General features: G+C 65.5%; 50 protein-coding genes and 1 tRNA gene (2 of these 51 cut by a window edge). 12 read left to right on the top strand and 39 right to left on the bottom strand.

Going from position 1 to position 55,801, the window contains the following annotated elements:
• Window positions 1–407, top strand: partial view of a 3,4-dihydroxy-2-butanone-4-phosphate synthase gene (gene ribB, locus ACK6C6_RS00510; RefSeq protein WP_409265357.1) — the 3' portion only. Its footprint begins 238 nt before the window's first position; the window shows 407 of its 645 coding nt (coding positions 239–645); its start codon lies off the left edge, out of view; its stop codon occupies window positions 405–407.
• 43 nt (window positions 408–450) lie between these two features.
• Here the strand turns inward: ribB and glf are convergent, their stop codons facing one another.
• From glf to ACK6C6_RS00480, 6 genes are all read right to left on the bottom strand, one after another.
• Window positions 451–1,605, bottom strand: coding sequence for a UDP-galactopyranose mutase (glf, locus tag ACK6C6_RS00505; RefSeq protein WP_409265355.1), 1,155 nt, complete (start codon window positions 1,603–1,605; stop codon window positions 451–453).
• Between the two features lie 253 nt (window positions 1,606–1,858).
• Window positions 1,859–3,235, bottom strand: a complete 1,377-nt coding sequence (locus ACK6C6_RS00500; protein ID WP_209587149.1) for a TolC family outer membrane protein — start codon at window positions 3,233–3,235, stop codon at window positions 1,859–1,861.
• A 39-nt stretch (window positions 3,236–3,274) separates the two neighbouring features.
• The gene (locus tag ACK6C6_RS00495) at window positions 3,275–3,598 is read right to left on the bottom strand and encodes a rhodanese-like domain-containing protein (RefSeq protein WP_409265354.1); all 324 of its coding nucleotides are present in this window, start codon (window positions 3,596–3,598) and stop codon (window positions 3,275–3,277) included.
• Between the two features lie 7 nt (window positions 3,599–3,605).
• A complete protein-coding gene (locus ACK6C6_RS00490) occupies window positions 3,606–4,259 on the bottom strand; it encodes a protein-L-isoaspartate O-methyltransferase (RefSeq protein WP_209587148.1) in 654 nt (217 codons plus the stop codon).
• A 162-nt stretch (window positions 4,260–4,421) separates the two neighbouring features.
• Complete coding sequence (locus tag ACK6C6_RS00485; protein WP_409265352.1) at window positions 4,422–5,066, bottom strand: TetR/AcrR family transcriptional regulator; 645 nt, start codon at window positions 5,064–5,066, stop codon at window positions 4,422–4,424.
• Window positions 5,067–5,181: 115 nt separating this feature from the next.
• Entirely contained in the window at window positions 5,182–6,066 is an 885-nt protein-coding gene (locus ACK6C6_RS00480) for an SDR family oxidoreductase (RefSeq protein WP_409265350.1), read from the bottom strand.
• Between the two features lie 119 nt (window positions 6,067–6,185).
• On the opposite strand from ACK6C6_RS00480, the gene ACK6C6_RS00475 reads away from it, so the two are divergent.
• Entirely contained in the window at window positions 6,186–6,440 is a 255-nt protein-coding gene (locus tag ACK6C6_RS00475; protein ID WP_209587145.1) for a YkgJ family cysteine cluster protein, read from the top strand.
• Between the two features lie 104 nt (window positions 6,441–6,544).
• On the opposite strand, the gene ACK6C6_RS00470 is transcribed toward ACK6C6_RS00475, so the two are convergent.
• Both ACK6C6_RS00470 and ACK6C6_RS00465 read right to left on the bottom strand, forming a co-directional pair.
• A complete protein-coding gene (locus ACK6C6_RS00470; protein WP_409265349.1) occupies window positions 6,545–6,754 on the bottom strand; it encodes a hypothetical protein in 210 nt (69 codons plus the stop codon).
• A gap of 95 nt (window positions 6,755–6,849) precedes the next feature.
• Window positions 6,850–7,260, bottom strand: coding sequence for a hypothetical protein (locus ACK6C6_RS00465; RefSeq protein WP_209587143.1), 411 nt, complete (start codon window positions 7,258–7,260; stop codon window positions 6,850–6,852).
• Between the two features lie 243 nt (window positions 7,261–7,503).
• On the opposite strand from ACK6C6_RS00465, the gene ACK6C6_RS00460 reads away from it, so the two are divergent.
• From ACK6C6_RS00460 to ACK6C6_RS00450, 3 genes are read left to right on the top strand one after another with little or no spacing between them, the layout of a single operon-like run.
• Entirely contained in the window at window positions 7,504–8,337 is an 834-nt protein-coding gene (locus ACK6C6_RS00460) for an undecaprenyl-diphosphate phosphatase (RefSeq protein ID WP_292040486.1), read from the top strand.
• A 14-nt stretch (window positions 8,338–8,351) separates the two neighbouring features.
• Window positions 8,352–10,175 (top strand): DNA helicase RecQ, encoded by a 1,824-nt coding sequence (gene recQ / locus ACK6C6_RS00455; RefSeq protein ID WP_036213361.1) that lies wholly within the window; start codon window positions 8,352–8,354, stop codon window positions 10,173–10,175.
• 7 nt (window positions 10,176–10,182) lie between these two features.
• Window positions 10,183–11,481, top strand: coding sequence for a sugar MFS transporter (locus ACK6C6_RS00450; protein ID WP_409265347.1), 1,299 nt, complete (start codon window positions 10,183–10,185; stop codon window positions 11,479–11,481).
• A 27-nt stretch (window positions 11,482–11,508) separates the two neighbouring features.
• Here the strand turns inward: ACK6C6_RS00450 and trmB are convergent, their stop codons facing one another.
• Complete coding sequence (gene trmB, locus ACK6C6_RS00445) at window positions 11,509–12,189, bottom strand: tRNA (guanosine(46)-N7)-methyltransferase TrmB (protein ID WP_036213366.1); 681 nt, start codon at window positions 12,187–12,189, stop codon at window positions 11,509–11,511.
• Window positions 12,190–12,347: 158 nt separating this feature from the next.
• Here trmB and ACK6C6_RS00440 point away from each other — a divergent pair, with 158 nt between their 5' ends.
• The gene (locus ACK6C6_RS00440) at window positions 12,348–13,463 is read left to right on the top strand and encodes a succinylglutamate desuccinylase/aspartoacylase family protein (protein WP_292041366.1); all 1,116 of its coding nucleotides are present in this window, start codon (window positions 12,348–12,350) and stop codon (window positions 13,461–13,463) included.
• Here the strand turns inward: ACK6C6_RS00440 and ACK6C6_RS00435 are convergent.
• On the bottom strand, window positions 13,453–14,109 hold the full coding sequence (locus ACK6C6_RS00435; RefSeq protein WP_409265345.1) for a DUF6064 family protein: 657 nt from the start codon (window positions 14,107–14,109) through the stop codon (window positions 13,453–13,455). The two genes, ACK6C6_RS00440 and ACK6C6_RS00435, sit on opposite strands and share 11 nt — an antisense overlap.
• Window positions 14,106–15,017 (bottom strand): aldo/keto reductase, encoded by a 912-nt coding sequence (locus tag ACK6C6_RS00430; protein WP_409265343.1) that lies wholly within the window; start codon window positions 15,015–15,017, stop codon window positions 14,106–14,108. Before ACK6C6_RS00430 ends, ACK6C6_RS00435 begins: the two co-directional genes overlap by 4 nt.
• 94 nt (window positions 15,018–15,111) lie before the next feature.
• On the opposite strand from ACK6C6_RS00430, the gene ACK6C6_RS00425 reads away from it, so the two are divergent.
• Window positions 15,112–16,368: a sialidase family protein gene (locus ACK6C6_RS00425; RefSeq protein WP_409265341.1), complete on the top strand. Its 1,257-nt coding sequence runs from the start codon at window positions 15,112–15,114 to the stop codon at window positions 16,366–16,368.
• A gap of 6 nt (window positions 16,369–16,374) precedes the next feature.
• Here ACK6C6_RS00425 and ACK6C6_RS00420 read toward each other — a convergent pair whose 3' ends face one another.
• The 21 genes from ACK6C6_RS00420 to ACK6C6_RS00320 all read right to left on the bottom strand — a co-directional run bounded on the left by ACK6C6_RS00420 (window position 16,375) and on the right by ACK6C6_RS00320 (window position 44,441).
• Window positions 16,375–17,247: an OB-fold protein gene (locus ACK6C6_RS00420; RefSeq protein ID WP_409265340.1), complete on the bottom strand. Its 873-nt coding sequence runs from the start codon at window positions 17,245–17,247 to the stop codon at window positions 16,375–16,377.
• 260 nt (window positions 17,248–17,507) lie between these two features.
• Window positions 17,508–17,581, bottom strand: a tRNA-Gly gene (locus tag ACK6C6_RS00415).
• Between the two features lie 103 nt (window positions 17,582–17,684).
• Complete coding sequence (locus ACK6C6_RS00410) at window positions 17,685–18,710, bottom strand: TraB/GumN family protein (protein ID WP_209587134.1); 1,026 nt, start codon at window positions 18,708–18,710, stop codon at window positions 17,685–17,687.
• An 84-nt stretch (window positions 18,711–18,794) separates the two neighbouring features.
• On the bottom strand, window positions 18,795–20,834 hold the full coding sequence (locus tag ACK6C6_RS00405) for a methyl-accepting chemotaxis protein (RefSeq protein ID WP_409265338.1): 2,040 nt from the start codon (window positions 20,832–20,834) through the stop codon (window positions 18,795–18,797).
• Window positions 20,835–20,849: 15 nt separating this feature from the next.
• The gene (locus ACK6C6_RS00400) at window positions 20,850–21,644 is read right to left on the bottom strand and encodes a TorF family putative porin (RefSeq protein WP_409265337.1); all 795 of its coding nucleotides are present in this window, start codon (window positions 21,642–21,644) and stop codon (window positions 20,850–20,852) included.
• A 177-nt stretch (window positions 21,645–21,821) separates the two neighbouring features.
• A complete protein-coding gene (locus ACK6C6_RS00395) occupies window positions 21,822–23,318 on the bottom strand; it encodes a UdgX family uracil-DNA binding protein (RefSeq protein ID WP_409265336.1) in 1,497 nt (498 codons plus the stop codon).
• Window positions 23,315–24,544: a putative DNA modification/repair radical SAM protein gene (locus tag ACK6C6_RS00390; protein ID WP_409265335.1), complete on the bottom strand. Its 1,230-nt coding sequence runs from the start codon at window positions 24,542–24,544 to the stop codon at window positions 23,315–23,317. Before ACK6C6_RS00390 ends, ACK6C6_RS00395 begins: the two co-directional genes overlap by 4 nt.
• A 157-nt stretch (window positions 24,545–24,701) precedes the next feature.
• Entirely contained in the window at window positions 24,702–27,461 is a 2,760-nt protein-coding gene (locus tag ACK6C6_RS00385; RefSeq protein ID WP_409265334.1) for a M16 family metallopeptidase, read from the bottom strand.
• Between the two features lie 114 nt (window positions 27,462–27,575).
• A complete protein-coding gene (locus ACK6C6_RS00380; protein ID WP_409265333.1) occupies window positions 27,576–29,120 on the bottom strand; it encodes a hypothetical protein in 1,545 nt (514 codons plus the stop codon).
• Window positions 29,121–29,129: 9 nt separating this feature from the next.
• Entirely contained in the window at window positions 29,130–31,340 is a 2,211-nt protein-coding gene (locus tag ACK6C6_RS00375) for an EAL domain-containing protein (RefSeq protein WP_209587760.1), read from the bottom strand.
• Between the two features lie 25 nt (window positions 31,341–31,365).
• Window positions 31,366–33,483 carry an HDOD domain-containing protein gene (locus tag ACK6C6_RS00370; RefSeq protein ID WP_409265331.1) on the bottom strand — a complete coding sequence of 706 codons (2,118 nt, stop codon included), beginning with the start codon at window positions 33,481–33,483 and terminating at the stop codon, window positions 31,366–31,368.
• 363 nt (window positions 33,484–33,846) lie between these two features.
• Window positions 33,847–35,136 carry a multidrug effflux MFS transporter gene (locus tag ACK6C6_RS00365; RefSeq protein WP_209587127.1) on the bottom strand — a complete coding sequence of 430 codons (1,290 nt, stop codon included), beginning with the start codon at window positions 35,134–35,136 and terminating at the stop codon, window positions 33,847–33,849.
• A 6-nt stretch (window positions 35,137–35,142) separates the two neighbouring features.
• A complete protein-coding gene (locus ACK6C6_RS00360) occupies window positions 35,143–36,348 on the bottom strand; it encodes a class I SAM-dependent RNA methyltransferase (RefSeq protein ID WP_409265330.1) in 1,206 nt (401 codons plus the stop codon).
• A gap of 203 nt (window positions 36,349–36,551) precedes the next feature.
• Complete coding sequence (locus ACK6C6_RS00355) at window positions 36,552–36,965, bottom strand: CopD family protein (protein WP_409265329.1); 414 nt, start codon at window positions 36,963–36,965, stop codon at window positions 36,552–36,554.
• A gap of 23 nt (window positions 36,966–36,988) precedes the next feature.
• Window positions 36,989–38,254 (bottom strand): glutamate-5-semialdehyde dehydrogenase, encoded by a 1,266-nt coding sequence (locus ACK6C6_RS00350; RefSeq protein WP_409265328.1) that lies wholly within the window; start codon window positions 38,252–38,254, stop codon window positions 36,989–36,991.
• 115 nt (window positions 38,255–38,369) lie between these two features.
• On the bottom strand, window positions 38,370–39,383 hold the full coding sequence (gene holA, locus ACK6C6_RS00345; RefSeq protein WP_409265327.1) for a DNA polymerase III subunit delta: 1,014 nt from the start codon (window positions 39,381–39,383) through the stop codon (window positions 38,370–38,372).
• 17 nt (window positions 39,384–39,400) lie between these two features.
• Complete coding sequence (gene lptE / locus ACK6C6_RS00340) at window positions 39,401–39,907, bottom strand: LPS assembly lipoprotein LptE (RefSeq protein WP_209587123.1); 507 nt, start codon at window positions 39,905–39,907, stop codon at window positions 39,401–39,403.
• Window positions 39,908–39,911: 4 nt separating this feature from the next.
• Window positions 39,912–42,554 carry a leucine--tRNA ligase gene (gene leuS / locus ACK6C6_RS00335; RefSeq protein WP_409265326.1) on the bottom strand — a complete coding sequence of 881 codons (2,643 nt, stop codon included), beginning with the start codon at window positions 42,552–42,554 and terminating at the stop codon, window positions 39,912–39,914.
• Window positions 42,555–42,691: 137 nt separating this feature from the next.
• A complete protein-coding gene (locus ACK6C6_RS00330) occupies window positions 42,692–43,018 on the bottom strand; it encodes a barstar family protein (protein ID WP_036213408.1) in 327 nt (108 codons plus the stop codon).
• A 2-nt stretch (window positions 43,019–43,020) separates the two neighbouring features.
• Complete coding sequence (dapB, locus tag ACK6C6_RS00325) at window positions 43,021–43,833, bottom strand: 4-hydroxy-tetrahydrodipicolinate reductase (protein ID WP_209587121.1); 813 nt, start codon at window positions 43,831–43,833, stop codon at window positions 43,021–43,023.
• Window positions 43,830–44,441 (bottom strand): outer membrane protein assembly factor BamE, encoded by a 612-nt coding sequence (locus tag ACK6C6_RS00320; RefSeq protein WP_229413128.1) that lies wholly within the window; start codon window positions 44,439–44,441, stop codon window positions 43,830–43,832. Before ACK6C6_RS00320 ends, dapB begins: the two co-directional genes overlap by 4 nt.
• Before the next feature lie 78 nt (window positions 44,442–44,519).
• On the opposite strand from ACK6C6_RS00320, the gene fur reads away from it, so the two are divergent.
• Entirely contained in the window at window positions 44,520–44,948 is a 429-nt protein-coding gene (fur, locus tag ACK6C6_RS00315; protein ID WP_027866534.1) for a ferric iron uptake transcriptional regulator, read from the top strand.
• Between the two features lie 106 nt (window positions 44,949–45,054).
• On the opposite strand, the gene hrcA is transcribed toward fur, so the two are convergent.
• The gene (gene hrcA, locus ACK6C6_RS00310; protein ID WP_209587120.1) at window positions 45,055–46,065 is read right to left on the bottom strand and encodes a heat-inducible transcriptional repressor HrcA; all 1,011 of its coding nucleotides are present in this window, start codon (window positions 46,063–46,065) and stop codon (window positions 45,055–45,057) included.
• 38 nt (window positions 46,066–46,103) lie between these two features.
• Window positions 46,104–46,814: an HAD family hydrolase gene (locus tag ACK6C6_RS00305; protein ID WP_409265325.1), complete on the bottom strand. Its 711-nt coding sequence runs from the start codon at window positions 46,812–46,814 to the stop codon at window positions 46,104–46,106.
• A 244-nt stretch (window positions 46,815–47,058) separates the two neighbouring features.
• On the opposite strand from ACK6C6_RS00305, the gene ACK6C6_RS00300 reads away from it, so the two are divergent.
• Both ACK6C6_RS00300 and ACK6C6_RS00295 read left to right on the top strand, forming a co-directional pair.
• Window positions 47,059–47,646 (top strand): hypothetical protein, encoded by a 588-nt coding sequence (locus tag ACK6C6_RS00300; RefSeq protein WP_409265324.1) that lies wholly within the window; start codon window positions 47,059–47,061, stop codon window positions 47,644–47,646.
• Between the two features lie 29 nt (window positions 47,647–47,675).
• Complete coding sequence (locus tag ACK6C6_RS00295; RefSeq protein WP_209587117.1) at window positions 47,676–48,329, top strand: hypothetical protein; 654 nt, start codon at window positions 47,676–47,678, stop codon at window positions 48,327–48,329.
• Between the two features lie 179 nt (window positions 48,330–48,508).
• Here ACK6C6_RS00295 and ACK6C6_RS00290 read toward each other — a convergent pair whose 3' ends face one another.
• From ACK6C6_RS00290 to ACK6C6_RS00270, 5 genes are all read right to left on the bottom strand, one after another.
• Window positions 48,509–48,682 (bottom strand): hypothetical protein, encoded by a 174-nt coding sequence (locus ACK6C6_RS00290; protein WP_169728133.1) that lies wholly within the window; start codon window positions 48,680–48,682, stop codon window positions 48,509–48,511.
• A gap of 226 nt (window positions 48,683–48,908) precedes the next feature.
• On the bottom strand, window positions 48,909–49,679 hold the full coding sequence (gene rsmA, locus ACK6C6_RS00285; protein ID WP_292041310.1) for a 16S rRNA (adenine(1518)-N(6)/adenine(1519)-N(6))-dimethyltransferase RsmA: 771 nt from the start codon (window positions 49,677–49,679) through the stop codon (window positions 48,909–48,911).
• Window positions 49,680–49,702: 23 nt separating this feature from the next.
• Complete coding sequence (pdxA, locus tag ACK6C6_RS00280; RefSeq protein WP_409267287.1) at window positions 49,703–50,752, bottom strand: 4-hydroxythreonine-4-phosphate dehydrogenase PdxA; 1,050 nt, start codon at window positions 50,750–50,752, stop codon at window positions 49,703–49,705.
• Between the two features lie 9 nt (window positions 50,753–50,761).
• Entirely contained in the window at window positions 50,762–52,156 is a 1,395-nt protein-coding gene (locus ACK6C6_RS00275) for a peptidylprolyl isomerase (protein ID WP_409265323.1), read from the bottom strand.
• A 94-nt stretch (window positions 52,157–52,250) separates the two neighbouring features.
• Window positions 52,251–54,530, bottom strand: coding sequence for an LPS-assembly protein LptD (locus ACK6C6_RS00270; RefSeq protein WP_409265322.1), 2,280 nt, complete (start codon window positions 54,528–54,530; stop codon window positions 52,251–52,253).
• Window positions 54,531–54,626: 96 nt separating this feature from the next.
• Between ACK6C6_RS00270 and ACK6C6_RS00265 the strand changes: the two genes are divergently transcribed.
• On the top strand, window positions 54,627–55,685 hold the full coding sequence (locus tag ACK6C6_RS00265) for a phosphotransferase (protein ID WP_209587113.1): 1,059 nt from the start codon (window positions 54,627–54,629) through the stop codon (window positions 55,683–55,685).
• A 16-nt stretch (window positions 55,686–55,701) separates the two neighbouring features.
• Window positions 55,702–55,801, top strand: partial view of an N-acetylmuramate alpha-1-phosphate uridylyltransferase MurU gene (gene murU, locus ACK6C6_RS00260; protein WP_209587112.1) — the beginning only. Its footprint extends 620 nt past the window's final position; only the first 100 of its 720 coding nucleotides appear in the window; the start codon lies at window positions 55,702–55,704; the stop codon falls past the right edge of the window.

Below are 55,801 nucleotides of genomic sequence, written 5' to 3'. Positions count from 1 at the left end.
TCGAACTGCCGCCGATGGCGGCGGAGAACGGCAGCCGCTACGGCACGCCCTTCACCGTGTCGATCGAGGCACGTCATGGCGTCGAGACCGGCGTCTCGGCGGCGGACCGCGTCACCACGGTGCGCGCCGCCACCGCGCCGGACGCCAAACCGGAGGACCTGGTCAGCCCGGGACACATGTTCCCGCTGCGCGCCACGCCGGGCGGCGTGCTGGCGCGCGCCGGGCATACCGAAGGCTCGGTCGACCTGGCGACGATGGCAGGCCTGCAGCCGGCGGCCGTGTTGTGCGAGCTGATGAATCCGGACGGGACGATGATGCGCGGAGAGCAGATCGAGCACTTCGCCGCCTTGCACGGCTTCCCGATCCTGACGATTGCGGAGATGATCGAATGGCGTAAGCGCCCTTGATCACACGGGGTGATGGTCCGATGGACCATCACCCATCATGGCATTACGCCAGTGGATCGATCACAAACGCCGGCATGCGCGCATTGCTCTTGGCGCTTTCCAGGAACTTGTCCGCCGTGGCCAGCGCCTCGTTGATGGTCACGTCCATGTCGAGGTAGCGGTAGGTGCCGAGGCGGCCCACGAAGGTCACGTTCGGCTCCTCGCGCGCCACGTTCACGTAGCGTTCGAGCTGCTCCTTGTCGCGTGCCTGGCGGATCGGGTAGTACGGGATGTCCTTCTCTTCGCACTGGCGGCTGTATTCCTTGTATATCAAGGTCTTCTCGTGCTTTTCCCACGGCGAGAAGTGCTTGTGCTCGGTGATGCGGGTGTACGGCTGGGCATTGTCGCAATAGTTGATGACGGCATTGCCCTGGTAGTCGCCGGTGTCGCGGAACACCTCGAAATCGAGGGTACGGTACGGCAGGCGGCCCTCGGAATGCTTGAACCAGGCGTCGATCGGGCCGCTGTAGAACACGTGCTCGTAGTCGCCCTTGTTGGCCGGGTCGAACTTGGTGTTCAGGTGCAGGGTGATGCCCGGCACGTCCATGATCTTTTCCACCAGCGCGGTGTAGCCGTCTTCCGGCATGCCCTGGTACTTGTGCGCGAAGTAGTTGTCGTCGTAGTTGAAGCGCACCGGCAAGCGCTTGAGGATGCTGGCCGGCAGTTCGGTCGGCTGCATGCCCCACTGCTTGACCGTATAGGTCTTGAAGAAGGCTTCGTACAGCTCGCGGCCGACGAAACGCAGGGCCTGGTCTTCAAAAGTAACCGGGTTCTCGATCGACTTGTCGCCGAGCGAAGCCAGGAATTCCTGGGCCTCGGCCGGACGGAAGGTCTTGCCGAAGAACTGGTTGATGGTAAGCAGGTTGATCGGCAGCGTGTAGACGGCGTTGTTGGTGATCGCCTTGACGCGGTTCACGTAAGGCATGAAGCGGCTGTAGCGGTTGACGAATTCCCAGACCCGCTCGATATCGGTGTGGAAGATGTGCGGCCCATAGACGTGCACCATGACGCCGGTTTCGGCATCACGCTCGGAATGGCAGTTGCCCGCGATGTGGGGGCGCGATTCGAAGATCTCGACCTTGTACCCAGCTTGTGCCAGCTGGTTGGCAATGACGGCCCCGGAAAAACCGGCGCCGACAATCGCGATGTTCTTTTGCATGTGTGTTTTTCCTTAGGGATGAGAATTCTGACGGTGGCATCGCTTGCCGGCGGACTCTTCCGCAGTGCAGCAAATGTGGCCCCTAACATTGTCAGTTTATCAGCTTTGCAAAAAAACTCCCCGGCGCTTCACTTGTCGTGCGTCAACTATTCTAGTTTTAAATCAATGAGTTAGTAGTATTTACAAAAGTAAAAAGCCCGGATGAAAAGTCCGGGCTTTGTTAACTCTTCGGCAGGCCAGGCCTGCGCGGCGATTACTTTTCCAGCAGGTTGTTCACCGCAGCCAGGTCCGACTCGCGCAGCGAGCCCGCGGCCGCCTTCAGGCGCAGGCCGTTCAGGATGGTATTGTAGCGAGCCTGGGACAGGTCGGTGCGGGTCTGGTACAGCTGGCGTTGTGCGTTCAGCACGTCGATGTTGATGCGCACGCCGACCTGGTAGCCCAGCTTGTTCGACTCCAGCGCCGACTGGCTCGACACTTCCGCCGCTTCCAGCGCCTTGACCTGGGCCATGCCGCTGTTCACGCCGAGGTAGGCCTGGCGCGCCTGCAGGGCGGCCTGGCGGCGCGTCGCTTCCAGGTCGTTGCGGGCCTTGTCTTCCAGCGCGATGGTTTCGCGCACGCGGCTGGTGACGGCGAAGCCGTTGAAGATCGGCACGCTGAACTGCACGCCGATACCGTTGTTGGTACTGGTGCCGGAAGCACCGGGGGTGCCGCCGTGGACCTTGGTACGCTGGTTGCTGGCCAACAGGTCCAGGGTCGGATAGTGGCCGGCGCGGGTCTTCGAGATCTCGCGCTTGGCCAGTTCCACCTGCAGCTCCGACACGGCCACGCCGTAGTTCTGGGTTTCGGCCGACGACACCCATGGGTCGGGATTCGCGGGCGACGGCGCGGTCAGGGTGATGCCGCTCTTGAGCGGCGCCAGGCTGCTTGGCGCCGTGCCGATGATGGCCTGCAGCGCATTGCGCTTGTTGTCGAGGTCGTTCACCGCCGCGAATTCCTGGGCGATCACCAGGTCATACGCCGCCTGCGCTTCGTGGGTATCGGTGATGGTCTGGGTGCCGACTTCGAAGTTGCGCTTGGCCGATGCCAGCTGCTCGGTCACCGCGGTCTTCTGGGCGCGGGTCGATTCCAGCTTGTCCTGGGCCGCCAGCACATCGAAGTAGGCTTGCGCCACGCGGGTGATCAGGTCTTGCTGGGCCTGGGCGAACTGCGCGTCGGAGACGGCCTGCTGCAGCTTGCTCTGCTGGTAGGTTTCCCAACGATCCCAGCGGAACAGCGGCTGCGTCAGCAGCAGCGTGTAGGTGCTGGTGCGCAGGTTCGAGCCGTCTCCGGCCACGATGGTTTGCCTGCCGGTGAGCGGATCGGTGACGGTGGTTCCTTCGTTGAACGGCGACGCGTCGCGGTCGTTCTTGATGCTGCTGCCTGTGATGCCCACGGTCGGGAGAAGTCCTGCGCGCCCCTGCGGAATCCGCTCCCGCCCGGCAGCCGCCGACGCACGCGCACTTGCATAGGCCGCATCGTTGGCGAGTGCCTGCTGGTACACCTGGAGCAGGTCCGCCGCGCTGGCGTTCAGCGAAAAGACGGCGCCGGCAACCAGCGCGGCAAGAAAGGATTTGCGCAGGGGTTTCTGCATTACATTCTCCACAGGAGTCATCAAAAGTTAGGGATCAGGTCAATACTTCGGCATCGAAGGGTCGACCTGTACGGCCCAGGCGTGTATTCCGCCCGTCAAATTCGTTACGTTGTCAAATCCGTTCCGTTCGAGGAAGGCAGCGACCTGCATGCTGCGCGCCCCGTGGTGGCAGATGCACACGATTTCTCGGTCATCTGGCAGTTCGCCGGCCCGGATCGGCACCAGGTGCATCGGAATCTGGGTCGAGCCTGCGATGTGGCAGGTCTCGAATTCCCAGTTCTCGCGCACGTCCAGCAGGAGTGGCTGCTCGGCTGCCCCGTCGGCAAGCCGGGCCGCCAGCTCCGGTGCGGTCATGTACTGCATCGCGGCCTCAGAACTGGAAGCGCGACGGTGCCTGCGCGCCGGTCAGCGGCTTGACGATGGTCTCGAACAGCTTGACCGTGTCGTAGCCGGTTTCCGACGTGCGGGTGATGATGTTGAAGCTCATCGCCGGCGCCTCGCCCAGGATCGCGCCGATGCGGCCACCCACCTTCACCTGCTTGAGCAGCGCTTCCGGCAGCACCGGCAGGCCGCCCGACACCAGGATCACGTCGTAGGGCGCGCCCTTGTCCCAACCGCCGGCGCCATTGCCTTCTTCGACCGTCACGTTGGTAACGCCGGCACGGGCCAGGTTTTCCTGCGCCAGCTTCACGGCTTCCGGCTGGATTTCCACGGTGGTCACGTGGCGCGCCTTGTGCGCCAGCAGTGCCGCCATGTAGCCCGAACCGGTGCCGATTTCGAGGACGTTCTCATGCTTCTTGACCGCCAGTTCCTGCACGATGCGCGCTTCGACCTTCGGGTTGAACATCGCTTCACTGCCCGGCAGCGGGATCTCGACGTCGGCAAACGCCAGGTTCTGGTACGCGGCCGGCACGAACTGTTCGCGCTTGACCACGTGCAGCAGGTCCAGCACGTCCTGGTCAAGCACGTTCCACGGGCGGATCTGCTGTTCGATCATGTTGAAGCGGGCTTGTTCGATATTCATCTGAGTTCTCGATGGAAAAATAAATAATCCGATATTTTATCGTTGAACGGCCTCAGGACGCACATCTTAGCGATGGGCTGCCCGGACCGGGGGAAATTGCGACAGTCTGCAGTTTGGAGGGGTTGAACGCCGAAAAAGCGGCGTAATGGCGCAAATGGCAACTCAGGCACTGCGGGGGAGGAGGCCGTGCAAAGTGAGGTCGAGCAGGTTCTCGAGGAAGGCCTGGGGTTGCAGCTCGCCATCCTCGCAAGGCGCCACGGCCGAGTGCCGCCACACGTTGAGCATCATCATCGGTGCGATCAGCACCTGGGTCATCTGCAGGATGTCGACATTGCGGAATTCGCCGCGGCTGACGCCGCGCTCGACGATGCTCGAAATCATGTGGACAGTGCGGCTCATGACCTCGTCCCGGTAGAACTGCGCCAGATCCGGGAAATTGACGGCTTCGGCGAGCATCAGCTTGCCCAGGCCCGAGGCCTTGCTCTGGCCGATCTGGCGGGACCAGTTCATGACCACGTCGCGCAGCAGGTCGCCGCTATGGCCATGGAACTCGGCGACCGAGGATTCGGCCTTGCCCAGGAAAGGAAGGATGCTCTCGCGCACCACGGCCTTGAACAGTTCTTCCTTGTTCGCATAGTAGAGATACAGCGTACCCTTGGAGACACCGGCGCGGCGCGCCACGTCTTCCAGACGGGTAGCGGCGAAGCCGCGTTCGACGAACAGGTCAATTGCGGCAGCAAGGAGCTCCTGCGGACGGGCCTCCTTCCGGCGTTCCCACCGCGGCTTGCTGTCGATTGGACATTCCATGTTTCTGCCTAGAAACCAAATGAACAACCATAGAATATAGACGGGGCTTGTCAGGCAGTCAAGCAGTCCTTAGCAAAACTGTCAATATAAACAGGTATTTACGTGATTCGGGTACTTATGACGGACCGTAGATGCGGCCGTTTGCCCGCGATGCATACAAGGCGCCATCCGGGTTGCGCGGCGGTGCGTCCTGCTGTTGGCGCGGTACCTGGAATACCGACAGGCGGTCGGTCAGGCCGGGGACGATCTTTTCCATCAGCACGTCGATCTCGGCCATCAGGCCGACCCGCACCGTGCGCATCGGCACCACGGCCGCATGCAGGATGGCGGCAGCCACCTCGTGCGGGTCGACCTGGGGCGACGGCAGCTTCGGTTCGCAGTCCATGTAGTTGCGGGCATGCTGGGGCAGCGGCGTGTCGACGGCGGTCGGCTCGATCAGCGTGATCGACACCGGCGCCCCGTCCATGTGCTCTACCTCGATGCGCAGCGCATCGGTAAACCCTTTCACCGCGTGTTTGCTGGCCGAATACATGCCCTGCATCGGGATCGCCACCTCGGAGGCTTCGCTGCCGAGGTTGATCAGGGCGCCGCCCTGGCGCGCGAGGTGCGGCAGCGCCACCAGCGAGCCATGCACCATGCCCCAGAAATTGATGTCGAACAGGCGCCGGCTGTCTTCCTCGGATACCTGGTCGAGGCGGCCGTAGATGGTGCCGCCGGCATTGTTGATCCAGGTATCGATGCGGCCATAGCGGTCGATCGCGGCCTGCGCGATGCGCTCGACCTGGGCGCGCTCGGCGACGTCGGCCACCACGGCGATGGCGTCGAAGCCGTTCTCGACCAGCCCCTGCACGACCGCCTCGAGCACGTCGGCCCCGCGCGCGGCCAGCACCAGCTTGGCGCCCTGCTTGCCGGCTTCCTGCGCGGTGGCCAGGCCGATGCCGCTCGAGGCGCCGGTGATCACGACGACCTGGCGGTTCAGGGGTTTGAGGGGACTGGACATGGGGCCTCCTGCTTGTGCTGTGGGATGACAACAACGTAGCAGGAAACCGGCGGGCGACGCGCCCGCCAGGGGCGCCGCGGCGCTATACTGCTGCCCTTCCTTGTCGTCCTTCCGCCACCATGCAGTGTAGAAGCAACTGCGGCGCCTGCTGCACCGCGCCCTCGATCACTAGCCCGATTCCCGGCATGCCCGACGGCAAGCCGGCCGGCGTGCGCTGCGTGCAGCTGGGCGAGGACAATCGCTGCCTGATCTTCGGCCGGCCCGAGCGCCCGGCTTTCTGCGGCGGGCTGCAGCCATCAAGGGAAATGTGCGGGGACAGCCGCGAACAGGCGATCCGCTGGCTGGATGAACTGGAGCGTGCGACTGCACCGTAGGGTGGGCGGGTTTCCCGCCCACGCGGTGATACATCGCTGAAAGATCATCCGGTACGAAAACGGAGCCGATAACGATCACCGCGTGGGCGGCAGAGCCGCCCACCCTACCTCTTTTCATTCGGGTCATCGCCCTCAGGCATGACCAGCCCGATGCGTTTTTTCTTCTTCTTGATCACGGTCGCGTGCTCGACCTCCGGCTTGGTGGCCGGTGGCGGTGCGACGGGCAGTGGAAAGCCGAGGAAGGCCATCACGAAAAAGATCGGCAGCAAAACATAGAACAGCGGCCATCTCCAGTTCAGTTTCTGTTTCAGCATGCCCGGCACATGGCAGCATACTTACGGAAAGCAAGACCGGACCCTTACCCACGCGGGGTAATCTGCGATACCGCTGGGCCGCCCAGGCCCTCCGCTTACGCTGCGGCCGACTTGCCGCGCGCCTGCTGCACGCGCTGGAACAGCCCGCCCAGCGTCATCCCTTCGTGCCAGATGTCGTCGAGCCGCAGGCCGTAGCGCTCGCGCAGCGCCTTCGCCAGCGTCTCGAATTCCTGCGCGTCCGGCAGCCAGCGCGTCGGGTTCACCTCGCGGTAGATGCCGAGCACCTCGTCGTCGGGACGGAAGTGCAGCCGCTCGCTTTCGCGAAAGGAAAAGGATGACACGAAGACGGACAGGAAATCGCGGATGTCCTTCCGCGATGCGGTAGGGAAGGTATTGCGCCAGGCCCGGCCCTGGCAGGGACGGTAACGCAGGGAGTTGGGGCTTTGCCAACCGTGGAATGCCGCCCAGGCGAGCGCAGCAAGGATCAGGACAACAAAGATACTCATGCGGTTGAGTCAGGAATACGCATGCGGTCCAGTGTAGCACGCGTTCGGGCTGGTGGCGCACGGAAGAATTTTGCCGTCATGGCGATGAGCTAACCCTGCGGCAACCTCGGCGCGGTACAATCTTGCACCGGACACAGCGGGCGACGTCGCCTGTTGCAATCATGTTAAGCTTCGGCCCCGCCGTACCTTCCACGGGATATCCCGACAGCATCCGCATTCAGCCGCTCTCACACTAACGCATTCATGGACATTCTTCTCGCCGTCAAGGCGATCATCATGGGCCTGGTCGAAGGCTTCACCGAGTTCCTTCCGATTTCCTCCACCGGCCACCTGATCCTCATGGGCAGCCTGCTCGACTTCACCGGCCCGAAATCCGTCGTCTTCAAGATCGTGATCCAGGCCGGCGCCATGCTGGCGGTGGTCTGGGAATACCGCGAGCGGATCGCCCGCGTCCTCAAGGGGCTGGGGGCAGACCCGGTCCAGCAGCGCTTCGCGCGCAATGTCGTGATCGCCTTCTTCCCGGCCGCGATCGCCGGCGTGCTGTTCAGCTCGACGATCACGGAACTGCTGTTCCATCCGGTGCCGGTGGCGATCGCCCTGGTCATCGGCGGCGTCCTGATCCTGTACGTGGAGCGGCGCAACCGCCTGCGCCCGACAGCGGCGCGCGTGGAGACGGTCGAGGACATGAGCGCGCTCGACGCACTCAAGGTAGGCCTGGCCCAGTCCTTCGCCCTGATCCCCGGCACCAGCCGCTCCGGCTCGACCATCATCGGCGGCATGCTGTTCGGCCTGTCGCGCAAGGCGGCCACCGAATTCTCCTTCTTCCTTGCCATGCCGACCATGCTGGGCGCCACGGTATACTCGGTGTACAAGGAGCGCGCGCTGCTGTCGGCCGCCGACCTTCCCCTGTTCGGCCTGGGATTCTTTTCCGCCTTCCTCGCGGCCTTCCTGTGCGTACGCTGGCTGCTGCGCTATATCAGCTCGCACGACTTCACGATCTTCGCCTGGTACCGTATCGTATTCGGTATCCTGGTCCTCGTGACCGCCCATTTCGGCCTGGTGACCTGGGCTGAATAAACAGTAAGCAGAGTATGACAAGCGAAATCGGCGCGCGCGCCCTCCACGTTCTCGAAACGGTCTTCGGCTATCCCGCTTTCCGCGGGCAGCAGGCCGACATCGTCGAGCACGTGGCCAGCGGCGGCGACGCACTCGTCCTGATGCCCACCGGCGGCGGCAAGTCGTTGTGCTACCAGATCCCGGCCTTGCTGCGCGAGGGGGTGGGCGTCGTCGTCTCGCCGCTGATCGCGCTGATGCAGGACCAGGTCGACGCCCTCGAAGAAGTCGGCGTGCGCGCCGCCTTCCTGAACTCCACCCAGACCTTCGAGGAAACCCTGCGCATCGAGCGCCTGGTGCGCAGCGGCGAGATCGACCTCGTCTACGTGGCGCCCGAGCGCCTGCTGACGCAGCGCTGCCTGGAACTGTTCGACGTCTCGCCGATCTCGCTGTTCGCCATCGACGAGGCGCACTGCGTGTCGCAGTGGGGCCACGACTTCCGCCCGGAATACATCCGCCTGTCGGTCCTGCACGAGCGCTACCCGGGCATTCCGCGCATCGCCCTCACCGCCACCGCCGACCTGCAGACCCGCGAGGAAATCGCGCACCGCCTGCAGCTCGACGACGCACGCAAGTTCGTCTCGTCCTTCGACCGCCCGAACATCCGCTACTCCATCGTCGAAAAGACCACCGGCCGCAAGCAGCTGCTCGATTTCATCAGCAGCGAGCACCCGCAGGATTCCGGCATCGTCTACTGCCTGTCGCGTAAAAAGGTCGAGGAGACCGCCGACTTCCTGAACGAGCACGGCATTCGCGCCCTGCCCTACCATGCCGGCATGGAGTACAGCCAGCGCGCCGCGAACCAGTCGCGCTTCTTGCGTGAAGACAACATCACGATGGTGGCGACCATTGCCTTCGGCATGGGCATCGACAAGCCCGACGTGCGCTACGTCTGCCACCTCGACCTGCCCAAGAGCCTCGAGGGTTATTACCAGGAGACCGGCCGCGCCGGCCGCGACGGCCTGCCGGCCAGCGCCTGGATGGCCTACGGTTTGCAGGACGTGGTGCTGCAGCGCCGGATGATCGACGAATCCGAGGCCGACGAAACCTTCAAGCGCGTGCTGTCGATGAAGCTCGACGCCATGCTCGGCCTGTGCGAAACGCTGTCGTGCCGGCGCATGCGCCTGCTCGACTACTTCGGCGAGCGCTCCGGCCCCTGCGGCAACTGCGACACCTGCCTGATCCCGCCGATCCAGGTCGACGGCACGGTGCCGATGCAAAAGCTGCTGTCGGCCATCTACCGCGTCGACCAGCGCTTCGCCGCCGGCCACGTGATCGACGTGCTGCGCGGCGCGCAGACCGAGCGCATCAGCCAGTGGCACCACGACAAGCTCACCGTCTACGGCGTCGGCGCCGACCGCTCCGAGCAGGAATGGCGCGCCATCGTGCGCCAGGCGATCGCGCTCGGCTTCGTCACCGTGGACCACGACGCCTTCAGCTCGCTCAAGCTGACCGACGCCGCGCGCCCGGTGCTCAAGGGCGAGCAGAAAGTGCAGCTGCGCCAGTACCAAAAACCCGTCAAGGCCAAGCGGCCTTCGTCGCGCGCTGCCGGCAGCTACGAGGAACTGGAACTATCGCGCTCCGAACAGGCCATCTTCGAGCGCCTGCGCACCTGGCGCATGGGCACCGCGCGCGAGCATGGCGTGCCGGCCTATGTGGTGTTCCAGGACGCGACCCTGCGCGAGATCGCCAAGGTCAAGCCGGGCTCGCTGGACGCGCTGCGCGGCGTGTCCGGGGTCGGCGAGAAGAAGCTGGTGTCCTACGGCGATGAAATCGTCGCCATCATCAACGAGATGATGTAGAGACACCATGGCCATCCCTACTCCCACCAGCACCACCGCAGCCCCCGACAAGGATGGCGCCCAGACGGCCGTGCCGCAGAACGCGGCCAGCCTGCAGACCTTCGTCTTCGCGCTGTTCTTCGTCTTCGGCGGCATCACCCGCCTGAACGACGTCATCATCCCCAAGCTGAAGGACCTGTTCACACTCAGCTACGCCCAGGCGATGCTGGTGCAGTCGGCCTTCTTCGCCGCCTACTTCTTCGTCTCGATCCCGGCCGCCGCCATCGTGCAGCGCCTCGGCTACATGCGCACCGCCGTGGTCGGCCTGGTCACGATGGCGCTGGGCTGCCTGCTGTTCATCCCCGCGTCCTACTCGGGCGTGTTCGCCACCTTCCTGCTGGCGCTGTTCGTGCTGGCCTCGGGCATCACCATCGTGCAGGTGGTGGCCAATCCCCTGATTTCGATGCTGGGCAAGCCGCAAACGGCCTCCAGCCGCCTGACCTTCGCCCAGGCCTTCAATTCGCTCGGCACCACCGTGTTCCCCTATGTCGGCGCGATCCTGATCCTGGGCTCGCTGGCGACGGTCGATGTCTCCACCCTGAGCGGCGCGGCGCTCGACGCCTTCCGCCAGGATGAAACCCGGGTGGTGGTGAACACCTACATCGGCCTGGCGATCGCGCTGGCCCTGCTGGGCGGCGCGGTGTGGATGAACCGCCACAAGCTGGTGGAGACGGCGGCGCCCTCGGAAAACATCCTGCACGCTTTCGATCTGCTGAAACAGCCGCGTTTCGCGCTGGGTGCGCTGTGCATCTTCCTGTACGTCGGCGCCGAGGTGGCGATCGGCTCGATCATCGTGAACTACCTGATGGAATCCCACGTGCTGGGCCTGAGCGCGGAGGCGGCGGGCAAGCACGTGCCGCTGTACTGGGGCGGCGCCATGGTGGGCCGCTTCATCGGCGCCGCGCTGCTGCGCATGTTCTCGCCCGGGAAAGTGCTGGCCTGTGCCGCCACGGTGACGATCGGCTTGCTGCTGGTGTCCGCGAACAGCACCGGCGCGGTGTCGGGCTGGTCGCTGCTGGCCATCGGCCTGTTCAACTCGATCATGTTCCCGACCATCTTCACCTTGGCCTGCGAAGGACTGGGCAAGCGTACGGCGGAAGGCTCGGGCGTGATCTGCGTGGCGATCGTGGGCGGCGCCGTCGTGCCGCTGCTCATGGGTCATACGGCTGACGTGGCCGGCCTGAAGATGTCCCTGGTCGTGCCGGCGCTGTGCTATGCGGTGATCGTGTACTTCGGGCTGTACGCGCGGCGAGCGCATCGCGCATAAAACAACGCGCCCTTCGGCGCGTTGTTTTTACTTCTTGACGAACACCAGGTCCCAGACGCCGTGGCCCAGCTTGAGGCCGCGGTTCTCGAACTTGGTCAGCGGCCGGTATGCCGGCTGCGGCGCGTAGCCTTCGGCCGTGTTCTGGAGCAGGGGCTCGTTGCCCAGCACTTCCAGCATCTGCACCGCGTAGTCTTCCCAGTCGGTGGCGCAGTGGATGTAGCCGCCCGGCGCCAGCTTGTCGCACAGGACCTTCACGAACGCCGGCTGGATCAGGCGGCGCTTGTTGTGGCGCGCCTTGTGCCACGGGTCCGGGAAGAACACGTGCACGCCGGCCAGCGAACCATCAAGGATCATGTGGTTCAGCACCTCGACCACGTCGTGCTGGATCAGGCGCAGGTTCTCGATGCCCTGCTCGCCGATCTGCTTGAGCAGGCTGCCCACGCCCGGGGTGTGCACCTCGACGCCGATGAAATCCTTCTCCGGCATCAGGCGCGCGATGTGCGCGGTGGTGTCGCCCATGCCGAAACCGATTTCCAGGATGACCGGCGCCTTGCGGCCGAAGGCCTGTTCCAGGTCGAGCGTCTCCTTTTTATACTCGATCAGGTACTTGGGACCGAGCTCCTCCAGCGCGCGCGCCTGGGCGGTCGACAGACGGCCGGCCCGCGTAACGAAGCTGCGGATGCGGTGTTCGGTCGGATCGTAAAGCATGGAGCGCGCCGGGCCGGGGGTAGGCTTTTCAGAGGACATGGGGAGTGATAGTGAGGAAAAAACGGCTGTCATTATAGCCCAGCCGGGAGCGTGCGAAGCCCTGCGGCGGAATCGCGGATAATCGTGCTTTATCCATGCCGAGCCCAGGAAGCCTGTCCATGCAATCAGTGAAACACCCGATCGCCGTCGACGAGAACGTCGCCACCGCCCACCTGACTTCCTTCCACTACGGCAGCCCGGGCACCGGTAAAAAGGTGTACATCCAGGCCGCCGTCCACGCCGACGAGGTGCCGGCCATGCTGGTGGCGCACTTCCTGCGCCAGGAACTGGAACGCCTGGACGCCGAAGGCCGGATCAAGGGCGAGGTCATCCTGGTGCCGGCGGCCAATCCGATCGGCCTGTCGCAGGTCATCCACGGCACGCCCTTCGGCCGCTACCACCTGACGACCGGCACCAACTTCAACCGCCTGTACAGGCACGTGGCGGACGAGCTCAAGAAGTCGCTCGAAGGCAAGCTCGGCAGTGATGTGGACGCCAACATCGCCCTCATCCGCGAACACGCCCGCCACCAGATCAGCCTGTGGGAGCCGCATGACGACGTCGAGACGCTCAAGAAGACCCTGCTGTCGATGGCGATCGACGCCGACATCGTGCTCGACCTGCACTGCGATAACGAAGCGCTGATGCACATGTACACCGGCACGCCGCTGGTGGAAAGCGTGGAGCCGCTGATGGCGCTGCTGGGCGCGCGCGTGCTGCTGGTGGCCAAGGCCTCGGGCGGCGAAGCTTTTGACGAAGCCTGCAGCCGCCTGTGGTGGGACCTGGCCGACCACTTCGAGGGCACGGCGATCCCGCCCTCCTGCATCGCGGTCACGGTCGAGCTGCGCGGCGAGAACGACGTGCGCTACGACTACGCACGCCAGGATGCTGCCGCCCTGCTGCAGTACCTGGGCCATGCCGGCGTGCTCGACATCCCGCTCGAGCCGCTGCCGGAAACGCCCTGCCGTGCGACGCCGCTCAATGCCGTCGAGCCTTTGGCCGCACCGCATGCGGGCGTGCTGGTCTTCCACAAGAAGCTGGGCGATCTGGTCGAGGCGGGCGAGCCGGTGGCGGACATCGTCAACCCGGTCAGCGGCCAGGTGACGACGCTGTCGGCCGAACACGCAGGGCTGCTGTTCGCGAGCACGGCGCACCGGCACCTGCTGCGCGGGATGCATGTGTGCAAGATCGCCGGGACGGAATCCTTCCGCTCGGGCGACCTTCTCAGCGCCTGAACTTCCCCCACACTACGGCTCCCAGCGCAAGCAGCGCCGTTACCGCCGGCCACCACGGCCGCGACGCATCCAGCTCGAGCATCGTCGCGGTACTGATGGCGCACCACAGCAAGGGAATTACCCACAGCGGCCAGGGCGCGCGCCAGAACATCAGGACGCCGAGCGTCACCATGGCAGTGGGATCGGGTGCGAAGCCGAAGACCTCGGCCTGCCACCAGCTGCGGCCATACAGTGGCGCCAGCAGCGGATAGCCGGCCAGCACGAGCAGCACGAGGAGGAAGGCGCCGCCCGCCGCAGGTGTCATGAACTCCGGCGCCGGCGGCGCCTTCCAGGCCATCCAGGCATGCAGCCCGGCCTGCAGGAAGAAGGCGGCAGCGAAATATGGTGCGCCCGTATTGATGTCGGCATAGCGCTGCAAGTGGTAGGCCCAGCCCACCCACAGCCAGGCTGCGCCCAGCAGCGCGAAGGCGACCCGTGCGCTGGCCAGGCGCCGGTGCGTGATGCCACCCAGGATGATCGCGCCGGCGGCGAGCGCCAGCAGCTGCAGCGGCCACCACTCGCGGTTCATCAGTTCGAACTGGCGATAATAGGTCCGCGCCGAGAACATCAGGAAGTCCGACAGCGAGTACGTCCACCACTCGCTCATGCCAGCCTTTCGACATCCTGGACGATACGGCGGCGCAGCGCCTCGTCCGGCAGCGCCCCGCTCGCGGCCAGCAGGTTCTCGCGCACGTGGGCGACGCTGGAGGTGGCGGGAATCGCGCAGGTGACGCTTGGATGCGCGACGATGAACTTGAGCAGCGCCTGCGCCCAGCTGGTGCAGCCGATCTCCGCGGCCCAGCCGGGCAGGCGCTTGCCCGCCAGCGCCCGGGTCAGGTCGCCTTGCCGGAACGGCCGGTTGACGATCACGCCGATGCGCCGCTCGCGCGCCAGCGGCAGGATGCGCTGCTCCACTTCGCGATCGAGCGCGTTGTACGAGACCTGCACGAAGTCGATCGGCTGGCTCGCCATGATTTTCAGGATCTCGCCATGGCGACGCCCTTCGGAGGTGGTGATGCCGACGTAGCGCAGCCGCCCTTCCCGCTTCATCCGCAGCAGCATCGGCAGGTGCGCTTCCCAGGCCAGCAGGTTATGCACCTGCAGCAGGTCGAAGCGCGGGATCTGCCACAGGCGGCGCGAGGTTTCAAGCTGCGCCGGCCCCTGCGCACCTTCGCCGATCCACACCTTGTCGGCCGAGAACAGCTGCGCGGGCTTGAGCTTGCCGATGGCTTCCCCGATCACCTCCTGCGCCGAGCCGTACATGGGCGAGGAGTCGATGAGCCGGCCGCCGCCGGCGAAGAACTGGCGCATGACCGCCGCGCACTCGGCGCGGGCTTCGGGATCGCGCCCGACGTTGAAGGTGATCCAGCTGCCCAGGCCGACCAGCGGCAGCTGCTCGCCGGAAGAGGGAATGGCGCGCGTGAGGAGTGCGGGACGCCCCTGGGCATGGGCGAAGGCCGGCAGGGCCAGCAGCGAGGCGAGCACGCGGCGGCGTGATCGGGAGACGATGGGCATGCGGGCGCTCCTTGGCGGATGGGACGAGTAGCATCGAGCATACCGCGCCGGCGCCGGGCGCGGCGCATTCCCTGCCGGCGCCTGGAGGAACCCTATGCGCCTTCACATTCGCACCCGCCTGCTCGTCATCGCCATGCTGCTGGCCTGCGTGCCGGTCCGGTCGGCGCCGGACCGCGATGCCATGTCCTGGCTGCCCGTGCAGGAAGTCGCCAGCGGTGGCGGCACCAAGGGTCCATGGCGCCAGAACGACTCGCAGTACGACTACGTGGACGACGGCACCCTCGCCTTCCTGCCCGGCGGCGGCCTGGCCGTGGCCTGGGTCGACCAGCGCCGCAAGGAAGTGCTGCTGCAGGTGCTCGGGGCAGATGGCCGCGCACGCGCCGCGCCGGTCGACGTGTCGCGCAGTCCCGCCACCTTTTCCTGGATGCCACGCATCGCGGCGGGTGGCCCGGACACGCTGCACCTGCTCTGGCAGGAGATCATCTTCTCGGGCGGATCGCATGGCGGGGACATCCTGTATGCGCGCTCGTTCGATGGCGGCCGCAGCTTTTCCGAGCCCGTGAACCTGTCCGCATCGCCCGGAGGCGACGGCAAGGGGCGCCTGGATCGCGAAACCTGGTCGAACGGCAGCCTGGACCTGGCGGTGGGCGCGGACGGCAAGGTGTATGCGGCGTGGACCGAGTACGACGGCGCCCTGTGGCTGGCGCGCTCGCGCGACGGCGGGCGCAGTTTCACGCCGCCGCAGCGGATCGCCGGCGACGACAAGCGCCCGGCGCGTGGCCCGTCGCTTGCGCTCGGCGGCGGCAAGGTCTGGCTGGCATGGACGGTGGGCGAGGATCCGGATGCCGACATCCGCGTGAGCAGCTCGCTGGACGACGGCGTGAGCTTCGCGCCGCCGGTCCTGGTCGGCGCCAAGGCAGCGCGGGCCGATGCGCCGCGCCTGGCGTTTGATCGCGACGGGCGGCTGCATCTCGTCTATATGGAGCAGGCAGGGAAGCAGCCGGCGGCGATCCGCCATGTTCGCTCCGACGGCCTCGAGCTGGCGTTCGGCACGCCGCGCACCCTGTCCACGCGCGGTGAAGCGGCGATGGCGCCGCAGCTGGCGACCGATGCGCGCGGCCGCGTGCATGTCGCCTGGGAGTCGGCGCAGGGGCTGCGCTACAGCCGGGATGGCGGCGCCCCGGTCACTGTACCGCACAGTGGACCGGGTGCGGGAGCACGCCAGGGCAGCCAGCAAGGCCTGCTCGGCAAGAAGCTGGCGGCCGGTGATGGCATGGTCGCGCTGGTCAACAGCAGCCTCACCCAGGCACGCGGCAGCCGGGTGTGGCTGATGCGAGGCAGTCCGCGCTGATTGGGATTAACCTGAGAGCCGGCAATCCGCCAGTGCTACGCCACCAACGACGCCTTTCTTGACCACACCTTTTACGGTCACGACGTCTCCTTTGGAAATCTGTGCAGCCGCGTCCATCGCTTCCTTGTCCTTGATGTCGCATTGCACACTGTCCTGCCATCCGCGCTGGTCCGGGTCCTTCTTCACCCCTTCGAGCATGAGGAATGCATGTGCATCCGAACCAGTTATGTTCAGCACGCGCCCTTTGACCTGCAGGGTCTTGCCGGTATACGTCCTTTCGAAGGCGAAGGTATTCTTCTGGTATTTCGTCGCTGCCTCGAGGGCGCTCATCGCGGCGAAGATGTTGAGGTCGACCGTTGGTCCCTTCGGCCAGAAAGTATTCTCGAGCAGTTCGATCTGTTGGCTATTCGCGCCGGCGTCCAGTTTAAGCAGCGCTATCGCGTGCCTGGCGTCCAGTATGGTGTCATCGGTGACCATGCCGGCACGGTGATAGTTCAATGCCGCTATCCCGAGCAGGCTGCCAACCTGCTGTTTTGCCAAAGCCATCGGCGTAGCCTTCTGGTTCAACGCGCATGCCGCCTCGTATTTCGCTTGCAGCTTTGCGCGCGTCGCTGCATCCAGGAATTTACCGGTCCTTTGTGCCAACGCGATTTCATTCGTTCTATCCTGATTCAAGCTGCACGCGAATTTCGTAGCGGTGTATTTGGAATCGCTTGCGAGGACACGCATGATATCGTCGGTCGGCGCATCTTCAGCACCGCCCTCCTTGGAGGGAGATAGCTTCGCATCCTGTTGAACGGCCGCGGGTCCGGCTGCAATCTTCTGAATCGTCCCCAACAAATCCAGGAGCGGGTTGGGCTGCTGGGCAGCGGCATGCATCGGGGTGAGGATTCCAGCAGAAAGGACCGCCGCGTAAAGGTAGAAACTGGTATTTCGCACAAATCAACCTATATAAACTGTAGACATCGAGACAAAAAATATTTCCCAATGGTAACTTACATAGGGCGAGGTGCCAATGTATTCGACTTACATGTCGCAATTTGGCAATACTGGCGGGAAAAATGAACCGGGTGGGAATGTCAAAGAGTACTGCGAAGAATTGTGGATCAATGAACGTGGCCGATTGCGCACTACGTCATTGGAGCGGGTGAAGGGAATCGAACCCTCGTCTTAAGCTTGGGAAGCTCCTGCTCTACCATTGAGCTACACCCGCGTTGCCTGCATTCTACGCGCGTTTGCCGCGCTTTGACAATTCTTCAATGCCGCGCGAAGCCGGCGCCTGGCCTGCTTTCGCGCTGCATCAAACCTGCTGCAGCCTACTCCGGCTGCTCCACCGTATAGCCCTTCGCCGCCAGCGCCGCCATCAGTCCCTTCGGATCGAGCAGGTCCTTCATCGACAGCACCGCGAAGGTCGAGGCGTTCTTCGCCAGCGCGGCCTCCGCATTGGCAAGCCACATGGCGCGATGGCGCTCTTCCGCCCCCTGGAAGGCCGGATGGTCACGCAAGACAGCGCTGTTGCGGATCGCGTTGCTGCAGCTTTCCTGCTCGTTGAAATCGAGCTTGCGGATGGCGTCGATGTCGCCCTTGGCCCAGGCGTTGGCGCGCACGCGCATCGCATCGATATCGGTTTCCAGGCGTTTCAAGGTGTTCGAGAAGCAGGCGACGTCGTCGAGCTGCGATTTCTTGAAGTCCTTGATCAGCTGGCGCGGGTTGTCGATCTTCACTTCATTGACCGTCCGGGTCACCTTGAGCTTCTTCTGGTCGACGATCTTCTCGACCTGCTTGCGCACATCGGTGCTGTTGGTCAGGCCGGCCTGCTTCAGCGCGGCGCTGAACAGCTCATTGGCCACGAAGATCGGCCGGTCGCGCTCATTGTTCTTGGGCAGGTATTTTTCCTTGAGCGGCAGCCAGCGCGCGTAGACCTCGGCCGGGAGCACGTCATGCAGCGTGGCGTCGTCCGGGTTCCTGTTGACGCCGATGAGGCTGGGCAGCGCCAACGCCATCTTGAAGTAGGACGCCTCGACCTTGGTGACCGGCGGCGCCAGGTATTCCTGCGAGCGGCCAATCACCGCTTCGACCTCGTGCGAGCGCCAATCCATCTTGACCGGCAGCGGAGAATAGGTCCCGAAGATCCACAGCACGTGCTCGTCCTTCGAGACCTTCCACATGCCCGGACCGGGCTTCTGGCCGACCACCAGGATCTGTTCGGGCGCGGCCGGCGCCTCGTCGCTTGACGCGGCGCTCGTTGCCGCAGGCGCCGCGGCCGGATCGGCGGTCTGGGCAAACGACGGCGCTGCGCACAAGGCCAGGCACAGGGCCGGCAGGATTGCAAATTTCAGCATCAGGACACCTTTGTTGTTGGTTGTCCGTCAAGCTTAGCCCTGCAATATGAACCGGAACTTAACAGGCTTGGGCTACCCTCTTTTTCATGCCGCCTGCATGAGGCGCTTGGGGACGGGAGCCGCCAGCGTCGACCGCGCGGCCAGCTGCGGCTCGCTGTCCTCGAGCTTGAACTCGCCCACCAGCGCCACCAGTGTCGCCGCCTGCTGCTGCAGGCTTTCCGCCGCGGCGGCCGCCTCCTCGACCAGGGCCGCGTTCTGCTGGGTTACGCCGTCCATCTGCACGATGGCCTGGTTGACCTGGCCGATGCCGGAGCTCTGCTCCGCGCTGGCCGCGCTGATCTCGGCGACGATGTCGCTGACGCGGCGCACGCTCGACACGACTTCGTTCATCGTCTTGCCCGCTTCCTCTACCAGCATGGTGCCCATGCTGACCTTGTCGACCGAGTCGCCGATCAGGGTCTTGATCTCCTTGGCGGCGGCGGCGCTGCGCTGCGCCAGGTTGCGCACCTCGGTCGCCACCACCGCGAAGCCGCGGCCCTGTTCGCCCGCGCGCGCCGCTTCCACGGCGGCGTTGAGCGCCAGGATGTTGGTCTGGAAGGCGATGCCGTCGATGACGCCGATGATGTCCACCACCTTCTTCGAGGCGTCGCTGATCGAGGCCATGGTGCCGACCACCTGGGACACGACTTCGCCGCCGCGCGTGGCGACCTCGCTCGCCGATTCGGCCAGCTGGTTGGCCTGGCGCGCGTTGTCGGCGTTCTGCTTCACGGTACCGTTCAGCTCTTCCATCGAGGCCGCGGTTTCCTCGAGCGCACCGGCCTGCTGTTCGGTGCGCACCGACAGGTCGGCGTTCCCCTGGCGGATCTCGCTGGATGCCACCGCCACGGCGTCGGAGCTGCTGCGCACGCGCGCCAGCACGTCCTGGATCTTGGCCACGAAGACGTTGAAGCCGCGGGCGATGTCGGCCAGTTCGTCGTTGCCCTTGACGGCCAGGCGTGCGCTCAGGTCGGCGTTACCGCCGGCCAGGTCGGTCATCGCCTGGCCCAGCACACGCAGCGGACGGGTCAGGCGGCGCAGGACCGTCACCATCACCAGCGCGGCGGCCGCCGCGCACAGTACGGCGACCAGCGCCGCATAAGCGGCCAGCTCGCGCGCCGGGGCGGTCGTCACGCTTTGCGGGAAAGCCAGTGAAATGGCCCATGGCGCCATGTTCTTGCTGACCTGCAGCGGCTGCAGCACGTGCACGATGCCCTTGTCATCGAGGTACTCGTAGGGCTTGCCCTGCTTGACCGCTTCCAGCGCGGCAGCGGGCAGGTCCTCCGCTTTCTTGCCGTTGCGGGAGGTGTCCATGTGGCTGGCGTACATGCCGCCGTTCGAGATCAGCGCCAGCGTACCCTTGTCCATGATTTTCATGTTGGCCAGCATCGTGCCGAGACCGGTGAGGGGGAAGTCGCCGGTGAAGGTGCCCTTGAACTGGCCGTCCACCATGATCGGCGCCGCCAGCGTGGCGATCGCCTCGTCCTTGCCGTTGATCCGGTACAGGTAAGGCTCGGTGAAGTGGGCCCGGCCGGTCGCCTTCGGCACGTCGTACCAGTCGTTGCCGCCCGGGGTGGTGACGAACACGATCGGCTCGACGTTGACCTTGCCTTGCGGGCTGCGCGTCCAGTAAGGCATGTAGCGGCCGGTGGCGTCGTACAGCGGCGCCTGGCCGGCAAACTCGGCATCCTTGCCGTCCAGCGCGTCCGGTTCATAAGCGGCCGAACTACCGATGAAGTCTTCCGAACCCACCAGGGTGGCGCGCACCAGGTCGGCGACCTGGGTGCGCGTCAGCGCCTGCCCGCCCGCTTGGGTCGAGGCCAGCACGGTGGCCGCGCTTTCCAGCGTCGCCAGGTTCGATGCAATGCGGCTCTCGAGCATTGCCGACGCCTGCAGGGTCAGCGTCCGCGCCTGGCGCATCGCGGCTTCCTCGGCGCTCTGGCTGTTCTTGACCGCGATAAAGCTCGATGTCACGCCCAGGCTGGCCACCACCAGCAGGGTGGCGGTGACGCAGATCTTGGCGCTCAGGGACAGGGAAAAACGGCGCGATGCATGCTGTGCTTGATGCGCTGCCTGGTGCTTGTTCATGGTCGTCTCTCGTTCTCAGAAGGTGCGGGCGACGCTCGCGGCGAACGTGCCCTTGGCAGGATTCGAATAGGCGACGGCGCCGTCGCCGCGCGGCACGCCCGTCGTGTAGTGCTTGTAGGCATCGGTGGCGCCCCATGCGCGGGTCCAGGCCGCGGCGATGCTCCAGCCGCCGTCGAAGGTTCTGGTGACACCCGCCTTTGCATCGCGCCAGTCCCAGATGGCATTGCCCTCGCCCGCCACGCGTCCGTCGCCGACGTGCAGGTTGAGCACGTAGCCGCCGCCCAGGTCATGATTCAGGCCGACGTCGAGGTAGCCGGTGCCGCGCGCGTTCGTGATGCCGAAGAAGTCGCGCGACACCGTGCGGTAGTACTTCGCGTAGAAGGATTGGTAGCCCAGGCCGGGCACGACTTCGGTGTAGTCGTATTTGGTGCCGGTGGCGCCGATGCGTGCTCCCGGATAGCGGTAGTGCATGAGGTTCAGGCTGACGCCCAGCGGCCCGAGCGTGCCGGCGTAGCCGCCGTACAGGTCCCATTCGACGCGGCCGCCCTCGATGAAGCGGTCGCTGACGGTCGAGGTCCAGGTGCCGAGCGACCAGCCGCTCGGGTGCGCGTAGTCGATGCCCGCCTGCAGCGCGGGGCGGCCCCAGGTCTGGCGCATGCCGCGCGAGACGTATTGCGAGCTCAGGGTGACCGTGGTGGTGATCGGAAGCGTGGCCGACGGCGAAGCGCTGGTGGCGTCATCGCCGGCCTGGGCGGGCATGGCCGCCACTACCAGGCAAGCCGGCAACAGCAGGAAAAAGGGGGAAGTCATGGTGGTCTCGTCGTTATCCGGCGAAGGCCCACATGAGGTCCTCCGCTCACTCAGCAATTAATGCCGTACGGAAATTCTACGAGAGATTGTGAATATTCACGAAAATGTGGCGTGTTCGATAACGGGATTTTTCACCCATCTGAGTCGCCGGCGCAACATTCGGTAAATCCGATAGATTTACTCCGGCTCCGGCAGGTCGGGCCGCTCGAGCAGTTCCTGCGCCAGCTTCAGGCCCTTGACCATGACCGAAAAGGCTTCGTGCTTGGACGCTTCGTCCGGCACCCGCAGCACGTACGAGGGGTGGTAGATGGTCACCAGCCAGCAGCCGTCGATGCGGACCGGCTTGCCGAGAAAGTCCTTCAGCGCCACCGTGCCCTTGCGCATGACGGACTTGAGCGCCGTCGCGCCCATGGCCACGATCACCTTCGGCTTCACGGCCGCCAGCTCCTTCTCCAGCCAATAGTGGCAGGCCTCGATCTCGCGCTGGACCGGGGTCTTGTGCAGGCGGCGCTTGCCGCGCGGTTCCCACTTGAAGTGCTTGACGGCGTTGGTGAGGTAGATGGCCTTGCGGTCGACCTCGGCCTGGGCGAACACCTGGTCGAGGAGTTTACCGGCCGGGCCGACAAAGGGTTTGCCGGCCAGGTCTTCCTGGTCGCCCGGCTGCTCGCCGACGATCATGATGGGCGAGCGTTTCGAACCTTCGCCGCCGACCGCCTGGGTGGCGTACTGCCACAGCTCGCAGCGCCGGCACTCGTCGAGTTTCGACGGCTGCTCGCGGTCCGGCTGCGCGGCTTCGGCGCTGATCGGGATGGTGGCGCCGCTCTTGCGGCCCACCGCCTCGACCTGCCCGATCTTGCGCGCCCCGAGTTCGGCCTGGCTCACCAGCGAAGGCACGATCGCGCCTTCCGGCAGGTTCTTCCAGAAGCGCGAAGGGATGTGGCTCTGCATCAGCTGGGCGTTGACGCGCGCCGGGTTGAAGATGCTGCGGTAATAGGTGAGCCAGAGCGCCTCGCCGGCGTCATCCAGCTCGGCCGCGCTCGACATGAGGGGCCCGGTATTGTGCAGGGTGTGGCCGTCCCACAGCACGCTGGCCTCGGGCGTGGCGATCATCCAGCTGACCTTGCCCATGCGGGCCACGAAGTGTTCGGCCACCTGGGGCAGCACGTCGTGGCGCGGCTCGAACCAGGCGACGAAGCGCGGGTCGCCCGCATCGAGCGGACGCTCGCGGAATCGGATGTAGGCATGCATGTCGTGCTCCTCGCGGCGCACCGCCTTGACCATGCCGTGCAGGCGGCTGCCGTCCGGATCGGCGGGCGACTGCACATCGTGCTCGCCATGCGTCCAGCGCCACAGCACGCGGTACAGGAAAGCCCAGCGGTCCGGGGCGCGGAAGCACGCGGCTTTCTGCAGCATCTCCAGCAGCGATCGCGGCACGCGTGCGGCCGGCGGTCCTGGCGATTGCGCTTCTTGCAATCGGGTGCCGCCATTATCGATCGGCCCGGGCACGGCCGGCGCACCCGAGAACAGGTCGCTGCCGTCTGGCGTGCCCCAGCTGGCCGCCTCGGGCGGCACGCCGGCCTTGAGCAGCGCACGCGCCGCGTCGCGCCATTCGGCAAAGCTGTGCACCGCCGGCGGCTGGCCGCCCGTTCCAGCGCTGGCGGCGGCGTCGTTCATGCCGCCTGCAGTTCCGGCCACAGGTTCATCTGCTCGGGCGCGTCGGCCAGGTGGCGCCGGAGGAGGTGGGAACTGGCCGCGCCTTGAACCGGCTTGTAGTCGGCCGTGACGATGAAGGGCGCCAGCTTCTTCATGCTGCAGCGCAGGCGCGACAGGTCTTCCCAGCGGATGCGGCGGATGCGGCGCAGCTCCACGATGCGCTTGGCGTTGCGGATGCCGATGCCGGGCACGCGCGCGATCATGGTTTCGTCGGCGCGGTTCAGGTCCATCGGAAAATGCTCGCGGTTGGCGAGCGCCCAACCCAGCTTGGGGTCGACGTCGAGCGCCAGGTTGCCGGATTGGGGCATCAGCTCGCCTGCGGTAAAGCCGTAGCCGCGCAGCAGGAAGTCGGCCTGGTACAGGCGGTGCTCGCGCAGCAGCGGCGGCGGAGCCGCCGGCACGCTCTTCGGGCTTTGCGGAATCGGGCTGAAGGCCGAGTAGTACACGCGCTTGAGTTTATAACTGCCGTAGAGCGTTTCGGCGGTGTTCAGGATGGTGTGGTCGTCGCTGGCGTCGGCGCCGACGATCATTTGCGTGCTCTGCCCCGCCGGCGCGAAGTTCGGCGCCTTCGGTTCCTCCGCCTTTTCATCGAGCTTGCGGCGGATCGAGCCCATCGCCAGCTTGATGGTGTGGACGTTCTTTTCCGGCGCGAGGCGGGTCACGCTGTCGTGGGTCGGCAGCTCGATATTCACCGACAGGCGGTCCGCCCAGCGCCCCGCCTCTTCGATGAGGAGCGGGTCGGCGTCGGGAATGGTCTTGAGGTGGATGTAGCCGCGGAACTTGTGTACTTCTCGCAGCTGGCGCGCCACCGCCACCAGCTGCTCCATGGTGTAGTCGGCCGACTGGATGATGCCCGAGCTCAGGAACAGGCCGTCGATGTAGTTGCGGACGTAGAAATCATGGGTGAGCTTGACCACCTCTTCGACCGAGAAGCGCGCGCGCGGCACGTTGGAGCTGCGCCGGTTGATGCAGTACTGGCAGTCGTAGATGCAGAAGTTGGTGAGCAGGATCTTGAGCAGCGAGACGCAGCGGCCGTCCGGGGTATAGCTGTGGCAGATGCCCATGCCGGTGGTGGCGCCGAAGCCGTCCTTGTCCTCGGACGAACGTTTCGGCGCGCCACTGCTGGCGCAGGACGCGTCGTATTTCGCGGCGTCGGCCAGGATTTCCAGTTTGTCGTTGAGTTCCATCGCACGCATTGAACTGTATGGGCATACAGTATACTATCGCGCGCGTATGAACAGGCGAGCCGGGTCAACTGTGCACGCCGATTGGCGGTTCAAAGCTGGGACGATACGAAAAAAAGCCCGGTCACGAGACCGGGCTTTCCGTTACAGCAAGCTCAGATCAACGAATCGGCTTGCCGTCCGCATCCACCACGCTCACCTCGCCCCAACCGAGCGAGCGCACGCCCGCCTCGATCTTGCGCAGGTCGCCGATCACCATCCACACGGCCTCGTCCGGCTTGATGAACTTGGACGATGCGCTTGCGAGCTGCTCCGGCTTGAGCGCGCGCACGTTCGACGCATACTTGGTCCAGTAGTCGTCCGCCAGGCCCAGGTTGACGGCGTCCAGGCCTGCCGCCTCGAGCGCCGCGAGGGTGGAAAAGCGGCCCGGCAGGCGCGAGGTCATGTTGCGCATGATGCTCTCGTACTCGGCGCCCACCAGCGGACGCTCGCCCGCCACGCCGCGCAGCTCCTTCTGGACCTCGCGCATGGCCTCGACCGTCTTGTCGGTCTGCACCGGCGCGATGATGTAGAACGGACGCTGGCCGCGCACGTCCGGCAGGCGGGCCTGGGTGCCGTAGCTCCAGTGCTTGTCCAGGCGCAGGTTGCGGTTCAGGCGCGAGGTCGCGATGCCGCCGAAGTTGGTCATCACCGGCTCCATCGCCAGGTCTTCCGGCTGGCCGTTGGCCTGCGACACGTGGGTCGCGACGATGGTCGACTGCGGCGCGTCCGGCTTGTCCACCAGGATCAGGCGCTTGCCCCGGGTCGCCGGCACGGTGGCCATCTGCTTGGCCGGGGCGCTGCCCTGCTGCCACTTGCCGAAGCTCGCTTCCAGCGCCGGCAGCAGCTTGTCCATGGTGGTGTCGCCGGCGACGATGATGGTGGCGCTGCCCGGCTTGAACCAGGTGCCGTGCCATGCCATCAGGTCGTCGCGGCTCAGGCTTTGCACGCTGCCTTCGAAACCGGAGGCCGGCTTGCCGTAGGCATGCTCGGCTCCGTACAGCAGCGACGGGATCAGGCGCAGGGCCAGGCTGTTCGGCTGGGCCTTTTCCTGGCCGATGGCGGCGATGCGGCGGCTCTTCGACAGCGCGAACTGGTCTTGCGGGAAGCTCGGGGTCAAGGCGGCTTCGGCCATCAGGGCCAGCGAAGGCGTCAGGTTGGCGCTGGTCGCCTGCAGGCGCACCAGCGACTGGTCCTGGGAGGTGCCGGTGCTCAGGCGCGCGCCCAGGTTTTCCAGCGCGTCCGACAGCGCGAAGGCGTCACGGTTTTTCGTGCCCTTGTCCAGCAGGTCCAGCGCCAGCGACGCGGCGCCGGCCTTGGCGGCGGTGTCGGAAGCCGCGCCGGCATCGACCGCCAGCGAGACGTTGACGATCGGGGCGGTATGACGTTCGAGCAGCACGACCTTCAGGCCGTTCTTCAGCTGGGCGCGCTGCAGCGCCGGGAACTTGACGTCCGGCGCGTCGCCCAGCGCGGGCAGCTGCTTGCGGTCCAGGGTCGACTTGGTGGCGGCCAGCTTGGCCGAAGGGCGCACCGTCATGGTGTAGTGGTTGGCGCGCAGCCAGCGGTTGGCGGCGGTCTTGACGTCCGCCGGGGTGCTGGTGGCGAACAGCTCGAGACGGTCGAGGTAGGCGTCCGGCTTGCCGCCGTAGGTCTGGCTCTCGGCCAGCACGTCGTTGCGGCCGCCCATGCCGCCCACGCGCTCCAGGCTGCGGGCGAAATCGGCCAGGTCGCGGGTCTTCACGCGTTTCAGTTCAGCCTCGGTCGGGCCCTTGTCGAGCAGCTCGGTCACCACGCGCTCCATCTCGCGCTCGACCTCGAGCGGATCGACGCCCGGCTTGACGGTGACTGACAGGTTAAAGGTGCCGCCCAGTTCCGCGTCGTTCACGTAGGCCGACACGCCGGTGGCCATGCCCTTCTCGTACACCAGGCGCTTGTCCAGGCGCGCGTTCTTCGAGCCGGCCAGCACGCCGGCCAGCAGGTTCAGGCGCTGGGTGTCGGCATCCTTCCACGAAGAGGTATGCCAGCTGCGGTAGATGCGCACCTGCGGCACATGGTCTTCCATCTCGTCGCGGATGTTGCGGTCCAGCTGGGGGATCCATTTCTCGGTGCGCGGCAGCGGCGGGCCCGGCGGGATCGCGCCGAAGTACTTGTTTACCAGCTCATAGGCGCGTTCCGGCGTGATGTCGCCGGCTAGCGAGATCACCGCGTTGTTCGGGCCGTAGTAGGTGCGGTACCACTCCTTGATGTCCTCCAGCGAGGCGGCCTGCAGGTCTTCCATGTAGCCGATGGTCGACCACGAGTAGGGGTGCGAGTACGGGTACATCTTGGCCGAGATTTCCATGCGCACGCGGCCATACGGCTGGTTCTCGCCCTGGCGCTTCTCGTTCTGCACCACGCCGCGCTCGCGCTCCAGCATCGCCTGCGAGATGTAGTTGCCCAGGAAGCCCATGCGGTCCGATTCCAGGAACAGGGTGCGCTCCAGGGCCGACACCGGCACGTCTTCGAAGAAGTTGGTGCGGTCGACGTTGGTGGTGCCGTTGCGGTTGTTCGCGCCGAGGTCGTCCATCGCCTCGCGGAAGCCGTGCGGGTAGTTCTCGGAACCGTTGAAGAAGAAGTGCTCGAACAGGTGGGCAAAGCCGGTCTTGCCGCGCTTCTCGTTGCGCGAACCGACGTGGTACCACATGTTCACGCCGACCACCGGCACGCTGTGGTCGGTGTGGACCAGCAGGGTCAGGCCGTTGGGCAGCACGAATTTCTTGTGGTCGATGCTGTAGGCCTTGCGGTCGAAGACGGTTTGCTTCGTGGCGGGTGCGGCGGCGTGGGAAGGCAGGGCTGCTGCGGCTGCGAGACCGAGCAGGAGGGGCAGTGCGAGTTTTTTCATGGCGTCTCGTGGACAGTTGTTGTATGTATGCGTCCCGTCCGTTCGGCGTCGGTTGGACGCGGGGTCGGCACAGCCGACCACCCTACAGGAAACGCCGGGCTTGCGCCAGAGGGCTCAGACGTAGCCTTGCGCCTGCGCCAGCAGCTGCGGCTCCATGCGCGCCGCGATCTTCTTCAGGTAGCCTGACGCGGCGGCCACGCCCGCCCCGCCCGCGCGCTGCAGCCAGGCATAGGCCTCGACCAGGTCGCGCTGCACGCCCTGCCCTGCCGAATACATCACGCCGAGGTTGAACTGGGCGCGCGCATGTCCCTGGCGCGCCGCGCACAGGTACCAGAAGTGGGCGGCTTCATAATCGCGCTCGATGCCCTTGCCGCAGTCGTGGCGCAGGCCCAGCTCGAACTGTGCCAGCGCGTGGCCCTGGTCGGCGGCCTTGTGGAACCAGTCGGTCGCCTCGCTTGGGTCGGCATGCTCGGCGCGGTCCAGCAGCACGCCTACCATGTACTGCGCCGGCGCGTAGTCCTGGTTCGCCGCGCGCCGGTACCACTCCAGCGCCTGTTGCTCGTCGCGCGCCACCCCCACCCCGCCCTCATAGCGCAGGCCGAGGTCGAACTGGGCGCGCAGGTGGCCCTGCTCGGCCGCCTTGCGGTACCAGTGGGCTGCCTGGGCAGGATCCTGCGGCACACCACTACCGGCGTCGAACAGCTGGCCGAGGTGGTACTGGGCCGAGGGCATGCCCTGCTCGGCGGCCTGGCGGTACCAGTGGGCCGCCTGGCTCGGGTCGGCCTCGACGCCCTGCCCGTGCTCGTAGCGCACGCCGAGGTTGTCCTGGGCGCCGGCATGGCCCTGGCTTGCCGCGCGGCGGTACCAGTGCAGCGCCAGCGCTTCGTCGCGCGGCACGCCGTGCCCGCTGTCGTAGATGAGGGCAAGATTGAACTGGGAACTGGCGTGCCCCTGTTCGGCGGCGCGGCCGTACCACAGGATCGCCAGCGCGCTGTCCTGCTCGAGGTCCTGCCCCTTGTCGTAGCGCAGGCCGAGGTTGAACTGGGCCGGCGCGTAGCCCTGCTCTGCGGCCTTGCGGAACCAGTCGACCGACTGTGCCCCGCTGGAGCGCAGGGCGAGGCTGAACTGCGAGCGCGCATAGCCCTGTTCCGCGGCGCGGCGGTACCACTCGGTGGCGGCATCCTGGTCCTGGGGCACGCCCTTGCCGGTCTCGTACATCATGCCGAGGTTGTGCTGCGCGCCCGGTTCGCCCTGGCCGGCGGCCTGGCTGAACCAGTGCAGGGCCTGCTGCACGTCGCTCGGCACGCCCTGGCCTTTCGCATACAGCCAGCCCAGGTTGTACTGCGCCGGCGCATAACCCTGTTCGGCGGCGCGGCGGTACCAGTAGGCCGCCTGGCCATAGTCCTGGCCGACGCCCTGCCCTTTTTGGTACATCACACCGAGGTTGTACTGCGCCAGCTCGAGGTCGGCGCTGGCCGCCATGCGGTACCAGGCCACCGCCAGTTCGTAGTTCTGGGGCACGCCCTGGCCGCTCGCGTACATGAAGCCCAGGCTGTGCTGGGCGCTCGGCACGCCGCGCTCGGCCATGCCCTTCACGCGCAGGAATTCCGCGGTGTGGCGACCTTCGATGTCGCCAGGCTGGGCAGGGATGTCGAGCATGGCGTCCGCTTACGCCTGCACTGCCCGCAGGCCGAACAGCGTCGGCTGGGTGCGCAGCGACTTGATGAATTCGCCCAGCGGGATCGGGCGGTAGTACAGGTAGCCCTGCATCGTCATGCAGCCGTTGGCGCGCAGGTAGCGCGCCTGCTCCTCGGTCTCCACGCCTTCCGCGATCAGGTTCAGGCCCAGGCCGCGCGCGATCGAGATGATCGCCAGGATCACCGGATAGTGGCCGCCCTCTTCGTGGATCTCCTTGACGAAGGACTGGTCGATCTTCACGGTGTGGATCGGGAAGCGGTGCAGGTAGGAGAGCGACGAATAGCCGGTGCCGAAATCGTCGATCGCCACCGACACGCCGAGCTGGCACAGTTTATTCAGCTGTTCGATCGCGTACTGCGGGTTGCGGATGCAGATGTTCTCGGTGATCTCGACTTCGATCTGGCCCGGCGCGATCCCGTAGCGCACCAGGGCATTGCGCATCTTCTCGAAGAAGTCGCCGCGGTCGAGGTATTGCGGCGACAGGTTGAGCGACAGGCGCACGTGGTCGGTGCCGGAAGCATTCCACTGCAGCATGTCGCGGCACAGCGCGCCGATCATCCAGTCCGAGATCGGCAGCATCAGGCCGTTCTCTTCCGCGAAGGGCAGGAACTCCCCGGCCGACAGCAGCCCGCGGGTCGGGTGGTTCCAGCGCATCAGCGCCTCGGCGCCGACGATGCGGCCGGTGAGCGCGTCGATCTGCGGCTGGTAGTACATCTCCAGCTCGTCCTGCTCGAGCGCGCGGCGCAGCGCCTGCTCGAGGGCGATCTTCTGGTGCGAGATGTCCAGCATCGAGGTGTGGTAGAAGCTGTGGCCGTTCTTGCCCTGGGCCTTGACCTGGTACATGGCGATGTCGGCATGGCGCAGCAGCTCGTCGATCGATTCGCCGTCGGTCGGATAGATGGCGATGCCGATCGAGGCCGAGATGTGCACTTCGTGGCCGTCCAGGTCGAACGGCTCCTGCAGAACCTCGAGGAACTTGTCGGCGACCATGCGCGCGTCGTCGCGGTCGCGCAGCTCCGGCAGTACGATGGTGAATTCGTCGCCGCCCTGGCGCGCCAGCGTATCGCCCTTGCGCAGGCAGCCCTTCAGGCGGGTGGCGGCCTGCTGCAGCAGTTCGTCGCCCTTCACGTGGCCCAGGGTGTCGTTGACCAGCTTGAAGCGGTCCAGGTCGATGAACATCACCGCCAGCTCGGTCTTCTTGCGCTTGGCCTGGATCACGGCCAGTCCGAGGCGGTCCTTGAACAGGATGCGGTTCGGCAGGTCGGTCAGGATGTCGTGGTAGGCCTGGTAGGAGATGACTTCTTCGGCGCGCTTGCGGTCGGTGATGTCGCGCGCCACGCCGTAGGTGCCGAAGAACTCGAGCTTCTTCACTTCCTGGTCGGGCACGTGCATGCCGATCGCGTTCAGCGAAATCGTCATCAGGGTGTTGTTGAAGGTGCGCTCGTGGCCGTTGCCGCCGCTGCCGCCGCCGTTCCTGCACTTCAGGCGCAGCTCGACGTTGCGCGAGGCGCGTTCGTCGACGCGGCGCTCGTTGAAGACGTAGCGCGCGCGTTCCAGGTCTTCCTCGTGCACCAGCAGCGAATAGTGCTTGCCGAGCAGCTCGTCGCGCGAATAGCCGAGCAGCTGGTAGGCGCGGTCGTTCACGAAGGTGAAGCGGCCTTCGTGGTTCAGCGTGTAGATGATGTCCGGCGAGGAGTCCACCAGGTAGCGGTACATCTTCTCGGAGGCGTCCAGCTGGGTGGCCATGCGCTGGTTCTCGAGCGCCAGGCGGCGGCCCTTGAGGGCGTTGGCGACCGTGGCCAGGAGTTCTTCGCGCGCGTAGGGCTTGCGCAGGTAGTCGTAGGCGCCGCGCTTGAGCGCGCCGATCGCCGCATCGATGCCGACTTCGCCGCTCATCACGATCACGTCGGCGTCGATGCCCTTCTGGTTGATGAAGTCCATGATCTCGTGGCCGCCGATGTCGGGCAAGCGCAGGTCGAGCAGGACCAGGTCGAAACGCAGGCGCGACAAATGGGCCAGGGCTTCGCTGCCCGAGGACGCGGTGGTGAGCTGGTAACCGCGGTCGCGCAGCAGCTCGTACAGCGAGGACAGCAGGCGCGGCTCGTCGTCGACCAGCAGCAGGCGTGGCTGGCTGTCGGTCTCGAGCGTTGGGGAATACGGGGCCGGTTCGCCGGAAAACATGGCGTTGTGCGCGTTGATCATGATGTTATGCGGAGCCGATCGCGCGGGCCGGCAGCGCCGCGGGGGTACCAAGACTGGTGCTGGTGGCGGCGCCGGCGCCGGACCACGCCGGCAGGAGGATTTCGAATGCGGTGCCGTTGCGGCCGCTGCGGCAGCCGATGTGGCCGCCCAGCTTCTTGACCAGGCTGTGCACGATGGACAGGCCGAGGCCGTGGTGGGCGCCGTCCTTGGTGCTCTTCACCGGCGAGAACAAATGGGCCAGCACGTCGCGCGACAGGCCGGGGCCGTTGTCGCTGACGACCAGTTCCAGGTAGAGCTGGCGCTCGCGGTTCACGTGGCCGCGGTTGACGATCTCCACGCGCCCGCCGCCCGTGCCGAGGGCCTCGATGGCGTTCTTCACCAGGTTCACCAGGATCTGCTTGAGCACGTCGGCGTCGCCCTCGATGCGGGTCGCTTCCTCGTGCATGGTGACCACGATGTCGACCGTGGCCGGGACGAAGCCGGTGCTGCGGAACAGGCGCTGCACCTCGTCCACCACCTTGGCCACGTCGGTCGGGCGCGGGCCGGTGTCGACCGGCTTGAGCTCGGCCAGGCTGCCGACCAGCTGGCCGACGCGGTCGATCTCTTCGTTCAGGATCGACATCTCGGTGCTCACGGGCTCCTGGCGCGCCAGCTTGCTGTCGAGGACACTCAGGTAGTTCTTGATGATCGACAGCGGGTTGTTCACTTCGTGCACCACGCGGCGCGAGGCCTCGCGGTATTCCTCGGCCACGTGGGCCAGTTGGCGCCTTGCATGGCCGCGCTCGAGCAGCATGTTCTCCAGCGCGGTGGCGGCCTGCGCCCCGAAGGACTGCATGAAGCGCTCGCGCCGCTGGCAATACGGGACCTGCCAGGCCGCGATGCCGCCGATCAGTACGCCCAGGCAGCGCGCGCCGGCAACCAGCGGCACGCACACCAGGCTGTCGGTGCCGAGCATGCGCAGCAGCTGTTCCTCGGCCAGGCCGAGGCTGTCGCCGTCGCGCCCGATGAAGGCCGGACGGCGCTCCAGCGCGCTCTTGGCGATGGCGCCGCCTTTCGCGAGCGGCACGGCGAATTCGGCGATGCGCTGGCTGCCCTGGGTCGGCGCGCCGACCAGGGCGTGGCCGGTCGGGTTCTCCAGCAGGACCACGGCATTGCCGAAGTCGAACAGGATGCGCGCCGAGCGCGTCATCGCTTCCAGCAGGCCGGATTCTCCCTGCTGGCGCGCGAAGCTCTGGCCCACTTCCGAGACCAGCACCATGTTGCGCACTTCTTCAGACAGGCGCTGCTGCACCGGATCCAGGCTTGGTGGCGCATAGGCCGGCGGCGCCGGGACATCGTCGGCGCCTTCCAGGTCGATGCCCAGGTGGGCGGCGGCCTTCTCGACCTGGCGCGCGGCGCCGGCCAGCATCTGGCCGGCCTGTTCGTCGTCGATGCCGCACAGGGCCGCGGCTTCACGCACCATGGCTTCGTCGCCGGCATGGCTGGACAGCACGTGGGCCAGGCGCACGATGCGGATCAAGGGGTGGGCCGACTCCAGGCGCTCGCTCGGCTCGTGGTGGTACAGCACGGCGTCGGCCAGGAAGGAGTCGAGCTGCCAGCGTTCGATCAGCCAGGCGCCGGCTTCGGCGTGGGTGATCTGCAGGGTGCGCTGCTCGACCGCGCACAGGTCCTCGTCGTCGCGCGCGCTGAAGTTGAAGGCGTATTCCTTGGGCGCGGTGGCCAGGAGGGCCAGGCGGCCGACGTTGTGCAGCAGTCCGGCCAGGTAGGCTTCTTCCAGGTGCGGGTACTCGACGGCGCGTGCGATGTCCTTCGCGATGACGGCCGTGCTCAGCGAATTCTTCCAGAAGGCGCGCAGGTCGGTGCTGCCCGAATGCGGGAAATTATTAAAGGTCTGGAACACCGAGTCGCTGATCACCAGCGTCTTGATCATGTCGGTGCCGAGGGCGACCAGGGACTGCTCGAGGTTGACGTTGCGGTGGTGCCGCTGGTAGGCCGAGCTGTTGGCCACGGCCAGCAGCTTGCCGGTCATGCCGGCATCCTTCGAGATCAGGGCGGCCAGCTCCGGCATGCCGAGGTCGTCGGCCTGCAGGTGTTCGATGAGACGCACGAGGATCTGCGGCATGGCCGGCAGACGGGCAATCAGCAGACGATTGCGTATATCCTGATCCGAAGCTTGCATGGTCTCCAACGCGGCCGCGTGTCGAAGGTTGTCCGAGGCAGCCCGGGTAGGGTTGCCACAAAGTCTTTCTTGTTTATGTATTGAACAGAACAATGTTTAAACGTTTGTTCTGGGCACGAAAAACTTATCTTAGCATATAGACATTTCTGATCGGGAACAATACTTTCTGTAAAAAGTGTTGTCGAGATGTCGCTCTAAAGTGAGAGGCGCACGAAAGCTATTTCAGCGTCAATGGAAGATTATTTCACATATGCATGCATATATGAAATTTTATTTCACGACAATGATCGGGTTCACTGAACCCGATCACGGCATCGGGTGCCCGTCGCGGATTTTCTGGCGCCGGTAGTGGCGCGCGGTGGCCCACAGGCCGATCGACAGCAGCGTGAAGCCGGCCTGGCCGAGCGCCAGCGACAGCACCGAATGCGACAGCATCGGCGAAATCACGCCCGCCACGATCGCCCCCGCCAGGGTGGTCATGAAGGACTGGCACGAGGCCACGGTGCCGCGGATGTGCGGGAACAGGTCGAGCGCCATCAGGGTCGCGCCCGGCGCGATGATCGAGCTGCCGAAGGTGAAGAAGAACATGTGCGCCACGCTCCAGGGCAGCGAGGGCGGCAGGAAGCTGTGGTAGGTCACGTTGAAGGCGACCGCGCCCAGCATGAAGAAGAAGCCGATACGGATCTGGCGTGCGAAGCCCAGCTTGCCGGCCATGCGGTTGGCCGCCAGCGCGCCCAGGAAGATGCCGCTCACGGTCGGCACGAACAGCCAGGCGAACTGCGACGGGCCCAGGCCGAGGTGCTCGGGCAGCATCACCGGCGCCGACGCGATGTACAGGAACAGGCCGGCGAAATTCAGCGCCACCACGCCCGACTTCATGTGGAACAGGAAGGAGCTGAAGATGGCGCCGTAGCTCTGGGCCAGGAAGCGCGGATTGAAGGGCTGGCGCTTTTCCTTCGGCACGGTCTCGGGCAGGTGCTTCCAGCAGAACCAGCCCAGGATGACGGTGTAGGCGCACAGCGCCAGGAAGATCGCGCGCCAGTCGGCCAGGGTCACGATCCAGCCGCCCAGCACCGGCGCGATGGCCGGTGCGATCGAGAAGATCATGGTCACCATCGACAGCAGGCGCGCCGCCTCGGCGTCCGAATACAGGTCGCGGATGATGGCGCGCCCCACCACCACGCCCGCCCCCGCCGACACGCCCTGCATGATGCGGAACACCCACAGGTAATGCACCGAACTGGCCGCCGCGCAGCCGAAGGTGCCGATCGCGAACACGACCAGCGCGAACAGGACCACGTTGCGCCGCCCGAAGGCATCCGACAGCGCGCCATGCCACAGCACCATGCCGGCGAAGGCCAGCATGTAGGCGGTGAGCGTCTGCTGCACTTCCAGCGCCGAGGCGTTCAGCTCGGCGCGGATCTGCGGGAAGGCCGGCAGGTAGGCGTCGATCGAGAACGGCCCCAGCATCGACATCGCCGCCAGCAGCGTGGCCAGGCCGCCGGCGCTGAGCATGGCGATCTTGTGGGGCGCGGGCAGCGGAACCGGCGTGACCGGATCCTTGGGCAAGTCGTCGGGTTCGGTCGGCGGCAGCATGGAGGCTTATTGCTCCTGTTTCGGTTTGGCTTCCTCGCGGCGGTTGAAACCCGCCACCATGTCGAAGCGGAACAGGCGGCATTCGAGCGCGCCGTTGAAGAACGGGGTCTTGCGCGATTCCTTCAGGCGCAGCAGCTTGGGCAGCCCGAGGTCCGCCGTGAACAGGAAGGCGGTCCAGCCCGCGAAGCGCTGCTTCAGCGTGGTGCCGAGCGCGGAGTAGAAGGAGACCGCCATCTCGTCCTGCGGCACCGTGGAATCGCCGCGCACGCCGATCCGCTCGCCATACGGCGGGTTGGTCAGCAGGATGCCTGGCTCGCTTGTGGGCGGCGACACGTGCTGGGCTTCGATCTGCTTGAGCGGCACGTCGAACAGGATGCCGGCGATCTTCAGGTTATGGCGCGTCATCGCGACCATGTCGCCCGAGATGTCGGAACCGAAGATGGTCGGCTCGGCAGGCAAGGGGTTCGGCTTGATCTCGGCCTTCAATGCCGCCCAGGCCTCGCGGTCGAAGTCGGCGAATTTTTCAAACGCGAAGCGGCGGCGCGCGCCCGGCGGAATGCCCTGCACCATCTGGGCCGCTTCGACCAGGATGGTGCCGGAGCCACACATCGGGTCGAACAGCGGGATGCCCGGCTTCCAGCCGGCCACGCGCAGCATGCCGGCGGCCAGGTTCTCGCGCAGCGGCGCGTCGCCGGTCTCTTCGCGCCAGCCGCGCTTGAACAGCGCTTCGCCCGAGGTATCGAGGTAGATGATGAAGTTGCGCTGGTCGAGGAAGCCGACGATGCGCATGTCCGGCTCGCGGGTGTTCACCGAGGGACGCTTGTTGAACTGGTCGCGGAAGCGGTCGCAGACGGCGTCCTTGATCTTCAGCGTGGTGAATTCGAGGCTCTTCAGCGGGGATTTCACCGCGGTGACGTCGACGCGGATGGTGTGGTTGACGCCGAACCAGTCTTCCCAGGGCTGCTCGAGCACCAGGTCGTAGATGTCGTTCTCGTTGTTGTAGCTGCGCTGCCCCATGCGCATCAGGACGCGCGAGGCGATGCGCGAGTGCAGGTTGATGCGGTAGGCATCGACCAGCGAACCGGAGCAGTGCACGCCGCCAGGCACCTGGTTGTGCACCCGCATGGTGGTGCTGTGCTGGGCGATTTCACCCAGTTCTTCGGCAAGTGCCGCTTCCATGCCGCGCGGGCATGGGCAAAAATATGAGGCCATGAGGGGTACCCTTTGTCCGTTAATAAAACTTGAAACGTGTTAGCAGTATCAGTACTGCTAACGTATGAGCCGTCATCCCCGCGAAGGCGGGGATCCAATTTGACGTTCGTGGCGGACCAACGAACTTGGATTCCCGCCTGCGCGGGAATGACGGTTTTACAGCTGGTGGTTCAAAACAATTCGATGGATTTGCGAAGTGACTATCAGAACGGCTTTACAACTACCAAAATCACAATCGCCAGCAGCAACAGCACCGGCACTTCATTGAAGTAGCGATACCATGTGTGGCTGCGCACATTCGCCCCGCGCTCGAATTTCTTGAGCAGCGAGCCGCAGGCGTGATGGTAGCCGATCGTCAGGATCACGAGCGCCAGTTTCGCATGCAGCCAGCCGCCCCGGATGCCGTAGCCCAGCCACAGCCAGATGCCCAGCACCAGGGCCGGCACCATCAGGATCGTGGTGAAGCGGTACAGCCGGCGCCCCATGCCCAACAGGCGCTCGAGCGCCGCCGGATTGGTTTCCTGGGCCAGGTTCACGAAGATGCGCGGCAGGTAGAACAGCCCGGCGAACCAGGAGGCGATGAAGACGATGTGCAGGGCCTTGATCCAGAGGTACATGCGATTCCTTGTTGTCGTTCTTGTCAGCTACGCACTTCGCCGTGCCCGAACACGACGTACTTGAGCGAGGTAAGCCCCTCCAGCCCCACCGGTCCGCGCGCATGCAGCTTGTCGTTCGAGATGCCGATCTCCGCGCCCAGGCCGTATTCGAAGCCGTCCGCGAAACGGGTCGAGGCGTTCACCATCACCGAGGCCGAATCCACCTCGCGCAGGAAGCGCAGCGCGGCGCTGTAGTCTTCGGTGATGATCGATTCGGTGTGCTTCGACGACCAGGTGTTGATGTGGTCAATCGCGCCGTCCAGCCCTTCCACCACGCGGATCGACAGGATCGGCGCCAGGTATTCGGTGCTCCAGTCCTGCTCGGTCGCATGCGCCAGCCAGGGGTAGCCCGTCAGGATCGCATGGGATTCCGCGTCGGCGCGCAGCTCTACTTCCCTGGTCTTGTAGAGCTCCGCCAGCTGCGGCAGCACGACGGGTGCGATCGAACGCGCCACCAGCAGGGTTTCCATCGTATTGCAGGTGCCGTAGCGGTGGCACTTGGCGTTGAAGGCCACCGGCAGCGCCTTGGCGATGTCGGCCTTGTCGTCGATGTAGACGTGGCAGATGCCGTCCAGGTGCTTGATCATCGGGACGGTGGATTCCTCCATCAGGCGCGCGATCAGCCCTTTGCCGCCGCGCGGGACGATCACGTCCACGTACTGCGGCATGGTGATCAAGGCGCCGACGGCGGCGCGGTCGGTCGTGTCGACCACCTGCACCGCGTCCAGCGGCAGGCCGGCGCCAGCCAGGCCCTCGCTCACCAGCTTGGCCAGCGCGCGGTTGCAGTGGATCGCTTCCGAGCCACCGCGCAGGATGGCGGCGTTGCCGCTCTTGATGCACAGGCCGGCCGCATCCACCGTCACGTTCGGGCGCGCCTCGTAGATGATGCCGATGACGCCCAGCGGCACGCGCATCTGGCCGACCTGGATGCCGCTCGGGCGCGACTTCATGTTGGTAATTTCGCCGACCGGGTCGGGCAGCGTGACGATCTGGCGCAGGCCCTCGACCATGGTCTTGATGGCGCCCTCGGTCAGCGCCAGGCGGTCGAGCAGGGCCGGTTCCAGGCCGCCGGCGCGGGCCGCCTCCATGTCTTCCTGGTTCGCCGCGCGCAGTACGGCGGCGTCGCGCTCGATGGCGTCGGCGATCAGGAGCAGCGCGCGGTTGCGGGTGGCGCCGTCGGCGCGCGCCATGGCGCGCGAAGCGGCACGGGCCTTGCGGCCCATGGAGTGCATGTGTTCGGTGATGTCCATCGTGTAGCCCGTGTAACGATTTTCGTAGGGTGGGCGGCTTTGCCGCCCACGCGTTCAAACAGCAGTTGAGTAATGCAGCAGCCGGTTAACCGCGTGGGCAGGGGACCTGCCCACCCTACCTTGCGACCCGCAGCGCCAGCTGCAGCATGGCATCCCACGCATCGCCCGCAAACGCCTTCGCGCGCAGGCCCTTGACCATCCGGTCCACCTGCGCCGCCTCTTTCAAGGCCGCTTCCAGCGTGGCGATCGACACGCGCCGCAGCGCCGGTTCCATCATGCGCTCGCGCGGACCCCAGATGCGGTATTCCTTCAGCAGCGCGCCCAGCGGGCGGCCCTGCGCCATCCCGGATTTCAATTTTAGCAGCGTGCGGATTTCTTCACTGACGGCCCATAAAACCAGCGGCAGCGCCTCGCCCTCGCCCTTCAGGCCGTCGAGCATGCGCGCCAGGCGCGCCGGGTCGCCCGCCAGCATGGCTTCGGACAGCTTGAACACGTCGTAGCGCGCCACGTTGAGCACGGCGTCGTGCACCTGTTCGAAGCTCAGCTTGCCCGGCTCGTACAGCAGGCCGAGCTTCTGGATTTCCTGGTGCGCCGCCAGCAGGTTGCCCTCGACGCGATCGGCGATGAAGTCCAGGCTCTGGCGCTCGGCACTCTGCCCTTGCGCGGAGAGACGCATGCCGATCCAGCCCGGCAGCTGGGCGCGCTCCACGTTCGGAATCTCGATGTAGACCGCCGCCTGCTGCAGCGCCGCCACCCACGAGGCCTTGGCGGTCTGCCAGTCCAGCTTCGGCAAGGTGATCAGGGTGAGGTTGTCGGGACCGAGGTCCTTGGCGTAAGCCTGCAGGGCGGCGCTGCCGTCCTTGCCGGGTTTGCCACTCGGGATGCGCAGCTCGATCAGCTTCTTGTCGCCGAACAGGGACATGGCCTGGTTCGCGGCCAGCAGTTCGCCCCACTTGAAGTTGCGCTCGACCGTGAGCACGTCGCGCTCGGTAAAGCCTTGCGCGCGGGCGGTCTTGCGAATACGGTCGGCCGCTTCCAGCGCGAGCAGGTGCTCGTCGCTGGTGATCACGTACAAGGGCGCCAGGCCCTTGGCCAGGTGGCCCTCGAGGGCCTCAGGCCGCAGCTGCATGCTTCAGTCTCAACTCGTCAGACAGGTTTGATCGCGGCCAGGCGGCGCAGGATCTGCTGCACCAGGTCGGCCTGCATGTCGCGGTACAGCAGCTGCTCTTCCGATTCCTTGGCCAGCACCTGCGATTCGTCGAAGGCGATGTTGCGGCGCAGGGTGATCTCGGTCGGGCCGAGCAGCTCCTTGTTGTTGGCGTCGCGCACGCGGAACACCAGGGTGTAGCTCAGCGAGTACTCGCGCACCCGGCCCAGGCTGTTCAGCGACAGGATCGACTTGCCGCGCGACTCGGACAGCACGTCGAACAGGGCCTGCGCCTTGGAGGCGTCGGTCTCGACGCGCACGGAGTCGCCCGCGCGCAGGTTGCGCTTGAGCTCCGTGCCCAGCGGCGAGGTCTCGGGGAAGGCCAGGTAGATGCTCTGGAAGGGCATGTTGTACTGGCCGGTCGAGCCGCGCAGCTGGAAGCCGCAACCGGCGACGGTTGCGGCCACCAGGACCGCTGCCAGCGTGCGTACCACGATGGTTTTCATCGATTTACACCACGATGTTGATGAGTTTGCCCGGCACCACGATGACCTTCTTCGGCGTGCCCTCGATGAACTTGCTGACCGATTCCTCGGCCAGCGCAGCCGCTTCGATGCTCGCCTTGTCGGCATCTTTCGGCACCTTGACCGAACCGCGCAGCTTGCCGTTCACCTGGATCATCAGCTCGATCTCCGACTGCTCCAGCGCGGCCGGGTCGACTTGCGGCCACTGCACGTTGAGGATGTCGCCATAGACGGCGGCATAGCCCAGTTCCTGCCACAGGCCGTGGGTGATGTGCGGCGCCACCGGGTTCAGCAGGCGCAGGAAGATCGAGAAGCCTTCGGCGATCACCGCATCAGACGCCACACCCTCGGCCAGCTTGGCCGACTCCAGCGTGTTGAGCATCTTCATGCAGGCCGAGACCACGGTGTTGTACTGGATGCGCTTCAGGTCATAGTCGGCCTGCTGCAGCACCTTGTGCACTTCGCGGCGCAGGGTCTTCTGGGCGTCGTCCAGCGAGCCTTGCTGCTGGCCTTTCAGGGCATTGGCAATGCGCTCGCGCTGCGCGTAGCCGTAGGCCCAGACGCGGCGCAGGAAGCGGCTCGCGCCTTCCACGCCGCTGTTCGACCACTCCAGGGTCTGCTCCGGCGGCGAGGCGAACATGGTGAACAGGCGCGCGGTGTCGGCGCCGTACTGCTCGATCTGCGCCTGCGGGTCGATGCCGTTGTTCTTCGACTTCGACATCTTCTCGGTGCCGCCGATCTGGACCGGCTGGCCATCCGATTTCAGGACGGCGCTCTGCGGGCGGCCCTTGTCGTCGAACGTGAGTTCGACGTCGGCCGGGTTGAACCAGGTCTTCTTGCCGGACTGGTCTTCGCGGTAGTAGGTCTCGTTCAGCACCATGCCCTGGGTCAGCAGGTTCACGAAGGGCTCGTCGAACTTCAGCAGGCCGAAGTCGCGCATCACCTTGGTCCAGAAGCGCGCGTACAGCAGGTGCATGACGGCGTGCTCGATGCCGCCGATGTACTGGTCCATCGGCATCCAGTAGTCGTTGCGCTCGTCGACCATCTTGTCGTTGGAGCCCGGCGAGGTATAGCGCATGTAGTACCAGGACGAATCGATGAAGGTATCCATCGTGTCGGTCTCGCGGCGCGCCGGCTTGCCGCACTTCGGGCAATCGCACTTCAGGAAGGCTTCGTCCTTGTTGAGCGGATTGCCGGTGCCGTCCGGGACCAGGTGTTCCGGCAGCACGACCGGCAGGTCTGCTTCCGGCACCGGCACCGCGCCGCAGTCGCCGCAGTGGATCATCGGGATTGGGGTGCCCCAGTAGCGCTGGCGCGAGATGCCCCAGTCGCGCAGGCGGAAGGTGACCTTCTTGTCGCCCAGGCCCTGGGCGGCGAGGTCGCCGGCCACCGCGTTGACCGCGGCGATGTAGTCCAGGCCGTCGTACTTGCCCGAGTTGACGGTGCGGCCAGCTTCCTTGTCGCCGTACCATTCTTGCCAGCCGTCCAGGGAGAATTCCTGGCCTTCGACGGCAACCACCTGCTTGATCGGCAGATTGTATTTGGTGGCGAAGCCGAAGTCGCGCTCGTCGTGGCCCGGCACGCCCATCACGGCGCCGTCGCCGTAGGTCATCAGGACGTAGTTGCCGACCCAGACCGGCAGCTGCTCGCCGGTCACCGGGTGGGTTACGGTCAGGCCGGTCGGCATGCCTTTCTTTTCCATCGTCGCCATGTCGGCTTCGATGACGGAACCCAGCTTGCACTCGGCGATGAAGGCCTGCAGTTCCGGGTTGTTCTTCGCGGCGTGCTGGGCCAGCGGGTGCTCGGCCGCCACGGCGCAGAAGGTCACGCCCATGATGGTGTCGGCGCGGGTGGTGAAGACGTACAGCTTGCCCTCGTTGATGAGCTCACCCGAGTCGTCCTTGATCTGGTGCGGGAAGGCGAAGCGCACGCCGGTCGACTTGCCGATCCAGTTGGCCTGCATGATGCGCACGCGCTCCGGCCAGCCCGGCAGCTTGTTGTCGACGTAGTCCAGCAGCTCGTCCGCGTACTCGGTGATGCGCACGTAGTACATCGGGATCTCGCGCTTCTCGATCAGCGCGCCCGAGCGCCAGCCGCGGCCGTCCACCACCTGTTCGTTGGCCAGCACGGTCTGGTCCACCGGGTCCCAGTTCACGGTGCCGGTCTTCTGGTAGATGATGCCCTTCTCGAGCATCTTGAGGAACATCCACTGGTTCCACTTGTAGTATTCCGGCTTGCAGGCGGTCATCTCGCGCGACCAGTCGATGGCCAGGCCCATCGATTCCATCTGCCCGCGCATGTGGGCGATGTTCGAATAGGTCCACTCGGCCGGCGGCACGTTGTTCGCCATCGCCGCGTTCTCGGCCGGCATGCCGAAAGCGTCCCAGCCCATCGGCATCAGGACGTTGTAGCCGTTCATCCGCAGGTAGCGGTACATCACGTCATTGATCGTATAGTTGCGCACGTGGCCCATGTGCAGCTTGCCCGACGGGTAAGGCAGCATCGAGCAGGCGTAATACTTGCCTTTTGGGAAACGCGGGTCGTTCTCGACGGCCTTGTAGGCGTCGATCGACTTCCAGTAGGCCTGGGCGGCCTGTTCGACTTCAGCTGGACTATATTTTTCTTGCATGATTTCTTGCAGACGTGGAGGGTGGAACAGAACATTATACTGTTTCATTTTGCACTGCGGCGAAAGGCGGAGCCGCAATGAAAAACCGCCATGCCTGCCGCGGCAGGGATGGCGGTTGGAAGCCGCTGCGGCCGGGCTCAGCGCAGCACCAGCTCCAGCGCCGGCTTCTCGCCGTAGTCCTCGTAGCGCTCGTTGATGCCGCCCACGCAGAAGGCGATTTCGTCCAGCAGGTCCGGCACGGCCGCCTTCATCCTGTCGGCATCCGCGATGACGATTTCCAGCACCTCGTTCGGCTTGAGCCGGAACTTGGTCATGTTTTCCTCGTCGCGCAGGTAGCTCAGGCAGTCGACCCAGGCGTCGATGCTGTCGGCATAGGACGCGGGAAAGCCGAACGCGCGCCGGGATTCCAGATGGAAGGAGGCCTCGTCGACGATGGCGGCGCCGTTCAGTTCCGCGACGGCCATGCTTACCCCTTCAGGCCCAGCACGTCGTCCATGCCGAACAGGCCGTTCGGCTTGCCCGCCAGGAAGCGTGCGGCGCGGACGGCGCCATGGGCGTAGGTGACGCGGCTGCTCGACTTGTGGCTGATCTCGATGCGCTCACCGGTGCCGAGGAACATGACGGTATGGTCGCCCACCACGTCGCCGCCGCGCACGGTGGCAAAGCCGATGGTCGACGGGTCGCGCTCGCCGGTCACGCCTTCGCGGCCGTAGACGGCGCATTCCTTCAGGTCGCGACCCAGCGCGTCGGCGATGACTTCGCCCATCTTGAGGGCGGTGCCGCTCGGCGCATCGACCTTGTGGCGGTGGTGCGCCTCGACGATCTCGATGTCGTAGCCTTCGCTGAAGCTCTTGGCCGCCATCTCGAGCAGCTTGAGGGTGACGTTCACGCCCACGCTCATGTTCGGGGCGAACACGATGCCGACCTTCTCGGAAGCCGCACGGATCGCCGCCTTGCCGGCATCGTCGAAGCCGGTGGTACCGATCACCAGCTGCACGCCGTTGGCCGCGCAGTATTCCAGGTGGCGCAGCGTGCCTTCGGGACGGGTGAAGTCGATCAGCACGTCGGCGTTCTTCAGCGCGCCAGCGAGGTCGGACTGGATGATCACGCCGGTCAGCTGGCCGGCGAAGGCGCCGGCGTCCATCCCGATCGAGGGCGAACCCGCGACGTCGAGCGCACCGGCCAGCTCGGCGTCCGGCGCGGCCTGGATGGCTTCGACCAGCATGCGGCCCATGCGGCCGCTGGCGCCGGCGACGGCGATTTTCAACTTGGCGGTCATGGCTGCACCACCGGGGCGCCGCCGACCTTGGGCGCTTCCATCGGGCGCGATTCAGGCTTGGCCTTGGTGCTCACCTTGGACGGGCCGGCGATGCGGTCGATGTATTCGCGCTCGGTCGGCAGGTTGCCGCCTTCGAAGCGCTCGACCTTGTCGTCCTTGAAGAAGACGGTGACGCGGCTGGTGGTCAGCTCGCCGTTGCCGCGCGCGAGGTAGAACGGGTAGTCCCAGCGGTCCTGGTGGAAGACGTCGTTCAGCAGCGGGGTACCGAGGAGGAAGCGCACCTGGTCGCGGGTCTGGCCGACCTTCAGCTGGTCCAGCATCTCCTGCGAGACGAAGTTACCCTGCTGGATGTCCGGGCGGTAGGGCGAGAACACCCACATGAATTTTTGCAGCTTGGTGGCCTGGACGGTCTGGGCGCCGGCATTCGCGGCGGCGGCCGACTTCTGTGCGTCCGCGGCGACAGCCGCCGGGTCCGTGCTCACCGGCGGCGCGGGACGCGTCTGGTTGCGCCAGGCGGCGCAGCCGGACAGCATCAGCGTGCATGCGAGGCCGGCCACGACGACTGCCCGGCTTGAGAATCGGTGGAGAACGGCTGGTTTGACGCGCATAGGTAACCTCAAAACGTTTGAGCGGGAGCTCCAAAACGCTATATCATAAAGCACTCCGCCAAACTACGAGCAACAAACATGAGTAACAACCCCACCGACCTGAAGGCCAGCGGCCTGAAGGCAACGCTGCCACGCCTGAAAATCCTGGAAATCTTCCAGAACAGCTCCGTTCGGCACCTGACGGCGGAAGATGTCTACAAAATCCTCCTCGCCGACAACATGGACGTGGGCCTGGCCACCGTGTACCGCGTGCTGACCCAGTTCGAACAGGCCGGCCTGCTGAACCGCAACCACTTCGAGACCGGCAAGGCCATCTACGAGCTGAATGCCGGTTCGCACCATGACCACCTCGTCTGCCTCGACTGCGGCCACGTGGAAGAGTTCTACGACGAAGAAATCGAAGCGCGCCAGCACAAGATCGCGGTGGAACGCGGCTTCAAGATCGCCGAGCACTCGCTGGCGATCTACGGCAATTGCGTGAAGCCGGCCTGCCCGCACCGCCACTGATTCAGGTAGGGGTGTAAAAAGCGGCCAAGGCAAGGCGCCGAGTCGAAGACAGTACGGGTAGTACGACGAGACGAGGCAACGCAGCCATGGCCGCTTTTTTACACCCCTACGACTGGCTCAGGGCATTCGACAGCAGCTTGGCCGTGATGTCGACGATCGGAATCACGCGCTCGTAGGCCATGCGCGTCGGCCCGATCACTCCCAGGGTGCCGACGATGCGTCCATTGACCTCGTAGGGCGCCGTCACCACGCTCATCTCGTCCATCGGCACCAGCTTGGATTCGCCGCCGATGAAGATCTGCACCCCGCCCGCCTTGCTCGACACCTCGAGCAGCTGCATCAGGCCGGTCTTCTGCTCGAACATCTCGAACATCTGGCGCAGGGACGACATGTTGGACGACAGGTCCGACACCGACAGCAGGTTGCGTTCGCCCGCGATCACCATGTCGTCGCCCTCGGCCATCGCCTCGCTGCCCGCCTCTACCGCCACCTGCATCAGCTTGCCCATGTCGTCGCGCAGCTGGCGCAGTTCGCCGCTCAGGCGCGCGCGCACCTGGTCGAAGGTGAGGCCCGCATAGTTCTGGTTCAGGTAATTGGCCGACTGGGTCAGCTGGCCCGGCGTGTAGTCGACGTCGGTGTGCAAGAGGCGGTTCTGGACGTCGCCGCGCGGATCGACGATGACCAGCAGGATGCGCTTTTCGGACAGGCGCAGGAATTCGATCTGCTGGAACACCGACTCGCGCCGCGGGCTTTGCACCACGCCGGCGAACTGCGACAGCGAGGACAGCATCTGGGCCGCGTTGGCGATGATCTTCTGGGGCTGCTGGCTCGGGAGACGCATGTGCTGGGCAGCCTGCTCGTCGATGTGCTGCACGGTGAGCAGGGTGTCGACGAACAGCCGGTAGCCGCGCGGGGTCGGGATGCGGCCGGCCGAGGTGTGCGGACTGGCGACGTAGCCCATTTCCTCGAGGTCGGCCATGATGTTGCGGATTGTGGCCGGCGACAGGTCGAGGCCGGAAATCTTCGACAGCGCACGCGAACCGACAGGCTGGCCGTCGGCGATGTAGCGCTCGACGAGGGCTTTGAGCAGGGTCTGGGCGCGGGGTTCGAGTTGCATGCTCTTATTATGCACGCGATAGCGGGCGGGGCGCCAGTTCAGGCGTGCTCGCGCTTGAGCCAGTCCAGCAGCCCGTCCAGGCTGCTCGTTTCCAGGTCGGGGCGGACCTGCTCCGGCATGTCGTTGACCTTGCCGATCCGGTTCATCCACACGGCGCGCAGCCCGGCGCGCTGGGCGCCCTGGACGTCCAGCAGCAGGTCGTCGCCCACGTACACCGCCTCCTGCGGCGCCACGTCCAGCAGACGGCAGGCCTCCAGGAAGATCCGCGGGTCCGGCTTGGCGACGCCGAAGCTGGGGGCGGCGACCGAGGCATCGAAATGGCGCGCCAGGCCGATCGTCTGTAGGTCGGCATTGCCGTTGGTGACCGAGCCGATCCGCACCCTGCCCTTCAGGCGCAGCAGGCCGGGCAGCACGTCGTCATAGGGAATCACCGCATTGCGTGCCGCGAAGAATTCGGTCATCGCCAGTTCCACCTTGCCCGCATCTTCGCCGGCCTGCTCGAAGGCGGCGATCAGGCCGGCCCGGCGCAAGGCGCCCAGGTCGAGCTGGAATTCGGGCTGGCGCGCCAGCAGCTCGAGCCGGGCCTGGCGCAGCGTCTCGATGGTGAACTGCTGCGCCACCCGCGGCGCATGATGGCGCAGCCAGGCGAACAGGATCTGCTCGGCCTCCAGGATCACCGGGGCGATCGGCCACAGGGTGTCGTCGAGGTCGAACAATACGGCTTTGGGCCAGGCGCGGCGCTGGATCATGGTGTGCTTGCTGGGAAGATGGGTGCCTGGCCCAAGGATAGCGAGCACGCCCGTAGAAAGCAATCGGGCACTGTCCCCTGCTACCCACGGTTACAGCGTGATACAAAGGCAAACCGTCCAGTCGCTTGTTAAATGGACTAAAATGTTGGGCTAATATAATGTGGTCGTAGCTCGTCCACCAGCGTGTCCACAGCTCACTTGCACACGCTTTGCACGTTCACCAGTCAGATTTTTTGGAGAAATTATGAAGAGTTCGTACCTGCGTGCCGGTGCTGCGCTGGCATGCGCGCTGGCGCTGTCCGCCTGCGGCGGCGGCGATGGCGACCGGGTTATTGGCGGTTCGTTTTCGGGCGTGACCAAGCCTGGCCTGGTCCTGCAGAACAATGGCGGCTCCGACCTGGTCATCAATCCGACCAACGGAGGTATCGGCAATTTCTATTTCCCTGACATGGTGGAAACCGATTCCGACTACAACGTGACGGCCAAGAGTTTCCCGAGCAATGCTGAAACTTGCACCGTAACCAACGGAAAAGGCAAGGTCGCCATCGACATCAACACCATCTACGTCGAGTGCACCATCCGCCAGCATGAGCTGAAGGGCACCGTCACCGGCCTCACCGGCAACCTGGTACTGGTCAACGGTTCCGACCGCGTCACGGTCGCCCCCGGCGCCACCTCCTTCACCATGGCCAAGGTCAACGAAGACGCGCCCTACGGCATCGCCATCCTGACCCAGCCCGACAACCAGACCTGCACGGTTGCCAACGGCAGCGGCACCGTGGGCCAGGCCGACATCACCAACGTGACCGTGACCTGCGGCCCGCGTACTTGATCAACACTGTATATCCTGGAGCAAGCTTCATGAAGTTTTCCCTGATCCGTCCGGCAAGCATGCTGGCAATGGCAGCGGCCCTGGCATCCTGCGGTGGCGGTGGCGACGACGACAGTTTTACGGTGGGCGGCCGCGTCGCAGGTATCGTGTACCCGGGCATGACGCTGACCAATAACGGCACCGAGACCATCAACATCGCGCCGCCGGCCAAGGCTGGCGAAGAAGTCACCTTCAGTTTCGCCAAAAAGCTGGAGTACGGCGACACCTACGACGTGCGCATCACGTCCAATCCGCAGCACCAGGACTGCCGCATCTACCAATACGCGCCGAACAGCACGACCGGCACGGCCGGCCAGCTGGCCGTGATCAATGCCCGCTTCGAGTGCTTCATCCAGACGCATGCGATCGGCGGCGAAGTCACGGGCCTGACCAAGGACAATACCGGCCTGGTGCTGGCCAATGGCAGCACCACCGGCACCACCGTGATCATCCCACCTGAAGCCAACACCACCGGCGCCGCGTTCAAGTACTCGATGGTTGTGCCGGTGGAGTACAACCAGTCCTATGGCGTGACCATCGTGACCCAGCCAAAAGACGCCGTCTGCACGGTCCAGAACCCGACCGGCATCATGGGCGACGTCGATGTTACCAACATCAACATCACCTGCGTCCGCTCCTCATAAGATATTCGAAAAACTTATGTCGAATATGTGAAAGGAAAATTGGACTTATATGCTGTAACGCAGCATACTAGCTCCTGTCTCCTCCAACTCTCCTCAGAAAAGAATTGGATTTCAAGCCCGCTACCCAGCGGGCTTTTTTTTGCCCGCCGCCCGGCGCGGCCGGAAGCGGGCATCGGACATCAGGCCGGGCGCTTGGCCGTGACCTTCACCACGGCGACCTGCGAGGCGCCCACCGACACCTGGGCATTGTATGCCTCGGCCGCGCGGCTGGTGGCGGCCTGCGCATAGCTGCTGACGCCGGCGAGGACCAGGGTGGCGAGGAAGATGGCTTCCATGTGCTTGAGGACGTTCATTTTGTGCTCCCTTCGGTGAGTTGGTGGCCGCTTCGTGTGTCGTGCGGCTTGTCGATGGGAGCACTTTAGCCAAGGCGTCCCGCGGCTTCCACCGGGGTGCGACGGACTGCAGGAATTGGCGGATGAAAGGACGAAAAACGGGATGCGCTGTCGTTGTGCAGCGCAATGTAGAGCAGGATTGAGGGGAGTTTCGCGGGGCGGCAAGCCGCCACCCTGCGAAGGACGATCACAGCAGGTTTGCCAGCGCCACGTACTGCTCCAGGCCCACTGCTTCCGGCCGTGCGCCCGGATCGATCCCGGCTTCGACCAGTTGCGCCTCGGTGAACATGCCTGCCACGCAGTTGCGGATCACCTTGCGGCGCTGCGAGAAGGCCTTGGCCACGACTTTTTCCAGCTTGTCGCCGTCCACTTCCAGCTTCTGGCGCTTGGGGATCATGCGCACGATCGCCGAGTCCACCTGGGGCGGCGGGTCGAAGGCGGTCGGCGGGACGATGAACAGCAGGTCCATGTCGTAGCGCCACTGCAGCATCACCGACAGGCGGCTGTAGGCCTTGGTGCCCGGCTCGGCCACCATGCGCTCGACCACTTCCTTCTGCAGCATGAAATGCTGGTCCTCGACCAGCGGCGCGAATTCGGCCAGGTGGAACAGCAGCGGGCTCGAGATGTTGTACGGCAGGTTGCCGACCACGCGCAGCTTCCGCCCTTCCGGCACCGGGATCGATCCGAAATCGAACTTCAGCGCATCGCCCGAGTGCACGGTGAGCTTCTCGCGCGGGTAGGCCTTTTCCAGGCGCGCCACCAGGTCGCGGTCCAGCTCGACGACGTGCATGTGGTCGAGCGACTTGAGCAGCAGCGCCGTCATGGCGGCCAGGCCCGGCCCGATCTCGACCATCGCCTGGCCGCGCTGCGGGCCGATGGCGTCGATGATGTTGTCCAGGACGAGTTTGTCGGTCAGGAAGTTCTGGCCGAAGCGCTTGCGTGCTACGTGTTTGCTCATGGTGTTCTAGTAGTTGTGTTCGTTCAGCGGCGGTGCGAGGCCGCCATCTGCATGGCGGCGCGGATCGCCTCCTCCATGCTGCCGCAGTCGGCCAGGCCCAGGCCCTGCGCCGCCAGGTCGAGCGCGGTGCCATGGTCGACCGAGGTGCGCACGATCGGCAGGCCGAGCGTGACGTTGATGCCGCGCCCGAAAGTGGCGTGCTTCAGCACCGGCAGGCCCTGGTCGTGGTACATCGCCAGCACGCAGTCGGCATCCTGCAGGTACTTCGGCTGGAACAGGGTGTCGGCCGGATAGGGACCGCGCGCGTCGATGCCGCGCGCCCGTGCCGCGTCGAGTACGGGCGTGATGACCTCGATCTCTTCGCGGCCCAGGTAGCCGTTCTCCCCCGCGTGCGGGTTCAGGCCGGTGACCAGGATGCGCGGCGCGGCGATGCCGAACTTGTTCTTCAGGTCGGCGTCGACGATGTCGATGACCTGCGCCAGGTTCTCCGGCGTCAGCGCCGCCGGGACGTCCTTCAGCGGCAAATGGGTGGTGGCCAGCGCCACCCGCAGGTAGGGCTGCTCATTTCCCCCTGCCGCGCCAGGCTGCCCCGCCAGCATCATCACGACTTTCGGGGTGTTGGTCTTCTCGGCCAGGTATTCGGTATGGCCGGAAAAGGCCACGCCGGCGTCGTTGATCGTGCTTTTCTGGAGCGGCGCGGTAACGATGCCGTCGAACCAGCCACACTTGGCGCCTTCGATCGCAAGGTCCAGGGTCGCCAGCACGGCGCGCCCGTTCTCGGCATTCAGCTGGCCCGGGACCACGTGGGCGTCGAGCGGCACGTCGATGACGGCCAGGCGGTCCTTGCCGAAGTGCGGCAGGCCGCCGTTGCGCAGGGCCTGGATCGACAGGGCCGACAGGCGGATGGCGGGATCGATCAGGCTGGCGGTGAGCGCCAGGAAGGCGGCGTCGCCGACCAGCACGCAGTTGGCGGATTCGCGCAGCGCCCAGGCCGCGCGGATCGAGATCTCGGGACCGATGCCGGCCGGCTCGCCGACCGTGACCGCGAGGGTGGGCCGGCGTCCGTTCGACATCAGCATGGTTTACTGCTCCTCGCGGAACTCGACGTAGGCGCGGTCGCGCACCTGGCGCATCCAGTCTTCCAGCGCTTCCTGCATCTTGCGCTCGCGCAGCACCTGACGTGCATTGTTACGCTCGCGCTGCTTGCTCTGGTCTTCCGACTTGCGCTCGGTGACGCGCAGGATGTGGAAGCCGAACGGCGACTCGATGACGTCCGAGACTTCGCCCGGCTTCAGGGTGGACAGGGCCTGGTCGAATTCCGGACCGGCGTCGCCCGGCTCCAGCCAGCCCAGGTCGCCGCCCTTGGCCGCACTGCCCGGTTCCTGGCTGTTCTGGCGCGCCAGGTCTTCGAAGGTGGCGCTCTTGTTAACGATCTTTTCCTTCAGCTCGAGCAGCTTCTTCTTGACCTCGGCCGCGTTCATGGTCGGCGTCGGCTTCATGAGGATGTGGCTGACGCGGGTCTGCTGGACCACGGCGTCCTCGGGTGCGGCCTCCTCGGCCAGGTTGCGCTTGTCGGCCATCTTGAGGATGTGGAAACCGACGTTGGTCTTGATGATGGGAGTGACCTGGCCCTTGTTCAGCTTGCGCAGCTCGGTGGCGAAGATGGCCGGCAGGCGGTCCGGGTCGCGCCAGCCGATTTCGCCGCCCTTCAGGGCGTCGGGCGCGTCGGAATAGGTCGCGGCCATCTTGGCGAAGTCGGCGCCGGTGCGCAGCTGGCGCGCCACCTCGTCGGCGCGCGCGCGGCGTGCCGCGATCTGCTCGGGCGAGGCGTTCTCGGGCACCGCCACCAGGATCTGCGCCAGGTTCATCTCGACGCGCTCGGCCGCGGCAGCCTTGGAGGCGGCCAGGTAGGTGTCGATCTCGGCTTCCGAGACCTGGATCTTGGAGTCGACCTCGTGCTCGCGCAACTGCTGCATCATGATCTCGTTGCGGATGTCTTCGCGGAACTGCCCGAAAGGCAGGCCCTCTTTCTCCATCTGGTTGCGCATCTCCTGCACCGACATCTTCTGGTTCTCGGCGATGCGGGCGATGGTGGCGTCGAGGCGGCGGTCGTCGACGCGCACGCCCATTTCCTTGGCCAGCTGGAGCTGGGCGCGCTCGACGATCATCGCCTCGACCACCTGGCGCTCCAGGGTGGACTGGTCCGGCAGCTGCACGTTGCGCGCCTTCAGGTTCTGCGCGGTCTGGGCCACGCGGTTGCCTACCTCGTTTTTCGTGATCACTTCGTCATTGACGACGACGTGGATCGAGTCGAGCACCTTGGCGTTGCTGGACGCCGGCGGCAGGAAGCCGCTGCCCGGCTTGGCGGCCGGCGCCGCAGCCGGCGCCGTGGCTTGGGCCAGGACCTGGCCCGCGGTCAGCGCGCACAGCAGGGCTGCGGCGAGCTTGATGGTGTGCAAACGGGTGGTACGCGTCATCTGGAAAGCACTCATTCAGGGTGAAGAATCATTCAATTGCCAGCCGAGTAGTGTACTCCACGGCGTTTAAGGCGTCCTTAAAAAGATTAGCTCTTCAGGGACGCCCCACATTGGTAGTCAGCTGCTGGTAGCCCGGCACGGCCTTGTTGAAGGCCTCGAGCGGGTTGCCCGAACCGAGGCGCGACAGGCCATTGAGCTCGAGCTGGAAGAAGATCGGCGTCGAGGTGGTCTGCGCCGCGGTCACGAAGCGCTGTGCGCCGAAACGGAACACCCAGCAATCGGCCTTGTATTCCAGGCCGATCAGGCTCTCGAGCAGCTTGCCCTTGCCCGGCGTGACGCTACCCACGGTGTACGAACGCAGCGCATAGCTCACGCGCCCGACGCCGTACCAGCGCGAGGACAACGGCCACTGCCCCGACAGGTCGACGTTGCGGAAGCTGCCGCGCTGGTAGCGGTATTCGGCGTTCAGGACCTTCATCGCGGCCGGACGCCACTGCGTGCTCAGGTTCGAGCTGTACAGGTTGCTGCCGGTCGCGTCGTATTGTACGCCGCTGTCGAAGCTCCAGGTTTCGGAGATGCGGCCCGAGGCCGCCAGCAGCACGTCCGAGCGGCTCTGGTGCACCGGCTCGCCCGGCAGGCGCACGCGCGGCTCGTCGAAATAGATGCGCTGGCCGAAGGCCAGGCGCAGGCGCTCGGCGCCGTCGGACTGGATGAAGCGCGACACCACGGCGGCGGTCATCTGGTTGGCGTCCGACACCCGATCCAGCCCGACGAAGCGGTTCTCGCTGAACAGCTGGGCGTAGTTGAAGCCCGCGCGGCCGGTATCGAAGTTCGGGAACAGGCTCTGGTCCTTGTACGGGGTGTACACGTAGAACAGGCGCGGTTCCAGGGTCTGGGTCATGCTGTTCTTGAACAGCGTGGTGTCACGCTCGAACACCAGGCCGCTGTCGAGCGAGAAGGTGTTCAGGCTGCGCGACAGCTTGGTCGGTCCGGTGTAGCCGTTGGCGCGGTCCAGGTCATACTTGGTATGGTGGCTGATGAGCTTGGGCGTGACGAACCAGCCCGGACGCACGAAGGGGTAGCTGACCTGGGCCACGGCCACGGCGCGGTTGCCGCGCACCCAGTCCGGGTGCCAGAAGCTCACCGCCTCGGCATCCACCGCCCAGTCGAAGCCCTTGACGTCGTAGCGGCCGGCGTGGAAGTTAATCTGCGGCAGGCGGTCGTAGGGACGCGGCACCGTCAGGCGCGGGTCGTTGGCGGCCGCCGGGTCCTGCAGCACCTGGTAGTTCTGGGCGCGCGCGGAGAGGTTCCAGAACTGGCCGACGAAGTCGGTGCGCACCTCGCGCAGCAGCTGGCGCTCGGCGCTGGCCGCCACGGTGCGCGAGAAGTCGCTCGGGTATTCGTCGTCCGAGGCCGCATGCAGGTTCCAGCCGTAGGACCAGCCTGGGCCGAGGGCCTGGGTGTGCACCGAGTCGACGCGCCAGCGGTCTTCGCCGGTCTCGCGGTCCTTGCGCAGGCCCTCGACGTGGGTCTCGCCATTGTAGGCGCCCAGGTCGGTGACGCCGAGGTAGCGCCCGGTGGCGCCGAGCTGCAGGCCGCGGTCGAACATCATGCGCGGGTACAGCGTCAGGTCGCGGTTGGGGGCGATGTTGAAGTAATACGGCACCATGACCTCGGCCTTGCCCTTGGAGCCGAAGCCCACGGTGGGCGCCAGCCAGCCGGAGCGGCGCGCGCCCGACAGCGAGAACGACAGGGCCGGGGTGCCGATGATCGGCACGTCCTTGAAATAGATGACGGTCTTGCCGGCCAGGCCGACGTCGCGGCCGCTGTCCAGGCGCAGGGTGCTCGACTTGAGGTACCAGTCCGGGTCCGGGCCTTCGCAGGTGCTGTAGGTGCCGTCGCGCACCAGCGCCACGTCTTCGCCGAGGAAGTCGATGCGCGAGGCATTGCCCTGGGCGTTATTCAGCTGCAAACGGTACTCGGGGCGCAGCACGTAGCCCTTGCCCGTCTCGAGGTTCAGCTGCAGCTCGTCGCCCTTGTAGCGGTCGCCGAAGCGCCACATGTTGACGTTGCCGACGGCCGTCACCTGGTCTTCGACGCGCTGGTAGCAGGCGGTGTCGGCGGTGAGGCGGGTCTGGCCGCGTGTCAGTTCGACATTGCGTTCGAGGTTGATCTGGCGGTCGGGACGGCCGCTGATCTCCTCGGCGCGGATCGTGATCGGCAGGTCCTGTTCATCGCGAGATGAGCTCGACTGTGGCGTGGGAGCGACGTCCTGTGCATGCAGCGGCAGCGCGACGCCGGCGGCCGCACTGGCCAGTACATACAATGCGAGCGCTTGTCGCGGAGGAAATGGGTGGGCCGAAAACCAGCTCATGGAGAATCTGCGTGCGCCATAAAGGGCGGTATTTTTGGAATGAATCCCTTATTATATGGGAATAACTTTGATCAACCCGATTCACCAGGCCGCTTCATGTCTTCTTTGTATCAAAATTCTTCCACTTCCGCTGACAAGGACGCGCGCCTGCAGCAGCTGAACGAATGGCTGGCTTCGACCGGCCTGGTGGAAGTGGAAACCGGCCGCCCGGCATCCGCAGATGCCAGCTTCCGTCGTTATTTCCGCTACGACGTTGTTCCCGCCATGCGCGAGAAACTGGGCGCGACCCTGGTGGCCATGGATGCCCCGCCCGAGCGCGAGAACGTGCCGGCCTTCATCCATGTGCAGGGACTCCTGCTGGATGCCGGCGTCACGGTGCCGGCGATCGTCGCTAGAGCCGTCGAGAGCGGCTACCTGCTGCTGTCCGACCTCGGCGTGACCACCTACCTGCAGCGCCTGGACTCGGACAATGCCGCTTTCATGTACTCGAGCGCGGTCGACGCCCTGCTCAAGTTCCAGCTCGCCAGCGAGCCCGGCAAGCTGCCGGAATTCGACCGCGCCTTCGTGCTGCGCGAAATGAACCTGTTCCCGGAATGGTATATCGGGCGTCACCTGGGTGTAACCCTGAACGACAAGCAGCAGAAGCAGCTCGATGGCGTGTTCGAGGCGATCACCGCCAACGTGCTGGCGCAGCAGCAGGTCTACATGCACCGCGATTTCCATTCGCGTAACCTGATGTGGCTCGAACAGGGCAACCCGGGCGTGCTCGACTTCCAGGACGCCGTCTATGGACCGATCACCTACGACCTGGCTTCGCTGCTGCGCGACGCCTACATCCAGTGGGACGAAGAGATCGTGCTGGACTGGGTGGTGCGCTACTGGCAGAGCGCCAAGCAGGTCGGCCTGCCGGTGAACCCGGACATCGACGCCTTCTACCGCGACTTCGAATTCATGGCCCTGCAGCGTCACCTGAAGATCCTCGGCATCTTCTGCCGCCTGAACTACCGCGACGGCAAGCCGCACTACCTGGGCGACCTGCCGACCGTCATGGATTACGTGCGCCGCACCGCCGGTCGCTATACCGAACTGAAACCGCTGCTGCGCCTGCTCGATTCGCTCGAGGACAAGGCGCCGCAGGTCGGCTACACCTTCTGAGGACGATTCCTTTCTCATGAAAGCCATGATTTTCGCCGCCGGCCGCGGCGAGCGCATGCGCCCGCTCACGGACGCCTGCCCCAAGCCGCTGCTCAAGGTGCGTGGACGGCCGATGA

The sequence above is a fragment of the Massilia sp. BHUDP2 genome (assembly GCF_046236355.1).
Taxonomy (GTDB): Bacteria; Pseudomonadota; Gammaproteobacteria; order Burkholderiales; family Burkholderiaceae_D; genus Telluria; species Telluria varians.
This window is presented reverse-complemented; position numbering and strand designations above follow the sequence as displayed.

Bases quoted from the DNA above. Each gene is read 5' to 3' on its own strand.
- rsmA (WP_292041310.1), bottom strand. From the start codon at position 49,679: ATGAGCAAACACGTAGCACGCAAGCGCTTCGGCCAGAACTTCCTGACC.
- dapB (WP_209587121.1), bottom strand. From the start codon at position 43,833: ATGACCGCCAAGTTGAAAATCGCCGTCGCCGGCGCCAGCGGCCGCATG.
- ACK6C6_RS00385 (WP_409265334.1), bottom strand. From the start codon at position 27,461: ATGAAAAAACTCGCACTGCCCCTCCTGCTCGGTCTCGCAGCCGCAGCA.
- ACK6C6_RS00475 (WP_209587145.1), top strand. From the start codon at position 6,186: ATGCAGTGTAGAAGCAACTGCGGCGCCTGCTGCACCGCGCCCTCGATC.
- holA (WP_409265327.1), bottom strand. From the start codon at position 39,383: ATGCAGCTGCGGCCTGAGGCCCTCGAGGGCCACCTGGCCAAGGGCCTG.
- ACK6C6_RS00490 (WP_209587148.1), bottom strand. From the start codon at position 4,259: ATGAATATCGAACAAGCCCGCTTCAACATGATCGAACAGCAGATCCGC.
- ACK6C6_RS00320 (WP_229413128.1), bottom strand. From the start codon at position 44,441: ATGCGCGTCAAACCAGCCGTTCTCCACCGATTCTCAAGCCGGGCAGTC.
- ACK6C6_RS00330 (WP_036213408.1), bottom strand. From the start codon at position 43,018: ATGGCCGTCGCGGAACTGAACGGCGCCGCCATCGTCGACGAGGCCTCC.
- ACK6C6_RS00440 (WP_292041366.1), top strand. From the start codon at position 12,348: ATGCAATCAGTGAAACACCCGATCGCCGTCGACGAGAACGTCGCCACC.
- ACK6C6_RS00375 (WP_209587760.1), bottom strand. From the start codon at position 31,340: ATGTTTTCCGGCGAACCGGCCCCGTATTCCCCAACGCTCGAGACCGAC.
- ACK6C6_RS00450 (WP_409265347.1), top strand. From the start codon at position 10,183: ATGGCCATCCCTACTCCCACCAGCACCACCGCAGCCCCCGACAAGGAT.
- ACK6C6_RS00290 (WP_169728133.1), bottom strand. From the start codon at position 48,682: ATGAACGTCCTCAAGCACATGGAAGCCATCTTCCTCGCCACCCTGGTC.
- ACK6C6_RS00465 (WP_209587143.1), bottom strand. From the start codon at position 7,260: ATGAGTATCTTTGTTGTCCTGATCCTTGCTGCGCTCGCCTGGGCGGCA.
- ACK6C6_RS00275 (WP_409265323.1), bottom strand. From the start codon at position 52,156: ATGACGCGTACCACCCGTTTGCACACCATCAAGCTCGCCGCAGCCCTG.
- pdxA (WP_409267287.1), bottom strand. From the start codon at position 50,752: ATGTCGAACGGACGCCGGCCCACCCTCGCGGTCACGGTCGGCGAGCCG.
- ACK6C6_RS00495 (WP_409265354.1), bottom strand. From the start codon at position 3,598: ATGCAGTACATGACCGCACCGGAGCTGGCGGCCCGGCTTGCCGACGGG.
- ACK6C6_RS00405 (WP_409265338.1), bottom strand. From the start codon at position 20,834: ATGAACAAGCACCAGGCAGCGCATCAAGCACAGCATGCATCGCGCCGT.
- ACK6C6_RS00270 (WP_409265322.1), bottom strand. From the start codon at position 54,530: ATGAGCTGGTTTTCGGCCCACCCATTTCCTCCGCGACAAGCGCTCGCA.
- trmB (WP_036213366.1), bottom strand. From the start codon at position 12,189: ATGCTTTACGATCCGACCGAACACCGCATCCGCAGCTTCGTTACGCGG.
- ACK6C6_RS00305 (WP_409265325.1), bottom strand. From the start codon at position 46,814: ATGATCCAGCGCCGCGCCTGGCCCAAAGCCGTATTGTTCGACCTCGAC.
- hrcA (WP_209587120.1), bottom strand. From the start codon at position 46,065: ATGCAACTCGAACCCCGCGCCCAGACCCTGCTCAAAGCCCTCGTCGAG.
- ACK6C6_RS00430 (WP_409265343.1), bottom strand. From the start codon at position 15,017: ATGCCCATCGTCTCCCGATCACGCCGCCGCGTGCTCGCCTCGCTGCTG.
- leuS (WP_409265326.1), bottom strand. From the start codon at position 42,554: ATGCAAGAAAAATATAGTCCAGCTGAAGTCGAACAGGCCGCCCAGGCC.
- ACK6C6_RS00400 (WP_409265337.1), bottom strand. From the start codon at position 21,644: ATGACTTCCCCCTTTTTCCTGCTGTTGCCGGCTTGCCTGGTAGTGGCG.
- ACK6C6_RS00435 (WP_409265345.1), bottom strand. From the start codon at position 14,109: ATGAGCGAGTGGTGGACGTACTCGCTGTCGGACTTCCTGATGTTCTCG.
- ACK6C6_RS00410 (WP_209587134.1), bottom strand. From the start codon at position 18,710: ATGCTGAAATTTGCAATCCTGCCGGCCCTGTGCCTGGCCTTGTGCGCA.
- ACK6C6_RS00360 (WP_409265330.1), bottom strand. From the start codon at position 36,348: ATGGCCTCATATTTTTGCCCATGCCCGCGCGGCATGGAAGCGGCACTT.
- ACK6C6_RS00480 (WP_409265350.1), bottom strand. From the start codon at position 6,066: ATGTCCAGTCCCCTCAAACCCCTGAACCGCCAGGTCGTCGTGATCACC.
- ACK6C6_RS00355 (WP_409265329.1), bottom strand. From the start codon at position 36,965: ATGTACCTCTGGATCAAGGCCCTGCACATCGTCTTCATCGCCTCCTGG.
- ACK6C6_RS00380 (WP_409265333.1), bottom strand. From the start codon at position 29,120: ATGCTCGACATCCCTGCCCAGCCTGGCGACATCGAAGGTCGCCACACC.
- ACK6C6_RS00460 (WP_292040486.1), top strand. From the start codon at position 7,504: ATGGACATTCTTCTCGCCGTCAAGGCGATCATCATGGGCCTGGTCGAA.
- ACK6C6_RS00350 (WP_409265328.1), bottom strand. From the start codon at position 38,254: ATGGACATCACCGAACACATGCACTCCATGGGCCGCAAGGCCCGTGCC.
- ACK6C6_RS00395 (WP_409265336.1), bottom strand. From the start codon at position 23,318: ATGAACGACGCCGCCGCCAGCGCTGGAACGGGCGGCCAGCCGCCGGCG.
- ACK6C6_RS00420 (WP_409265340.1), bottom strand. From the start codon at position 17,247: ATGCATGCCGCTGCCCAGCAGCCCAACCCGCTCCTGGATTTGTTGGGG.
- ACK6C6_RS00300 (WP_409265324.1), top strand. From the start codon at position 47,059: ATGAAGAGTTCGTACCTGCGTGCCGGTGCTGCGCTGGCATGCGCGCTG.
- ACK6C6_RS00425 (WP_409265341.1), top strand. From the start codon at position 15,112: ATGCGCCTTCACATTCGCACCCGCCTGCTCGTCATCGCCATGCTGCTG.
- ACK6C6_RS00370 (WP_409265331.1), bottom strand. From the start codon at position 33,483: ATGCCGCAGATCCTCGTGCGTCTCATCGAACACCTGCAGGCCGACGAC.
- recQ (WP_036213361.1), top strand. From the start codon at position 8,352: ATGACAAGCGAAATCGGCGCGCGCGCCCTCCACGTTCTCGAAACGGTC.
- ACK6C6_RS00365 (WP_209587127.1), bottom strand. From the start codon at position 35,136: ATGCTGCCGCCGACCGAACCCGACGACTTGCCCAAGGATCCGGTCACG.
- lptE (WP_209587123.1), bottom strand. From the start codon at position 39,907: ATGAAAACCATCGTGGTACGCACGCTGGCAGCGGTCCTGGTGGCCGCA.
- ACK6C6_RS00470 (WP_409265349.1), bottom strand. From the start codon at position 6,754: ATGCTGAAACAGAAACTGAACTGGAGATGGCCGCTGTTCTATGTTTTG.
- glf (WP_409265355.1), bottom strand. From the start codon at position 1,605: ATGCAAAAGAACATCGCGATTGTCGGCGCCGGTTTTTCCGGGGCCGTC.
- ACK6C6_RS00390 (WP_409265335.1), bottom strand. From the start codon at position 24,544: ATGGAACTCAACGACAAACTGGAAATCCTGGCCGACGCCGCGAAATAC.
- ACK6C6_RS00265 (WP_209587113.1), top strand. From the start codon at position 54,627: ATGTCTTCTTTGTATCAAAATTCTTCCACTTCCGCTGACAAGGACGCG.
- ACK6C6_RS00500 (WP_209587149.1), bottom strand. From the start codon at position 3,235: ATGCAGAAACCCCTGCGCAAATCCTTTCTTGCCGCGCTGGTTGCCGGC.
- ACK6C6_RS00295 (WP_209587117.1), top strand. From the start codon at position 47,676: ATGAAGTTTTCCCTGATCCGTCCGGCAAGCATGCTGGCAATGGCAGCG.
- ACK6C6_RS00485 (WP_409265352.1), bottom strand. From the start codon at position 5,066: ATGGAATGTCCAATCGACAGCAAGCCGCGGTGGGAACGCCGGAAGGAG.
- fur (WP_027866534.1), top strand. From the start codon at position 44,520: ATGAGTAACAACCCCACCGACCTGAAGGCCAGCGGCCTGAAGGCAACG.